Origin of the sequence: Hyalangium sp. (assembly GCF_045802625.1) — a bacterium.
Classification (GTDB): domain Bacteria; phylum Myxococcota; class Myxococcia; order Myxococcales; family Myxococcaceae; genus Hyalangium.
Map to the genome: position 1 here is coordinate 168,893 of NZ_JBJMQP010000039.1, position 57,671 is coordinate 226,563.

40 protein-coding genes (1 of these 40 cut by a window edge) are annotated in these 57,671 nt (G+C 68.1%); 22 read left to right on the forward strand and 18 right to left on the reverse strand.

The features are described 5' to 3' along the window. A protein-coding gene (locus tag ACJ8AT_RS06845; protein WP_407736811.1) for an FAD-dependent oxidoreductase crosses the window boundary here: on the forward strand, window positions 1–2,613 show its 3' portion. It extends 420 nt beyond the left edge of the window; 2,613 of the gene's 3,033 nt are visible here — the last part of the coding sequence; the start codon falls outside the window, past its left edge; it ends in the stop codon at window positions 2,611–2,613. Window positions 2,614–2,640: 27 nt separating this feature from the next. Here ACJ8AT_RS06845 and ACJ8AT_RS06850 read toward each other — a convergent pair whose 3' ends face one another. From ACJ8AT_RS06850 to ACJ8AT_RS06860, 3 genes are all read right to left on the reverse strand, one after another. Then, the gene (locus tag ACJ8AT_RS06850) at window positions 2,641–4,014 is read right to left on the reverse strand and encodes a serine/threonine protein kinase (RefSeq protein WP_407736812.1); all 1,374 of its coding nucleotides are present in this window, start codon (window positions 4,012–4,014) and stop codon (window positions 2,641–2,643) included. A gap of 64 nt (window positions 4,015–4,078) precedes the next feature. Continuing rightward, window positions 4,079–5,095, reverse strand: a complete 1,017-nt coding sequence (locus tag ACJ8AT_RS06855; RefSeq protein WP_407736813.1) for a PrsW family glutamic-type intramembrane protease — start codon at window positions 5,093–5,095, stop codon at window positions 4,079–4,081. Between the two features lie 62 nt (window positions 5,096–5,157). After that, complete coding sequence (locus tag ACJ8AT_RS06860) at window positions 5,158–6,411, reverse strand: sensor histidine kinase (RefSeq protein WP_407736814.1); 1,254 nt, start codon at window positions 6,409–6,411, stop codon at window positions 5,158–5,160. 322 nt (window positions 6,412–6,733) lie between these two features. On the opposite strand from ACJ8AT_RS06860, the gene ACJ8AT_RS06865 reads away from it, so the two are divergent. From ACJ8AT_RS06865 to ACJ8AT_RS06915, 11 genes are all read left to right on the forward strand, one after another. Further along, window positions 6,734–7,474 (forward strand): phosphoadenylyl-sulfate reductase, encoded by a 741-nt coding sequence (locus ACJ8AT_RS06865; protein WP_407736815.1) that lies wholly within the window; start codon window positions 6,734–6,736, stop codon window positions 7,472–7,474. An 18-nt stretch (window positions 7,475–7,492) separates the two neighbouring features. Next, window positions 7,493–8,146 carry a bifunctional precorrin-2 dehydrogenase/sirohydrochlorin ferrochelatase gene (locus ACJ8AT_RS06870; RefSeq protein ID WP_407736816.1) on the forward strand — a complete coding sequence of 218 codons (654 nt, stop codon included), beginning with the start codon at window positions 7,493–7,495 and terminating at the stop codon, window positions 8,144–8,146. Next, window positions 8,143–8,940, forward strand: coding sequence for a uroporphyrinogen-III C-methyltransferase (gene cobA, locus ACJ8AT_RS06875; protein WP_407736817.1), 798 nt, complete (start codon window positions 8,143–8,145; stop codon window positions 8,938–8,940). Before ACJ8AT_RS06870 ends, cobA begins: the two co-directional genes overlap by 4 nt. Then, window positions 8,933–9,850: a sulfate adenylyltransferase subunit CysD gene (gene cysD / locus ACJ8AT_RS06880; RefSeq protein ID WP_407736818.1), complete on the forward strand. Its 918-nt coding sequence runs from the start codon at window positions 8,933–8,935 to the stop codon at window positions 9,848–9,850. The genes cobA and cysD overlap by 8 nt, the downstream gene beginning before the upstream one ends. Continuing rightward, window positions 9,850–11,595, forward strand: coding sequence for a GTP-binding protein (locus tag ACJ8AT_RS06885; RefSeq protein ID WP_407736819.1), 1,746 nt, complete (start codon window positions 9,850–9,852; stop codon window positions 11,593–11,595). Before cysD ends, ACJ8AT_RS06885 begins: the two co-directional genes overlap by 1 nt. Next, window positions 11,592–13,442: an assimilatory sulfite reductase (NADPH) flavoprotein subunit gene (locus ACJ8AT_RS06890; RefSeq protein ID WP_407736820.1), complete on the forward strand. Its 1,851-nt coding sequence runs from the start codon at window positions 11,592–11,594 to the stop codon at window positions 13,440–13,442. The genes ACJ8AT_RS06885 and ACJ8AT_RS06890 overlap by 4 nt, the downstream gene beginning before the upstream one ends. Before the next feature lie 13 nt (window positions 13,443–13,455). Beyond that, entirely contained in the window at window positions 13,456–15,159 is a 1,704-nt protein-coding gene (cysI, locus tag ACJ8AT_RS06895; protein ID WP_407736821.1) for an assimilatory sulfite reductase (NADPH) hemoprotein subunit, read from the forward strand. Between the two features lie 90 nt (window positions 15,160–15,249). Next, window positions 15,250–16,230, forward strand: coding sequence for a sulfate ABC transporter substrate-binding protein (locus ACJ8AT_RS06900; protein WP_407736913.1), 981 nt, complete (start codon window positions 15,250–15,252; stop codon window positions 16,228–16,230). 14 nt (window positions 16,231–16,244) lie between these two features. Next, window positions 16,245–17,084: a sulfate ABC transporter permease subunit CysT gene (cysT, locus tag ACJ8AT_RS06905; RefSeq protein WP_407736822.1), complete on the forward strand. Its 840-nt coding sequence runs from the start codon at window positions 16,245–16,247 to the stop codon at window positions 17,082–17,084. A gap of 6 nt (window positions 17,085–17,090) precedes the next feature. Continuing rightward, window positions 17,091–17,939, forward strand: coding sequence for a sulfate ABC transporter permease subunit CysW (cysW, locus tag ACJ8AT_RS06910; protein WP_407736823.1), 849 nt, complete (start codon window positions 17,091–17,093; stop codon window positions 17,937–17,939). Further along, window positions 17,936–19,039 (forward strand): sulfate/molybdate ABC transporter ATP-binding protein, encoded by a 1,104-nt coding sequence (locus tag ACJ8AT_RS06915; protein WP_407736824.1) that lies wholly within the window; start codon window positions 17,936–17,938, stop codon window positions 19,037–19,039. Before cysW ends, ACJ8AT_RS06915 begins: the two co-directional genes overlap by 4 nt. Window positions 19,040–19,093: 54 nt before the next feature. Here ACJ8AT_RS06915 and ACJ8AT_RS06920 read toward each other — a convergent pair whose 3' ends face one another. The 4 genes from ACJ8AT_RS06920 to ACJ8AT_RS06935 all read right to left on the reverse strand — a co-directional run bounded on the left by ACJ8AT_RS06920 (window position 19,094) and on the right by ACJ8AT_RS06935 (window position 23,749). Next, window positions 19,094–20,083, reverse strand: coding sequence for an Rpn family recombination-promoting nuclease/putative transposase (locus ACJ8AT_RS06920; RefSeq protein ID WP_407736825.1), 990 nt, complete (start codon window positions 20,081–20,083; stop codon window positions 19,094–19,096). Between the two features lie 237 nt (window positions 20,084–20,320). Next, window positions 20,321–22,627 (reverse strand): molybdopterin cofactor-binding domain-containing protein, encoded by a 2,307-nt coding sequence (locus ACJ8AT_RS06925; protein WP_407736826.1) that lies wholly within the window; start codon window positions 22,625–22,627, stop codon window positions 20,321–20,323. Between the two features lie 10 nt (window positions 22,628–22,637). Continuing rightward, the gene (locus tag ACJ8AT_RS06930; RefSeq protein WP_407736827.1) at window positions 22,638–23,099 is read right to left on the reverse strand and encodes a (2Fe-2S)-binding protein; all 462 of its coding nucleotides are present in this window, start codon (window positions 23,097–23,099) and stop codon (window positions 22,638–22,640) included. Next, the gene (locus ACJ8AT_RS06935) at window positions 23,096–23,749 is read right to left on the reverse strand and encodes an Isoquinoline 1-oxidoreductase subunit (protein WP_407736828.1); all 654 of its coding nucleotides are present in this window, start codon (window positions 23,747–23,749) and stop codon (window positions 23,096–23,098) included. Before ACJ8AT_RS06935 ends, ACJ8AT_RS06930 begins: the two co-directional genes overlap by 4 nt. A gap of 161 nt (window positions 23,750–23,910) precedes the next feature. Here ACJ8AT_RS06935 and ACJ8AT_RS06940 point away from each other — a divergent pair, with 161 nt between their 5' ends. From ACJ8AT_RS06940 to ACJ8AT_RS06955, 4 genes are all read left to right on the forward strand, one after another. Beyond that, window positions 23,911–24,363 carry a GNAT family N-acetyltransferase gene (locus tag ACJ8AT_RS06940; RefSeq protein ID WP_407736914.1) on the forward strand — a complete coding sequence of 151 codons (453 nt, stop codon included), beginning with the start codon at window positions 23,911–23,913 and terminating at the stop codon, window positions 24,361–24,363. Window positions 24,364–24,579: 216 nt separating this feature from the next. After that, window positions 24,580–25,380, forward strand: a complete 801-nt coding sequence (locus ACJ8AT_RS06945; RefSeq protein ID WP_407736829.1) for an alpha/beta hydrolase — start codon at window positions 24,580–24,582, stop codon at window positions 25,378–25,380. A 193-nt stretch (window positions 25,381–25,573) separates the two neighbouring features. Next, window positions 25,574–26,080 (forward strand): DoxX family protein, encoded by a 507-nt coding sequence (locus ACJ8AT_RS06950; RefSeq protein WP_407736830.1) that lies wholly within the window; start codon window positions 25,574–25,576, stop codon window positions 26,078–26,080. Between the two features lie 472 nt (window positions 26,081–26,552). Then, a complete protein-coding gene (locus ACJ8AT_RS06955) occupies window positions 26,553–29,408 on the forward strand; it encodes a choice-of-anchor A family protein (protein ID WP_407736831.1) in 2,856 nt (951 codons plus the stop codon). A 73-nt stretch (window positions 29,409–29,481) separates the two neighbouring features. On the opposite strand, the gene ACJ8AT_RS06960 is transcribed toward ACJ8AT_RS06955, so the two are convergent. The 3 genes from ACJ8AT_RS06960 to ACJ8AT_RS06970 form a co-directional block, all read right to left on the reverse strand. Next, a complete protein-coding gene (locus ACJ8AT_RS06960) occupies window positions 29,482–30,435 on the reverse strand; it encodes a zinc-dependent alcohol dehydrogenase family protein (RefSeq protein ID WP_407736832.1) in 954 nt (317 codons plus the stop codon). 48 nt (window positions 30,436–30,483) lie between these two features. Beyond that, window positions 30,484–33,939, reverse strand: a complete 3,456-nt coding sequence (locus tag ACJ8AT_RS06965; protein WP_407736833.1) for a patatin-like phospholipase family protein — start codon at window positions 33,937–33,939, stop codon at window positions 30,484–30,486. A gap of 162 nt (window positions 33,940–34,101) precedes the next feature. After that, window positions 34,102–36,093, reverse strand: coding sequence for a peptidoglycan-binding protein (locus ACJ8AT_RS06970; protein WP_407736834.1), 1,992 nt, complete (start codon window positions 36,091–36,093; stop codon window positions 34,102–34,104). A 285-nt stretch (window positions 36,094–36,378) separates the two neighbouring features. On the opposite strand from ACJ8AT_RS06970, the gene ACJ8AT_RS06975 reads away from it, so the two are divergent. Further along, window positions 36,379–41,670 (forward strand): AAA family ATPase, encoded by a 5,292-nt coding sequence (locus tag ACJ8AT_RS06975; protein WP_407736835.1) that lies wholly within the window; start codon window positions 36,379–36,381, stop codon window positions 41,668–41,670. Here ACJ8AT_RS06975 and ACJ8AT_RS06980 read toward each other — a convergent pair. Together ACJ8AT_RS06980 and ACJ8AT_RS06985 are read right to left on the reverse strand one after the other, a co-directional pair. Beyond that, window positions 41,667–42,086 carry a hypothetical protein gene (locus ACJ8AT_RS06980; RefSeq protein ID WP_407736836.1) on the reverse strand — a complete coding sequence of 140 codons (420 nt, stop codon included), beginning with the start codon at window positions 42,084–42,086 and terminating at the stop codon, window positions 41,667–41,669. The genes ACJ8AT_RS06975 and ACJ8AT_RS06980 overlap by 4 nt on opposite strands. A 148-nt stretch (window positions 42,087–42,234) precedes the next feature. Further along, window positions 42,235–44,346: a glucan 1,4-alpha-glucosidase gene (locus ACJ8AT_RS06985; RefSeq protein WP_407736837.1), complete on the reverse strand. Its 2,112-nt coding sequence runs from the start codon at window positions 44,344–44,346 to the stop codon at window positions 42,235–42,237. A gap of 180 nt (window positions 44,347–44,526) precedes the next feature. On the opposite strand from ACJ8AT_RS06985, the gene ACJ8AT_RS06990 reads away from it, so the two are divergent. Both ACJ8AT_RS06990 and ACJ8AT_RS06995 read left to right on the forward strand, forming a co-directional pair. Continuing rightward, the gene (locus ACJ8AT_RS06990) at window positions 44,527–45,459 is read left to right on the forward strand and encodes a hypothetical protein (RefSeq protein WP_407736838.1); all 933 of its coding nucleotides are present in this window, start codon (window positions 44,527–44,529) and stop codon (window positions 45,457–45,459) included. Between the two features lie 16 nt (window positions 45,460–45,475). Further along, window positions 45,476–47,104, forward strand: coding sequence for an LVIVD repeat-containing protein (locus ACJ8AT_RS06995; RefSeq protein ID WP_407736839.1), 1,629 nt, complete (start codon window positions 45,476–45,478; stop codon window positions 47,102–47,104). A 25-nt stretch (window positions 47,105–47,129) separates the two neighbouring features. On the opposite strand, the gene ACJ8AT_RS07000 is transcribed toward ACJ8AT_RS06995, so the two are convergent. The 4 genes from ACJ8AT_RS07000 to ACJ8AT_RS07015 form a co-directional block, all read right to left on the reverse strand. Next, a complete protein-coding gene (locus ACJ8AT_RS07000) occupies window positions 47,130–47,729 on the reverse strand; it encodes a hypothetical protein (RefSeq protein WP_407736840.1) in 600 nt (199 codons plus the stop codon). 35 nt (window positions 47,730–47,764) lie between these two features. Next, entirely contained in the window at window positions 47,765–49,252 is a 1,488-nt protein-coding gene (locus ACJ8AT_RS07005) for a hypothetical protein (RefSeq protein ID WP_407736841.1), read from the reverse strand. 52 nt (window positions 49,253–49,304) lie between these two features. Next, window positions 49,305–49,718 (reverse strand): hypothetical protein, encoded by a 414-nt coding sequence (locus ACJ8AT_RS07010; protein WP_407736842.1) that lies wholly within the window; start codon window positions 49,716–49,718, stop codon window positions 49,305–49,307. 86 nt (window positions 49,719–49,804) lie between these two features. Next, window positions 49,805–50,143, reverse strand: coding sequence for a DUF6602 domain-containing protein (locus ACJ8AT_RS07015; protein ID WP_407736843.1), 339 nt, complete (start codon window positions 50,141–50,143; stop codon window positions 49,805–49,807). A 207-nt stretch (window positions 50,144–50,350) separates the two neighbouring features. On the opposite strand from ACJ8AT_RS07015, the gene ACJ8AT_RS07020 reads away from it, so the two are divergent. From ACJ8AT_RS07020 to ACJ8AT_RS07030, 3 genes are read left to right on the forward strand one after another with little or no spacing between them, the layout of a single operon-like run. Beyond that, a complete protein-coding gene (locus ACJ8AT_RS07020) occupies window positions 50,351–51,940 on the forward strand; it encodes an FGGY-family carbohydrate kinase (RefSeq protein WP_407736844.1) in 1,590 nt (529 codons plus the stop codon). Between the two features lie 36 nt (window positions 51,941–51,976). Beyond that, window positions 51,977–53,497, forward strand: coding sequence for a pyridoxal phosphate-dependent decarboxylase family protein (locus ACJ8AT_RS07025; protein WP_407736845.1), 1,521 nt, complete (start codon window positions 51,977–51,979; stop codon window positions 53,495–53,497). A gap of 21 nt (window positions 53,498–53,518) precedes the next feature. Then, entirely contained in the window at window positions 53,519–55,357 is a 1,839-nt protein-coding gene (locus tag ACJ8AT_RS07030) for a PAS domain-containing protein (protein WP_407736846.1), read from the forward strand. 29 nt (window positions 55,358–55,386) lie between these two features. Here ACJ8AT_RS07030 and ACJ8AT_RS07035 read toward each other — a convergent pair whose 3' ends face one another. Continuing rightward, window positions 55,387–55,878: an N-acetyltransferase family protein gene (locus tag ACJ8AT_RS07035; RefSeq protein WP_407736847.1), complete on the reverse strand. Its 492-nt coding sequence runs from the start codon at window positions 55,876–55,878 to the stop codon at window positions 55,387–55,389. Between the two features lie 11 nt (window positions 55,879–55,889). Next, window positions 55,890–57,527 carry a phosphoglucomutase (alpha-D-glucose-1,6-bisphosphate-dependent) gene (pgm, locus tag ACJ8AT_RS07040; RefSeq protein ID WP_407736848.1) on the reverse strand — a complete coding sequence of 546 codons (1,638 nt, stop codon included), beginning with the start codon at window positions 57,525–57,527 and terminating at the stop codon, window positions 55,890–55,892. Between the last annotated feature and the right edge of the window lie 144 nt (window positions 57,528–57,671).

The following is a 57,671-nucleotide window of genomic DNA, read 5'->3' on the forward strand; positions in this document are numbered from 1 at the left end:
ACGCAGTTGCAGGCTCGGTATGGCATCCACGTCCACCGGGGCGCGACGGATGTGACGGTGCCTCCGGGATCCAAGGCTGAACGCACCGTGACGTGGAACAGCCCGGGCTTCCATCGAGAGAAGTTCTCGGTGGTCATCCTGGCGGTGGGCTTCGCCCCCGAGCAGAAGCACGAAGACGTGCCGCCCCATTCCTATTGGGCGGACGACAGCCTGGACCGCCGCTTCCATGACCCCGGCGCGAAGAGCCACTACCTGGTGTCCGGCACCGGAGATGGAGGGCTGGTAGACCTATTCCGCCTCCGCATCGCGGACTTCCGCCATGAGCGCTTTGTCGAGGAGCTGCTCTCGGAGCCCTCGCTGGACGGCGTGAAGGCCGAGCTCCTCCAGATCGAGGATGAACTCCGCCAGGGAAAGATCGAGCCTGGAGATCTCTTCGATCGCTACGACACGCTTGAGGCTCCTGAGCTCGACAAGCGCCTGGAGGGGAAGCTGAGAGCGGAAACGTCGGCGGTCCTCAACGGCCTGGATTCCTCTCCGCTGAGCGCTGGAACCTGCATCCTGAACCGGTTCCTGGCCTCGCGGCTGCTCAAGCTCGGCGTCCGTTACAAGAGCGGAAAGTTCAAGGCCACTCGCAAGGATGACGGTTTCGACGTCTTGTTCGCGGGCTCGAAAAAGCCGGAGCACTTCCAGCACATCGTCGTCCGCCACGGGCCAGACCCCAGCCCGGTGAAGTCCTTCGAGCTCCTCACGGAGGATGCAGAGAAGAAGCTGCGTGCGTACGCGGCGCTCGATCAGACGCGCAGGCCCATCTTCAAGAACGAGGACTTTCCGTGGGCACCGTCGGGCGCTGGGGCCAGCGCCGGCACCCAGCCAGAGCCTGTCTCCGCGTCACTCCCCGACAAGGGCGACTGCTTTGGCCGGGACGAGCTGGTGAAGAAGCTCGTCTCCGCGTGGCTGGTGGAACACCCTCGCCCCGTCACGCTCCTCGGACCTCCGGGAGTAGGCAAGAGCACCCTGGCCATTGAGGCACTGCACGCCCCGGAGATCGTCCAGCGCTACGGAAGCCGCCGGTACTTCATCCGCCTGGATGGCGCGACCTCGAAGGATCAGATGGCCGCACAGATCGCCGCACAAATCGGCGTGAGATCCGACGTAGATCTGTGGCAGGTCGTGAAGCAGCACCTGGGCGCTGGGCCCACCGTTCTGGTCTTGGATAACGCGGAGACCCCCTGGCACTCGGACTCGGCGGGAACGGAGGAGCTGCTCCGGCAGCTTCGCGGAATTGAAACGCTCGCCTTGGCTTGCGCGGTCCGAGGCAACGATTCGCCCGTCATTCCCCGGGCGGATCCTCCCATCAGGGTGCGTCCGCTCTCGGAGGCGGCGGCCGTTGAACTGTTCTGCTCCATTGCGGACGACACTCGCCAGGATGATCCGCTGCTCGCGAAATTGCTGGCGGAGCTGGAGGGGTTGCCACTCGCCATCAAGTTGATGGCTCAGATCGCTCGGGGATTTTCCCTGTCGCTGACGTGGAAGATGTGGCAGCAGAAGCGCGGGGCGCTCGCCGGAATGTCTCCTCTGGGCGCAGCGGTGCAGCTCTCCGTGAATGGGCCCCGCATGACCGATGCGGCCCGAAGACTCCTGTCCATCCTGGCCCTCCTGCCCGCGGGAATCGCGCAAGACGATCTGGAGCCACTCCTGCCGGGAGAGGGGCTCGAAGCGGCCGGTGTCGTCTCCAAGGTCGGGCTCGCCTTCCTTGAAGACCCTCGTCTTCGGATGCTCGCTCCCATCCGCGAGCAGGTCGCCACATCCTGGCCTCCGCCACCTGCTGAATCGGACCGAGTGTGGAAGTTCTATCTGGCACTGGCTCGCAACGAAGGGCCATCCGTCGGTACGCGCACCGGAGCGGTAGCAATGGCGCGCCTAACGGACGAGGTCTCCAACATCGAAAAGGCGATAGGAACCACCCTCTCCCTAAACAGCTCGATTGAGACCATCGACGCTGCCATTGCTTTGATTGACTTCATTCTCTTCTCTGGCTACGCGTCCTCCCGGGTTCTTGACCAAGCACTCGCTATCTCCAAGGCACTCGCGGACATGTACCGTGAGGCCAACTGCACCTTCAGCCTCGGCAACATCGCCCTGACTCGCTCCAACTATGAGGAGGCGCGCTCCCGCTTCGAGCAAGCCCTGCCTCTCTACCAGAAGGCCGGGGACATCCAAGGCGAGGCCAACTGCATCAAAAGCCTCGGCGACATCGCTCTGGCTCGCTCCAACCATGAGGAGGCGCGCTCCCGCTTCGAGCAAGCCCTGCCTCTCTACCAGAAGGTCGGGGCCATCCTCGGCGAGGCCAACTGCATCAAAGGCCTCGGCAACATCGCCCTGGAGCGCTCCAACCATAAGGAGGCGCGCTCCCGCTTCGAGCAGGCACTCTCCCTGTATGGCCGTATTCCAGAACCTTACTCAATGGGGATAACGCACCGGCAGCTTGCGAGAATTGCGGCGTCTACCGATGAGCGGAGACAGCACCTTGCCGCTGCCCGAAAGGCCTGGGAGAGCATTGACAGACAAGATCTTGTCGATGAACTGAAAACAGAGTTCGGAACCGACTTCTGACGTTCCTGGGCCCACAGCCCGTCTGGCTCACTGCGTGGTGGCTGGAGCGGAGTTGGGTTGGCGCCCGGGTTGGCTCAAGACCGGCACGTAGCACTTGTTCTTGAACATGCTGCTGCCCTTGTGGCCACTGAGCGTCAGCGCCTCGCAGTTCTCCTGGTCCAGGGGCATCTCCAGCCAACAGCCGCCATTGAGCGCCACCTGCTTCTTGTGAGGGCAGCGCCCCTTGGAATCAGGCCGGACCTGCTCGGGAACAGGCTCGGGCAGGGCCTCCTCCGTCAGCCCGCTGGGCGCGTGGAGTGACGCAGGGGCCTGCGTGGCGGTGACGGCCTCGCCGAGCCCTGTCGTCTCCACCTTGGAGCGGCTGGCCTCCTTGGCTCCGGCACAAGACAGAGCGGGCACGTCCGCGAGCAGCCGAGTGCCCATCCCCCCCGCGCCCAGGGCCAGCAGCACGGCCGCCGCCAGGGCGAGCCGAGGCCGCCTCTTTGAAAGGGAGCGCGGCGCCGCGGAGGGCCCCAGTTCGAGCGGCACGAGCTTTTCCAGCTCGTCAGCGAGCCCGGCCGCGGTGCCGCGCTCCTGGGGGCGCACCGAGAGCAGGCGCAGAATGCAGGCGCGCAGCCGTGGATCGATTCGCGGGTCCCGCAGCTCGGCCGGAGGCTTCACCGCGTCCACGTGCCAGTCTCCGTGCTCATCCCGGCGAGGCGCGGAGAGCCGGGGGTACTCGCCGCAGAGGAGCCGGCACGCGGTCATGCCCAGGGCGAACAAGTCATCGGCGGCCCGAGCGCGGTACTGGAGCGAGCGGTCGCGATTGAACTCGTGGCACCAGGACTCCGGAGCGCGGTAGAGGGGCGTGCCCGGATGCGTGGCGGCCGGAGTGAGCGTCTCGGCGCCCGGGGAGTGGCAGGAGCCAAAGTCCACGAGCAGGGCGCGGCCGTCCGAGTAGCGCACCAGGATGTTGTCCCCCTTTACATCCCGGTGAACGGCGCCCAGGGCGTGGATCTGCTGGAGTGCGCGAGCCAGCTGGGCCAGCACCTGCACGCAGCGAGGGGAGAAGCGGGGAGCCAGCGGATGATCATAGAGGGAGCTGCCATCCACCCACTCCAGGACGAGGAAGGAATGGAGGCCCCCGCCTGGCACCTGCCACACACCGGAGTCGTAGAGGCGAGGGATGCTGGGGTGACGCAGGCGCGAGAGCAGCGCGGCCTCGCGAGCGAAGCGAGGGTTGTCCGGGAGCACGGACAGTTTGAGGGCGACGGCGGGAGCGTGCTCCTGGCCCACGGGGACAGCGCGGTAGACGGCGCCATGGACACCCCGGCCGACCCAGGCCACCACGCGCCAGCGCCCGACCACCGTTCCTCCGGGGAGCAGGGCGGGATCCAGATCCGGGACAGACAGAGGCTCCATGGCGTGGGGCTCGCGAGGTAGGGGAACCACTCTGAGGCCCGCGTAGACTACTTCACGAGAGTGCTCAGCCCAGCGCTGGAGTGAAGGGCCCGCGCAGACCCGAGCGGAAGACCGCCACACAGATCCAGGTGGGGATCGCGGAGATGATGGCCAGCCCCACCAAGCCCACCGTTTCGACATCTCGAGAGCTGTCCGGGAAGAAGGCGATGGCGAAGATGGCCAGCCACCAGATGCCGCACAGCGACAGGCCCACGCCTCCCATCGCCAGTTTCATCCACGACCAGAAAGTACGCTCCGGCTCGCGCTCCGCCATCGCCACCGGGCCGGAGGTCCATCCGCCCTGGGCGATCATCACCTGCTCCTCCACCGCCACCGGAGCCGCCATCACGGGCATAGCCAGCGCCGAGCCCCCCACGACCTGCTCGGCCTGCAGCGCCTTGTAGAGCTTGCGCCCCCAGCGGACCTCGATGAACAGCACCACGAGCGCCAGGAACGCATACCCGGATCCAGTGAACAGGAACGCGTCATACGAACCATGCAGCAGCATGGCCGAGCCGAGCCCCGTCCAGATCAGGGCCGTGCGCTGCTCCGGCTCCGCGAACCGGGCTCGGCCCACGAAGGCGCCCATCACCACGCCCGTAAAGGCATGCCCCGGAACAGCAGTCAGGGCACGCAGCACCGCGGTCCCCATCCCGTGCTCGCCCACATAGAGGATGTTCTCCAGTGTGGCGAACCCGAGCGAGGCCGTGGCGCCATACACGACTCCGTCGAGCGGCTCGTCGAAGTGATCCTGGCGCCACACGAACAGCCGCAGCACGAGGAACTTGAAGAACTCCTCGGGGATGCCGGCGCCCAGGAAGCCCTGCACGAAGGCGCTGCCCCACATGCCCCCGGTCATCCCCTTCCCCATCGCCTCGAGCATCATCGCCACCGGCACCACGGGGAGGCAGATGAACGCGCCCAGCAGGAACGTCTTCATCAAGAGCCCACGGGGCTCGGGGTTCTTGTCCCTCGCGTAGACGTACCAGAGCAGCAACAGCGACGGGACGATCGCCGATCCCCCGAGCATGAGCACGGACATGCCCCCACGGTAGCAGAGCCCTCACGCCGGAAACGAGCGGGGGTCTCCCGTGCTCAGGCCGCTCACTCCGCGTCAGGCCCTGCCTTGTCGGATGGTGGCACGCGCGGCAGGAAGACCGTGAAGCAGGAGCCCTGCCCCGGCTGGCTCTCGACGGAGATACGCCCCCCATGCGCGGTGACGATGCCGTGCACCACGGCCAGCCCCAGCCCCGTGCCCATTCCCATCGGCTTGGTGGTGAAGAAGGGCTGAAACAGCCGGGACAACACCTCGGGCGGCATGCCCGCTCCGGTGTCCCGCACCTCCATCCGCACCTGCTCGCCCTCCTGACGCGTGGACAGCCGGACCACGCCGCCTTCCTTCGTGGCCTGCCCGGCGTTCACCAGCAGGTTCACTAGCACCTGGGCGATCTGCCTGGGCCGCCCCACCATCTTCCCCACCTCTCCCAGTTCCACCTCCACCTTGCAGTGCCCGAGCTGGCCCTGGGCGATGCGCAGCGCCGCCCGCGCCTCGTCGTTCAAGTCATACTCCGTGGGCACCTCCGCATCCCCGCGAGAGAACCGCCGCAGATCCGACACGATGGCATTCACCCGGCGAATCCCATCCAGCGTCTCGGGCAGCACCTCCTCCACGTACTCCCGCAGCGGCTCCGGCAGCTCCGGGTGCCGCCGGAGCTCCTTGTAGAGCGAGCTGATGTTGCTGGTGACGAAGCTCATCGGGTTGTTGATCTCGTGAGCGACGCCCGCGGCCATCACGCCCAGGCTGGAGAGCTTCTCCTGCGCCAAGGCGCGCTCGCGCGCCTTCTGGAGCTGCTCTCGCTGCAGGAGCACCTGCTGCACCGTGACCTGGTGCAAGGAGGTGCGCTTGTCCGCCACCAGGAAGGTGACCCCCCCGAGCACGGTGAAGGCCAGGGGCAGGATCGGATCGCACCCTCCGAGCAGCGCCAGCGCATCCACGAAGGCCAGATAGGCGACGACTCGCAGGCTCTGCCAGCCCCCCTCGCCCGGGGCCCACATCAAGCTAAAGGGGACATAGAGCCAGAGCAGCACGGACCAATGCGTCAGCCAGCCCAGGCCCGCGATGACCAGCGCGTTCACCCCCATCCGCGCCCCCTCCGCCCAGGCGAAACCGATCCGCCTGCCCACCCACTCGATGGCCACGACGTTGAAGAAGATGTTCACCGGCACCATCCCGCCCAGGATGGCCACCACTCGCCACTGTCCCCAGAATTGGAACATGAGCGCGGCGAACACGACGGTGGCGCCGGCCTTCCGCAGGGCCAGCAGCTCACGGCGGATGTCCTCAGGACTCACTTCCACGGGTGGACTCATGGGCCTCCGAGGAGATCCAACCCTCCTTCGGGTCAGCCCGTACAGCCCGGCGGTGGCTGTCCGTTATAGCGGATGAGTTGACTCCATCCGTTATAGCGGATATTTGTTGACCATAATGGCGATGTCTCCTTCACCCCTGGCCGTGACGTGCCGCCCCCGGCGGTGTCCCCGCTCACGTGGGGGTATCGCGGGAGGTTGAGCCCGTCGGCCGCGGCAAGGCGGCCCTGGCTGTCCTCGCCTCTTCTTCTTTGCTCGTGGGGCCCGCCCTCCCGCTGAGGGAATGGGCTCCTTTTGTCTCTTGGAGTGCCCGATGTCGCAGTCGCAGCCATCCCCCGCGGTGCTCTCGCAGGAAGAGTTCGCCGCCACCTCGCACGAGCTGCAGTCGGCGCCGGCCGAGCGCGTGCTCGCCTGGGCCGAGCGCCGGTTCGGCGCGAACGCGGTCATCGCCTCGAGCTTCGGCGCCGAGGACATGGTGCTGATCGATCTGGCGTGCCAGCACGCGCCGAGCCTGCGCCTGTTCACGCTCGACACGGGCCGGCTGCCTCCAGAGACGTACGAGCTGATGGAGACGGTCCGCAAGCGGTATGGGCTCGCGGTGGAGACCTTCTTCCCCGAGCGCAACCGCGTGGAGGCGCTCGAGTCCGCCCAGGGGTACTTCTCCTTCAAGCAGAGCATCGAGGCGCGCAAGCAGTGCTGCGGTCTCCGCAAGGTGGAGCCGCTCAAGCGCGCGCTCGAGGGCCGGCAGGCGTGGGTGACGGGGCTGCGCCGCGAGCAGTCGGTGACGCGGACCGGCGTGGAGGTGCTCGAGCTGGACGCGGATCACGGCGGCCTGGTGAAGCTGAACCCGCTCGCCGGATGGAGCTCCAAGCAGGTGTGGACGTACATCCGGGAGAACGGCGTGCCGTACAACGTGCTCCATGATCGCGGCTACCCGTCCATCGGCTGCGCGCCCTGCACCCGCGCGGTGAAGCCGTACGAGGACGAGCGCGCCGGCCGCTGGTGGTGGGAGTCCGCGGAGAACCGCGAGTGCGGGCTGCACGTCCGCGGCTGAGCCACGCGAGAACGGACCATGGGCTCGCCCGACACCTCCATCGACTACCCCGTGTGCCTTCGCCTGAGCGGCAAGCGTGTGCTGCTGATCGGCGCGGGGACGATCGCCGAGGGGCGTGCGCTCCAGCTCCTCGAGTCCGGCGCGCGGCTGCGCATGATCGCGCCTCAGGCCACCGAGACGCTGCGCCGCCTCGCCACCGAGGGAACGCTGGAGCTGCTGGAGCGCCCGTATGAGCCGGGGGATGTGGCCGGCCACGCGCTCGTGTTCGTCGCCACGGATGATCGCCGGGTGAGCGAGGCGGTCGCCGCGGAGACACGGTCCCTCGGCATCTGGCTGAACGCCGCGGACGAGCCTGACCTGTGCGACTTCACGCTGCCCTCGGTGGGCCGCCGGGGTTCCATCACCGTGGCCGTCTCCACGAACGGGCAAGCCCCCGCGCTGGCGAGAAGCCTGCGGCGGCGGCTCGTGGAGCAGATCTCCCTCCACCACGTGCAGCTCGCCCGGCTCAGCGGGTGGCTCCGGGAGCGGCTGCCTCGGAGCGCCGCTCGCGGCCGGCTGCTGAAGCTGCTGGTGGAGGACGACATTGGCGGACGGCTGGCCCGAGGCCAGCGCCGGGAAGCCTGGTCCCGGCTCCGCGCGGAGCTTGAAGCCTTGGGAGAGCAGACACCATGAGTCGACGTGCCAAGGGATGTGTGTACCTGGTGGGAGCCGGCCCGGGAGATCCGGGCCTGCTGACGCTCCGAGCGGCGCAACTGCTCGCGAGCGCGGACACCGTGGTGCATGACCGCCTCATCCACCCTGGAGTGCTGGAGCACGCGCGTCCGCATGCTCGCCTCATCTATGTGGGCAAGGAGGGTGGCGGGGACTCGGTGCGGCAGGAGGACATCCACACGCTGCTCATCGGTCAGGCCCGGCTGGGCCGCTCGGTGGTGCGGCTCAAGGGCGGCGATCCGTTCGTCTTCGGCCGAGGCGGTGAGGAGGCGCTGGCGCTCGAGGAGGCGGGAGTCCCCTACGAGGTGGTGCCGGGCGTCTCCAGTATCGCGGCCGTGCCCGCCGCGGCGGCCATTCCCATCACCCACCGGGGGCTGTCGAGCACGGTGACGTTCGCCACCGCGCACCTCGCCAGCGACACCCCGGACTGGGAGCATCTGGCGCGGGCGGAGACGCTGGTCCTCTTCATGGCGGGCCAGCGGCTGGAGGAGGCCACTGGGGCCCTCATCGGCGCGGGGAAGGCGCCGGGCACGCTCGCCGCCGCCGTGGAGGCAGGCACCTGGGAGCACCAGCACGTGGTGGAAGGGACGCTGGCGGACATCGCCTCGCGCGTCCGAGCGGCCGAGCTGGGCTCTCCCACGCTCCTGATCATCGGCGCGGTGGTGTCCCTGAGATCGCGGCTGCAGTCATTGGTGGCGCAGTCCCACCCCGCGAAGTTCTGGCGGTCGCAGCGCGCGGAGGGCGGTCATGAGTGAGTCCACGTCGGCACGGCTGTCCCACCTCTCGGTGCTCGAGGCGGAGAGCATCCACATCCTCCGCGAGACGGTGGCGGAGTTCGCCAACCCGGTGATGCTGTACAGCATCGGCAAGGACTCGCAGGTGCTGCTGCACCTGGCGCGCAAGGCGTTCCACCCGGCGCCGCTGCCCTTCCCGCTGCTCCACGTGGACACGACGTGGAAGTTCCGGGACATGTACGCGTTCCGGGATCGCTTCACCTCGCAGCATGGCTTCCGGCTATTGGTGCACCAGAACCGCAAGGCGCTGGCCGAGGGCGTCAACCCGTTCGACTACACGAGCCAGAAGTACACGCATGCGATGAAGACGCAGGCGCTGCTGGAGGCGATTGCCCTGCACGGCTTCGACGCGGCGTTTGGCGGGGCGCGGCGGGACGAGGAGAAGTCGCGCGCCAAGGAGCGGGTGTTCTCGTTCCGAGACAGGCACGGCCAGTGGGAGCCGCGCAAGCAGCGCCCCGAGCTGTGGAACCTCTACAACGGCCGCATCGACGCGGGCGAGAGCATGCGCGTCTTCCCGCTCTCCAACTGGACCGAGCTGGACGTGTGGCACTACATCCTCAAGGAGCGGATCCCCGTGGTGCCGCTCTACTTCGCGGCCGAGCGGCCGGTGGTGGAGCGCAGCGGCAACCTCATCATGGTGGACGATGAGCGGATGCGGCTGAAGCCGGGCGAGCAGCCGGTGATGAAGCGGGTGCGGTTCCGGACGCTGGGCTGCTACCCGCTGAGCGGCGCCATCGAGTCCTCCGCCACCTCGGTGGAGGCGGTCATCGACGAGATGGTGCACGCCCGCCAGTCCGAACGGCAGGGGCGGCTCATCGACTACGACGAAGAGGGCTCGATGGAGCTCAAGAAGCGCGAGGGCTACTTCTAATGGACACGGCACTCCAACCCACGGGCAACATCCAGGAGTTCCTGGCCGAGCACGCTCGCAAGGAGCTGCTGCGGCTGGTGGTGGTGGGCTCGGTGGACGACGGGAAGTCCACGCTCATCGGCCGCCTGCTCTACGAGTGTGACGGGCTGTTCGAGGATCAGATCTCCGCGGTCCGCAAGGCCACGGCCAAGCGCGCGGCGGCCAACGAGGGCGCTACCCGCACCACGGAGCTGCTGGCGAAGGGGCTCCAGGCGGCGGCCAGCGCGGAGCTGCCGAAGGAGGAGGAGATCGACTTCTCGCTCTTCACCGACGGCCTGCGCGCCGAGCGCGAGCAGGGCATCACCATCGACGTGGCGTACCGGTACTTCTCCACGCCGCGCCGCAAGGTGATCGTCGCGGACACGCCGGGACACCTGCAGTACACGCGCAACATGGCCACGGGCGCCTCCACGGCGGACGCGGCGGTCATCCTCGTGGACGCGCGGCTGGGCGTGCTGGCACAGACGCGGAGGCATGCGTACATCGCCTCGCTGCTGGGCATCCCGTACCTGGCCGTAGCGGTGAACAAGATGGACCTGGTGGACTTCGACCGGACCATCTTCGAGCGCATCGGCAGCGAGCTGGCAGAGTTCGCGCGGACGCTCGGGTTCACGCAGGTGCGGCTGTTCCCCGTGAGCGCGAGCAAGGGAGACAACATCACGCGCCCGAGCGCCCGAACGCCCTGGCATGATGGCGGCACGCTGCTGGGCTGGCTGGAGTCCCTGCCCCACCAGCGCCGGCAGGACGAGGCTCCGTTCCGCTTCCCTGTGCAGTACGTGCTCCGTCCGCACCTGGACTACCGCGGGTTCGCCGGGCAGATCGCCTCGGGCACCGTGCGCGTGGGGGACGAGGTGGTGGTGCTGCCCTCGCAGCGCCGGACGCAGATCGCTGGCGTCGACACCTTCGAGGGAGAGCTGAAGGAAGTCAGCGCGCCGTTCTCCGTCACGCTGCGGCTGAAGGACGAGGTGGATATCAGCCGTGGGGATGTGATTGCCCACCTGGCCCAGCCGCCCACGGCGCTCAACCGTCTGGATGCGATGCTGGTGTGGTTCGGCGAGCAGCCGCTGGATGGGGCTCGGCGCTACCTGGTGAAGCACTCCACGCGCACCGTCCCCGCGACGCTGGAGCAGATTCTCTGGCGCAAGGACCTGGAGAACCTCACCGAGGTCCCCTCGGAGACGCTGTCGCTCAACGACATCGGCAAAGTGCGGCTGGTGTGCAAGCGCCCGCTGCTGTGCGATCCCTACCGCGACAACCGGAACACGGGCGCCTTCATCGTCATCGACGCGCTCACCCACGACACGGTCGCGGCGGGGATGATCCTCGGGCCGGCGGGCCCGGAGGACGGACGGGCCTCGGAGGGCTCGCTCATCACGGCGAAGGAGCGGCGCGAGCGGCTGGGGCAGACCGGCGGCGTCCTCTTGCTGCCGGAGACGCCAGACGCCGAGGCGCGAGCGCTCCAGCTGGAGCGCCGCCTGTTTGATCAGGGCCGGCACGTCTCGGTGGTCCGAGGTGACACGGAGGTGGCGCTGACGTTGGCGGAGGCTGGGCTCATCGCGATCCTCCACACCGTGGCGCCCCAGGCCCGCCGGGCGCTGAGAGATCAGCTCCGAGACGCGGGACTGGGCGGGCTCGACCTGGAGTCTTCGGGCGATCTCGACCGCTGGGTGCGGCAGATCCAAGAAGCGCAGGAGAAGGCTCCATGAGTTCGCTTCCCGCCAAGGGGGGGCCGAGACCCGCCGGTGCTCCCTCCGGCGTCTCCCCCTTCGTAAACGCGCTGCTGGGCGAGGAGCGCAGTGCCCTCCTCCAGCGAGTGGTGGAGGGCCTCCCGTCCGAGACACTCCACTGGCTGAGCGGCTACCTCGCGGGGCTCGCCGCGCAGCGTCCCGCGCAGGAGTCGGCACCCACGGCGGTGCCTCAAGCCGCTCCGGAGCAGTGGCTGACCATCATCTACGGCACGCAGACGGGCAACAGCCTGCTGCTGGCCGAGCGCCTCAAGCATCAGGCGGAGGCCTCGGGCATCACGGTGCGGCTCTTCCGAGCGAGCGACTATCCGGTACGCGAACTCCAGAGAGAGCGCGTGCTCTACGTGGTCATCAGCACCCAGGGTGATGGGGATCCGCCGGACGACTCGCGAGGCTTCGTCGAGTTCATCCTCGGCAAGCGAGCCCCCAAACTGGAGCAACTCCGCTTCTCGGTGCTGGGGCTCGGGGATACGAGCTACCCCAAGTTCTGCGAGGTCAGCCGCAAGCTCGACGCGCGCTTCGCGGAGCTGGGCGGCTCGCGGCTGCTGGACCGGGCCGACTGTGATGTGGACTTCGAGCCCGTGGCGCAGGGCTGGCTCGATCAGGCGGTGGGCCGCGCCGGTGAGCAGCTCACGGCCCGAGCCACCACAGCGGTGGTGACCCCGCTGCGCACGGCCCCGCCCGCGCCGAAGCACGGCAAAGAGGCTCCCTTCGCGGCGGAGATCCTCGCCAACCAGCGCATCACCGGGCGGGGTGCGCTCAAGGATGTGCGGCACATCGAGCTGTCACTCGGGGATTCTGCGCTGAGCTATGAGCCCGGGGACTCACTCGGCGTGTGGCCGACGAACTCCCCCGAGCTCGTCGCCGAATTCCTGTCTACGCTCTCGGCCAACGGCTCCACGGAGATCCGCCGGGATGGCCGCACCCTGCCGCTGAAACAGTGGCTCGCGGAAGAGCTGGAGCTCACCAAGCTGAGCAAGCCGGTCCTGGAGCGTCACGCCGCGCTCTCGGGCAGCGCTGAGCTGAAGCGCATGCTCACGCCGGAGGGCGCCGAGTCGTTCCGCGCGCTGCTCAAGAGCCACCAGGTTATCGACGTGCTCCGGAGCTGGCCCGCGCCGTGGACCGCCGAGGAGCTGGTCCGCACCCTGCGGAAGCTGACCCCCCGGAGCTACTCGATCGCATCCAGCCAGAAGCGGGTGGGAGCGGAGGCCCACCTGACGGTGGCGGTGGTGGACTACACCGCGTTCGGGACTCGCCACACGGGGACGGCCTCGTACTACCTGGCCACGCGCAACGGAGAGACAGACCGCGTGCGCGTCTTCATCGAGCCCAACGAGCGATTCCGCGTCCCGAAGGATTCGGAGCGCGACATCATCATGATCGGCCCAGGCACGGGCGTGGCGCCCTTCCGCGCCTTCGCACAGGAGCGCGCCGAGACGGGCGCGCGTGGCCGGAACTGGCTCTTCTTCGGCGAGCAGCACTTCCGCACGCAGTTCCTCTACCAGACGGAGTGGCAGGAGGCGCTGAAGAAGGGAGAGCTGCATCGAATCTCCCTCGCCTTCTCGCGCGACCAGGCAGAGAAGATCTACGTGCAGCAGCGCCTGCGCGAGGCGGGCAAGGATCTCTACGCCTGGCTGGAGGGCGGCGCCCACCTCTACGTCTGCGGCGATGCCCAGCGGATGGCGCCGGACGTCCACGAGGCCCTCATCGACGTCATCTCCACCCACGGAGGCCGCAGCCGCGAGGACGCGGAGGCCTGGCTCTCCACCCTGCGCGACGAGCAGCGCTACCAGCGCGACGTGTACTGACAGGAGCACCGCCATGAGCACCCCCAAGCCCCCGGCCCTCTCCGAGGTGGAGCAGATCAAGGCGAAGAGCCAGCGCCTGCGCGGGACCCTGGCCGAGAGCCTGGTGGATCCCGTGACGGGAGGACTGGCCACGCCCGACACACAGCTGCTCAAGTTCCACGGCAGCTACCAGCAGGACGATCGGGATCTGCGCGAGGAGCGCCGGCAGCAGAAGCTGGAGCCCGCCTACAACTTCATGATCCGCACCCGCCTGCCGGGTGGGGTGGTGACACCGGCGCAGTGGCTCGCGCTGGACGCGCTCTCGCAGAAGTACGCCAACGGGACGCTGCGGCTCACCACGCGGCAGGCCTTCCAGCTGCACGGCGTCCTCAAAGGGGACCTCAAGCCCACCATCGCCAGCATCAACGCGGCGCTCCTGGACACCATCTCGGCCTGCGGAGACGTCAACCGCAACGTGATGAGCAACCCCAACCCGGTGGACTCGCGCGTGCACGAAGAGGTGTACCGCTGGACGGTGCGCCTGTCCGAGCACCTGCTGCCGAAGACGCGCGCCTACTACGAGGTGTGGCTGGACAAGGAGAAGGTGGCGGGCAGCGGCGAGGAGGAGGAACCCATCCTCGGCTCCACCTACCTGCCTCGGAAGTTCAAGGCCGCCATCGCGGTGCCGCCCCTCAACGACGTGGATGTGTACTCGCAGGACCTGGGCTTCATCGCCATCTACGAGGGGGACAAGCTCACCGGGTTCAACGTCACGGTCGGCGGAGGCATGGGCGCCACGCACGGCGAGGCCGCCACCTTCCCGCGCCTGGGAGATCTGATCGGCTTCGTCACGCCCGAGCAGCTCCTGGTGACGGCGGAGAACGTGGTCAGAGTCCAGCGCGACTTCGGGGACCGCGCCAACCGCAAGCACGCGCGGTTGAAGTACACCATCGAGGATCGCGGCATCGCCTGGTTCATCGCCGAGCTGGAGAAGCGGCTCGGCTTCTCGCTGCAGCCCGCGCGCCCCTTCACGTTCGAGCACAACGGAGACCTGTTCGGTTGGAAGCAGGGCCATGACGGGCGCTGGCACCTGACGCTGCGCCTCGAGAGTGGCCGGGTGGCGGACCTGCCCGGCGCGAAGCTGCTCACGGGGCTGCGGGAGATCGCCAAGGTGCACAAGGGCGACTTCCGGCTGACGCCCAACCAGAACCTCATCATCGCCGGAGTCGCTCCCGAAGCCCGAGCGCAGATCGACACGCTGGTGGCGGCCCACGGTCTGGATGGCTTCCAGCGTTCGAGCCCCCTGCGCCTCAACGCGCTCGCCTGCGTGGCCCTGCCCACGTGCGGCCTGGCCATGGCCGAGGCCGAGCGCTACCTGCCCGACATCGTGGGCAAGCTCGAGGAGCGGCTGGCGGCCCACGGCCTCCAGAACGAGAAGCTCCTCCTGAGAATCACGGGATGTCCCAACGGCTGCGCACGCCCCTACCTGGCGGAGATCGCGCTCGTGGGCAAGGCCCCCGGCCGCTACAACCTCTACCTGGGTGGGGACGTGCGCGGCCAGCGTCTCAATCGCCTGTATCGCGAGAACATCGATGAAGCGGGCATCCTCGGGGTGCTCGAACCGCTGTTCGCCGCATACGCGAGTGAGCGTCGCCCCGGCGAGGGCTTCGGTGATTTCACCGTGCGCGCCGGCCACGTCTCTTCTCCTTCCACTCCTTCTTCTTCTCTTCCGAGCTGACGCATGTCCTCCACACCTTCTGGAAGCCGCTCCCTCTCGTGGCTGCTGAACTCCGCTGTGCTGCTCCTCCTGCCGGGCCTGCTGGTCGCGATGAGTGCGTGCACGAAACCCGGCTCCGCTTCAACCGAGCCGCTCACCCTGCTCAACGTCTCCTACGATCCGACGAGGGAGTTCTACGAGGAGTTCAACACCGCCTTCGCCAAGAACTGGGAGGCCACCCAGGGCACGAAGATCTCCATCAAGCAGTCGCACGGCGGCTCGGGGAAGCAGGCGCGCGCCGTCATCGACGGGCTGGACGCGGACGTGGTCACCCTCGCGCTGGCGTATGACGTGGACATGCTCCACGACAAGGGGAGCCTGATCCCGGAGACCTGGCAGTCCCGGCTGCCGAACAACAGCTCACCGTACACCTCCGCCATCGTCTTCGTGGTGCGCAAGGGCAACCCCAAGGGCATCAAGGACTGGGAGGATCTCGTTCAGCCCGGTATCTCGGTCATCACCCCCAACCCGAAGACCTCGGGCGGAGCGCGCTGGAACTACCTGGCCGCTTGGGGGCACTCGCTCCGCAAGGGGGGCGGCGACGAGGCCAAGGCCCGTGAGTTCGTCGCGAGCCTCTACCGCAACGTCCCCGTGCTGGACTCGGGCGCCCGCGGCTCCACCACCACCTTCGCCGAGCGCGGCCTCGGGGATGTGCTCATCGCCTGGGAGAACGAGGCGCTCCTGCTCACCGACGAGGTGGGCAAGGGCAAGTTCGAGATCGTCGTCCCCTCCGACACCATCCTCGCCGAGCCGCCCGTGACGATCGTGGACAAGAACGTGGATCGAAAGGGCACTCGGGCGGCGGCGGAGGCGTATCTGAAGTACCTCTACTCCGACGAGGGCCAGGAGCTCGCCGCGAAGCACCACTACCGCCCGCGCTCCGAGGCCATCGCCGCGAAGTACGCCAGCCACTTCCCCAGCGTGCGCCTCTTCACCGTGGACGAAGTCTTCGGCGGCTGGAAGAAGGCGCAGAAGGCGCACTTCGATGACGGTGGGGTGTTCGATCTGATCTACGCCCCGAAGGCCCAGTGAGCGGAACCCTGGCCATGGCTCCTCGTGCTCGCCGTCGCATCCTCCCCGGCTTCGGATTGTCGCTGGGGCTGAGCTGGCTCTACCTGGGCCTGATCGTGCTCCTGCCGCTGTCGGGGTTGTTCCTCAAGACGTTCACCCTGTCGTGGGAGCACTTCTGGCAGGCCGTGGCCTCTCCGCGAGCGCTCGCCGCGTATCGGCTCACCTTCGGCGCGGCCGTGGTGGCGGCGCTGGTCAACGCCGTGTTCGGCCTGCTCGTGGCGTGGGTGCTGGTCCGCTACCGCTTCCCGGGCAAGAGCCTCGTGGACGCGCTGGTGGACCTGCCGTTCGCCCTGCCCACGGCCGTCGCGGGACTGACGCTCACCAGCCTTTACTCCACCCATGGCTGGTACGGGCGTTACCTCGAGGCCGCGGGAATCCAGGTGGCGTTCACCTCGCTGGGAGTGGTGGTGGCGCTCACCTTCATTGGACTGCCCTTCGTGGTGCGCACCGTGCAGCCAGTGCTCGAGGACATCGACGCGGACGTGGAGGAGGCCGCCGCCACGCTGGGAGCCACGCCCTGGCAGGCCTTCACTCGCGTCATCTTCCCCAACATCCTGCCGGCGCTGCTGAGCGGCTTCACCCTGGCGTTGGCTCGGGCCATCGGCGAGTACGGCTCGGTGGTCTTCATCTCCGGCAACATGCCCATGCGCACGGAGATCGCTCCGCTGCTCATCGTCACCCACCTGGAGCAGTACGACTACGCGGGCGCGACGGCCATCGCCGTCGTCATGCTCACGGCCTCGTTCGCGCTGCTGCTGGCCATCAACCTGCTCCAGCGCTGGACCCAGCGCCGGTTCGAAGTCCGGCCCGGATAGCCTGCCATGCACGTCTCCACGCTCCTGGTCCAACGAAGGACCCACGCCAGCTCCCAGTCAGCGCTCGCGCGCGGGCTGTTGATCGGCGCCGCCCTGCTCTTCCTGGGCCTGTTCCTCGTCGTCCCGCTGGTGGCGGTCTTCACCTTCGCGCTCCAAAAGGGCCTGGGGGCGTACCTGTCGGCCCTCGCGCAGCCCGAGTCGTGGGCGGCGATCCGTCTGACGCTGACGGCGGCGCTCATCGCCGTTCCGCTCAACCTGGTGTTCGGGCTGGCTGCCTCATGGCTCATCGCCCGGTTCCGGTTCTTCGGGAGGGATCTGCTCATCACCCTGATCGATCTGCCCTTCAGCGTCTCGCCGGTGATCGCGGGGTTGATCTTCGTGCTGATGTTCGGGCGGCAGGGGTGGCTGGGGCCGTGGCTGGAGGCGCATGATCTCCACATCATCTTCGCCGTGCCGGGCATCGTGCTGGCGACGATCTTCGTGACGTTCCCCTTCGTGGCGCGAGAGGTGCTGCCAGTGATGCAGGCCCAGGGCAGCGACGAGGAGGAGGCAGCCCTCACGCTGGGAGCGAGCGGCTGGACCATGTTCGTGCGCGTGACGCTGCCCAAGGTGAAGTGGGGCGTGCTCTACGGCGTCATCCTCTGCAACGCGCGAGCGATGGGCGAGTTCGGCGCGGTCTCGGTGGTCTCCGGGCACGTGCGAGGGGTGACCACGACGCTGCCGCTGCACGCGGAGATTCTCTACAACGAATACGACTTCGTCGGAGCCTTCGCCGCGGCCTCGCTGCTGACGATGCTCGCGCTCGTCACGCTGGTCATCAAGAAGTACGTGGAATGGAGGGCGCACGCGTCATGAGCGTCGTCGTCGAGAAGCTGACCAAGCGCTTCGCGGCTGGAGGCACGCCTGCGGTCTCGGATGTGTCCTTCCACGCGCCGGCCGGGGCCATCACCACGCTGCTGGGTCCATCGGGAGCCGGCAAGTCCACGCTGCTGCGCCTCATCGCGGGGCTGGAGTCTCCAGACTCGGGGACCCTCCAGATCGATGGAGTGGACTGCACGACGCTGCCGGTGCAGAAGCGCGGCATCGGGGTGGTCTTCCAGAGCTACGCGCTCTTCCGGCACCTGACGGTGCGGGAGAACATCGCCTTCGGGCTGACGATCCGCCGGCTCTCGCAGGCCGAGGCCGACGCCCGCGTCGACGAGATGCTCAAGCTGGTGCAGCTCGAGGAGCTGGGGCACCGCTACCCGGGCCAGCTCTCGGGCGGACAGCGGCAGCGAGTGGCCTTCGCGCGGGCCCTGGCCATCCGGCCCAAGCTGCTGCTGCTGGACGAGCCCTTTGGGGCGCTCGACACCCGGGTCCGAGTGGAGCTGCGGGAGTGGCTCCACGAGTTGCATGTGCGGACCGGAGTGACGACGCTGCTGGTGACGCACGATCAAGAGGAGGCGCTGGAGATCTCACAGCACGTGGTGATCATGTCCGAGGGCCGGGTCGCCCAGGCCGGCTCACCCGCGGAGATCTACGATCGGCCCGCCACGCCCTTCGTGGCCTCGTTCGTCGGAGGCACGAGTGTTCTGAAGGGCCACGTGAGAGAGGGCCGGGCCCAGGTGGGCTCGCTGATCGTGGACGCGCCCGAGAGCGCCCGGGAGGGCGAGGCCGTGCACGCGTTCGTCCGGCCCCACGACATCAAGCTGGTGAAGACCTCCAACGGCCACGGGGTGAACGGCACCAACGTGCTCAAAGGCAGCAACGGGGTGAACGTCGGCTCTTCGGGGCGTGTGGAGCGGCTCAAGCCAGTGGGTGGCTACGTGAAGGTCCTGCTCAAGCTGCCCACGGGAGACACGGTCACCGTCGAGGTGCCTCGCAGCGAGTTCGACCAGCTCGGCGTGGTGGAGGGAGACTCGGTCCAGGCTGACGTGCGGACCGCCCGCGTGTTCGTGGGGGACTTCTCCATCTGATTCCAGCAGCGTCGCGTCTTTGTCGCGCGGGGCGCCAGGCCTCGCGGGAGAGGCTCACTCGCTCGCCAGGAGATCCGACAAGCGCGTGGCCGTCAGCGCGCTATTGAACCACTGGTCAAGGGTGGCCAGGTCCGTGCACGTCAGGATGTGCTTGCGAGCCTTTTCGTCCACGGCAATACCGCGCGCTGAGAGGATGCGCAGCACATCCTCGGCACGTCCCTCGGCACGCCCCTCGAGCCGCCCCTGCAGGCGCCCTTCCTCTCTCAGCTCTTCCCCCATGGTCCGCATCAGTTCCTCCGTGCGCTGCGCGCCCACGACGGATTTTAGCACCCGCCACATGGGCTCGCGCGCCGCTGGCTCCCCTACTTCCAACAGGTAATGGACAACCGCGCGCAGTTCTTCAAGCCCTCCGGGGGCGGCGTAGACCTGCGCGAACACCTCTGTCCAACCTGTCAGCCGCGAGACAAGCTCCCCGGCTCGCCCATAGCGCAACACCCGAAAGGCCAGCCGCGCCAGCGCCGGTCCAGGGCGTCCATTGAGCGCCTCCTCGCGTTCGGCTGTCAGGTCATCGAGCAGGTACTCGAAACGCGGCACCAGCTTCTGCCAGCGCTCCCCCTCTGGTGGCAAGGCGAAGAGGTCCTCCACCCGGCGCGGGGCCGTCCATGCTCCCTCGGGCCCGTGATACATCACCACGGGAACCACCATGGGCAGCGCCTCGCTCTCCGGGTGCTCCTGGCGCCAGTGCTCCAATTGGCGCACCACGTAGCGCAGCATCCTCAGCGCCATCCAGCGGTCCACCGAGGACTGATGCTCCAGAAGGAAATAGAACAGCAGCGACTGTCCGCCGTGGAGCTGCGCCGAGAACAGTAGATCGCTCTGGCTCTCCCTCAGTTCCGGGTCCACCACAGTGCTGGGCTCCCGGCGGAGGCTGCTCCAGTCCACCTGGGCCACCAGTTCTGGCGGGAGTGCTGCTCGCAGTTCGGCCGCCGCTCGCTCGGGGTGGCCAAAGGTGAAGCGCGCGAAGAGATCATGAGGCCCAGGCATGGCCAACAGTTCCCAGCACAGAGCATGCCAACTCACCCGCACAGCCCATCGCCACCCAGGCAGGGGCCGTTGCTCACGCTCCTGGGAGGAGTGCAGAGCTCATCATCACTCCGGAGAGGCTCGCTGGATGGACTGCCAGTCCAGCAAGCGAGACTGCGAGCCGCGCCGCCACCAGCGCCATGCTCGGTCACGAGGGACAAGCCCACCTCGCCTGCTCCGAGCATGGCGGAAGCCGAATCAGACCTGGAACACTCGATCCAGCGGGAGCTCACGGACGCGCTGTCCCGTGAGCGCGAAAACAGCGTTGGCGATGGCCGGAGCGATGGGCGGCATACCCGGCTCGCCGATGCCTCCCGGCGCTCCGTCACTCGGAATGATGTCGACGTGAATCTTCCGAGGCGCCTGGCCAATACGCACCAGCTTGAAGTCGCGGAAGTTCGACTGCTGGGTCACTCCGCCCTTCATCGTGATGGCGCCGTGCAGCGCGGCGCTCATTCCGAAGATGACCGAGCCCTCCATCTGCGAACGGACCCGGTCCGTGTTGACGACCGTGCCCGCATCCACCACCACCCAGGCCTCATCGACCGAGAGCTTGCCGTTCGGGCTGCGAACGACTGACGCCACCACCGCCACGTAGGTCAGGAAGCTCCGGTGCGCCGCCAACCCCAGCGCCCGGCCGTCCTTCTTGCGATCGCTCCACCGAGCCAGCTCCGTGACGCGCTCGATGACGCGCCGCATGCGGCCAGTGTCAACCGGGTGCTGCTCCAGGGAAGCGCCATAGTTCTGGAGCTTCTCGATGCCGAGCTCCTTCAGCGTCACCACGCGCGCCGGCCCGAGCAGCTCCAACCTCACGTCGCGCGGGTCCTCGCCTCGCGCCTGGGCGATCTCGTCGATGAACGAGTTGACCGAGAACGAATGGAAGATGTTGTAGACGGACCGCAGCCAGCCGATCCGCACGTAGGCATTCGCCTCGCACGCCTCCGCGCGGACGTTGGGCACCGCGAGCGGCAGGTCCAGCACTCCCTGCTGCAGATCCCCCGCCGAGGGCTTGTTCACGGGCGCGAAGGTGGAGCCGATCGGCGGGAACGCCGTGCGGTGCCGCCAGGCGATGACCTTGCCGTGCTCGTCCAGGCCCGCGCTCAGGCGCTGAGCGCTGACCGAGTGATAGTAGTCGTGCTGGACATCGTCCTCGCGCGTCCACTGCACGCGCACCGGCACGCCCGCCTCCTTCGCGAGCCAGGCCGCCTCGGAGACAAAGTCCGCCTTCGACTTGCGCCCGAAGGCGCCGCCCAGGAAAGTGACGTGGACCTGGACCTTGTCCTCGGAGATCCCCAGCACACGAGCCGCCTCGCTGCGCGCGGCCTGCGGGTTCTGCGTGGGAGCCCACACCTCGCAGGTGCCGTTCTCGAAGCGAGCGACCGCGACGGGCGGCTCCATCGGCGCATGCGACAGGTGCGGAGTGTGGTACTCGGCCTCGATGACGCGCGCGGCCTTGGCGAGCGCCCCCTCGACATCTCCGACGTTGCGGACTGGCGTGCCCGGAGCCCGGATGGAGGCCAGCAGCGTCTGGTGGTACGCCTCGGAGTCATACGTCGCGTTCGCGCCAGCGTCCCACGTGATGTCGAGCGCGGCCCGGCCTCGCATCGCCGCCCAGGTGTTCTCCGCGAGAACGGCGACGCCGCCCCAGGGCTGGAACACGTACGGCGGCTTCGGCTCCGGAAGCGCGATGACGCGCTTCACGCCCGAAATGGCGAGCGCACGGCTGTCATCGTGCCGCGTCACCCGGCCGCCCACCACCGGAGGGCGCGCGATCACCGCCGTGAGCATGCCGGGCAGCTGGATGTCGGCGCCGAACTTCGCCTTGCCCGTGACATAGGCGGGGGCATCGAGGAGCGGCAACGCCTGTCCCACGTGCCGAAGCTCAGCCCTGGGGCGGAGCTTGACCTCCGCGGGCTTGGGGACCGCAAGCTTGCCCGCCTCGAGCGCGAGCTCTCCAAAGCCAAGCGTTTGCTTGCTGCCGCGGTGGGCCACGGCGTGACCGTGCGCCTCGCAGTCCTCCGGCGCCACCTTCCAGCGCTTCGCCGCGGCCGCCACCAGCATCGTGCGAGCCGTGGCCCCCACGCGGCGCATGTCCTCGTAGATGGTGCGGATGCTGCTGGAGCCGTCGGTGTTCTGATCGCCGTAGGCCTTGTCACCGTCGGCCTGGACGATCTTCACCCGCGCCATGTCCGCGCCGAGCTCGTCCGCGATCAGCACGGGCAGCGAGCTTCGAATGCCCTGCCCCATCTCGGAGCGGTGGCAGACGATCGTCACCAGCCCATCCGGAGCCACGTGCACGAAGACATTCGGGTTCAGACCCGGAGCGGAGTTCTCCTCGGCCTGCGAGCTCGTCTTCGGCTTGGGGCCTGGAGCCGCTGACGGCTCGTTCGTGAGCTTCTGCGCCTCGCTCTCACTGGGGAAGAAGCCGAGGGCCAGGCCTCCGACGGACAGGTTCAGCCCGGCGAGGAAGGAACGCCGGGCGATCAACGTGGGTCGTTCGCTCATGGTGTCCTCGTCACTCCTCGGGCAGCCCGGCGGCCTTCTTCACGGCCGAGCGAATGCGTGTGTACGTGCCGCAGCGGCACAGGTTGCCCGCCAGCGACTGATCAATCTCCGCATCGGTGGGCTTGGGCTTGGCCGCGAGCAGGGCCGCCGCGCTCATGATCTGGCCCGCCTGGCAGAACCCGCACTGCGGAACGCCCATGTCCACCCAGGCGCGCTGCAGCGGGTGGCTCCCATCCGCCGAGAGCCCCTCGATGGTCGTCACCGACTTCCCGGCCGCGCGGCGAACCGGCGTCACGCACGCGCGCACGGTGCTGCCGTCCAGGTGCACGGTGCAAGCGCCGCACAGCGCCTGGCCGCAGCCATACTTGGTGCCCGTCAGGCCCAGCACGTCCCGCAGCGCCCAGAGCAGCGGCATTTCTGGATCGACCTCGAGCTCCTGCTCAACGCCGTTGATGCGAACTCGAATGCTCATGGCCGCGCCTCCTCACTCGGGCACTCCGCGCCCGTCTCCACCCATGCCGCGACAATCGCCCCGAAGCGCTCCTGCGAGCCCGGTGCCGGCTCTCGGCCCGGGCCCGGGTGCCAGCCCCAGCCCACGAGCTCATCGTGCGCGTTGTGATCGACGATCTGGGCCAGCGTCCTCCCGCCATTCCGGGACGGATCCTTGAGCTGCTCGCACACCGCATGCGGCGTGTGCCCCACCCAGGCCATCGACTTGGGAGCCAGGTGCCAGTTCGGAGCCCCGGGCACTCGCGCCAGCTCGAGGTTCTTGTCCTGGTGGCAGCTGGTGCACGTCATGCCGACGACGCCCTTGTCCTCGGGACCGCGCACGGCCGGAGGATCGTGCGCCTGCCCCTGGGTTCCCTGAAGGGGGGTGTCCCCCTCCGGATGGCAGTTCGAGCACCGCGGGTGGAGCATCACCCGGCTGGCCTCCAGGAAGAGCGCGCGTGAGCGCTCGGCCTTGTCGGTGATGGCGTTGAACGCCTCGGGGGCGCGCAGCTCGCCAGCGGCCACCGGGGGAAGAACGTCGGAAGGATGCTCCGCCGAGTCAGCTTGACGGTGACTGCAACCCACCGCCGCCAGGGCGAGAACGGATGCCCCCAGGAAGAGAGCGGCGTGCATCCGGGAAAGGGACAGCCGGTTCGGTTTCGAACTCAATGGATTGACGTCCCGCTAAGGTGTGGCGCGGGAGATTACGAACCGGAATACCCATGTCAACGTCGAATGCTGGCCCCTCGGCCCCAGTGTCCTCTTCCACCTCCGGCGTCCCCCAGGAGCGGCCCCTGCTGCACTGGCAGTGGAAGCGCTTTGCGGAGCTGACGCTCGATGAGCTCTACCGGGTGCTCGCGCTCCGTGAGCAGGTGTTCGTGGTGGAGCAGAAGTCCATCTACCAGGACGCGGACGGCTACGACCGGGGCGCCCACCACCTGCTCGGGAAGGCCTCGGGCGAATCGGAGCCCGTCCTCGCCGCGTATCTCCGCGTGCTGCCCCCGGGGTTGAAGTATCCAGAGGCCAGCTTCGGCCGCGTGGTCACCGCCCCGAGCATGCGCCGCCACGGATATGGCAAGGCGCTCGTGGAGAAGGGCCTCTCCTTCATCGAGACACACTTCCCTGGCGCGCCCATCCGCATTGGAGCCCAGCACTACCTCCAGCGGTTTTATGAGGGGTATGGCTTCCGCCGCGTGAGCGACGTGTACGACGAGGACGGCATCCCTCACATCGACATGCTCCGCTGAGCGCTCGGTCCTTCGCCTTCGCTTCGCCCTGCCGAGCCCGGCCCCTTGGGCGATCGGCATCGGGCCCGGGTTGGGACATACTTCCGCGACATGCGTCGATTCCTGTGGGCAGTTCTCCTCGTCCTCTGCGCCTCCGCCTGCGCCCACGAGCCCCTTCCTCTCAGCACCCAACCTGCCAGCGCCTCATCGGAGGCGGGCGAACAGACCGACGTCGGCTTGCCAGACGCGCGGACGAGTGGAGAACCGAGCCTCTCCAGCTCCCACGGCTCGGGCAAGCTGCCCTGCGAGAGCACGGGCACCGTGCCCCATGGCTCGACGAGCTATACCTACTGCGTCGTGACGATCGCGGGCTCCCAGCTCAAGATCATCGAGCCCCAGGACACCTCGAGCGGCCCTCTGAAGCTGGCCATCTACCTGCATGGCGACGGCGCTCGCGCGCATGATGGCGACACCGCCCCTCGCCTCCAGGCGCCCTGGACCTTCACCCACCGGGTCCTCTACGTGTCGGCGCGAGCGCCCAACCGCTGCGCGTGGTGGACCAAGCCCACGCTGACCACCTGCCTGGATGATGCGCCCGACGAGGATCGAGACCTCGAGGGCAAGAACGCCGAGGTGTTCGTGCAGATCATCGCCGCCCTGCGCGGCGGGTGGGACATCCTCGATGAGCCGATCCTCTTCGGCGGCTCCTCCGGCGGCTCGGTCTTCCTCACCGCGAGCTTCCTGCCGAAGTACGGCAACCAGTACCACGGGGTCTACGCCCTCAGCTGCGGCGGCGAGCCCCCCTGGGCGGGCCACCTCGACTGGGACAGCGCCAACGCCACGCTGCGCGGCCCCTCGAAGCTCTTCTACACGTACGGGGATCAAGACCCGCTCCTCACCGACATCCAGGACAGCATCTCCTTCTTTGGGGCGCACTCCTTCCCGCTCGAGGAGAGGATCGTCCCCAACTCGCTCCACTGCGCGTTCGACCACCTTGGCCGCGTCACCGAAGTCTGGGGTTTGGCCACGGGCGGATGACTCGACGGATTCGCAGAAAAGAGAGAGCCACAGGCCAACCCATGCCGGCAAGGCTCAGGGGCCCAGCCCTGGGCCGCATGAACGCCTGCCCGGTTTGGGAGGGAGAAAGCCTCCCCGAGTTACATGCCGGACAGCCGGAGCGAGTCCACCCTTAAGGGGATTTTGGATTCACCTTCCGGCAAGGGGAGAGCGCATGATCACGGCGATACTGACCGAGCAGCCTGGCATCCTCAAATCCGCGGCCCTGTTGCCGCCACGTCTGGCGCTGGGCTCGACCATGGTGTTCCACGGGTTGAGCAAGCTGAAGAAAGAGGGCACCGAGCAGCACGCCTCCTTCTTCGAGCAGATGGGCTTCAAGCCGGGGAAGCCCTGGGTGCTGGCGCTGGGCGTCACCGAGGTTCTCTCTGGCGTGAGCGCCATCCTGGGAGTTGCCACCCGCCTCACCGCGCTCGCGGTGGTCGCCACCCAGGCGATGGCCATTGCCAAGGTCCACGGCTCCAAGGGCTTCAACAACCAGGAAGGCGGCTACGAGTTCAACCTGGCGCTGATGGGCACCGCCCTGGCCCTGCTGCTGCGCGGGCCCGGCGGCGCCTCGCTGCACAGCGCCCTCGAGCGCCGCGTGAAGCGCCGCGAGCTGCGCCACTTCAAGCTGCTGCCTCGCCAGCGCCGCATCTCCCGCCTGCTGGATCTGCTGGGCTGATCCAGCCTCAATCCCAGACAGCAATTGTAAGTGGCGAAGCCTTCTGGGTTCACTCCCGGAGTACCCATTCAGGGTTACAGAGGACGTGAAACTTCACAGAAGGCCAAGCCTGTCGCATGAAATAAGTCGGTTGTTTATGTAAACCTGTATTCATGGCTGGCGCCGGATTCCTCGCTCGGGTTAATCCGGTGCGCCGCCAGAGCGCAACTTTGCACTCCGCTCCCTCTGGAGCGTTGAGGGCGCCTGCTCGGGAAAGCGCGGGCAATCATGCAAAGACGGGTGAGCCCTGTGTCTACAAATACAGACTCATAAATCGGGCTTGCTATCACTCGGCGGAAGATCGACTCTCTGCCGCAAGCAATTGACGGGGAGTGAATTCCTGTCTGCTTGAGCGCCACTCGGGGGGGCCGTGCGGCGGTGGTCTCAGTCTCAAATGGTTCTGCTACCGGTCAAACATCGAGGGATACGCCAGATGACACTGAAGAACGCATGGAAAGCCGTCCTGCTGCTCGCGACTCTGACAGGCATTGCTTGTGGCCAGGAGCCTGGCGACCCCTCACGAGCGGCTCCCGAGAGCACGCGCACGAACCAGCAGGCGGTCACCAGCACCAACAAGGTGCTGATCCTGGGCAGCAGCGTCAGTGGGCTCGACAGCCGCGAGGTCCAGGCGGTGCGCGCCGCTGATCCCACCACGCAGATCGACGTGGTGACGCCGGAGAGGTGGAAGGCCCTCACGGCCGAGGAGTTCATGGCCTACCGCGCGCTCATCATCGGCGATGCGGCGTGCCAGAGCGGCACGGCGGCGTTCCAGGCGGCCATCGACAGCCGCAACACCTGGGGCGCCATCGTCGACGGTGACGTGGCCATCCTCGGCACGGACCCGACGCACAACAACACGCCCCAGCTGGTCGAGAGCGCGATCGAGTTCGTGCTCAACTCCCAGCAGAAGCGCACGGGCATGTACATCGCGCTGGGCTGCGCCTACCAGGAGGCTCCGGCCAACACGGCCGTGACGCTGCTGGAGCCCTTCGGCCGCTTCACGGTGCAGGGCGTGCCGGGCTGCGCCGACTCCGCGCACATGCTCCAGATGCGCAACGATCTGCTCTCGCGGTTCATGACCGACGACATGCTCAGCGGAGATGGGTGCGCGGCGCGCTCGGTGTTCACCAGCTACCCGGATCACAACTTCGCGTTCGCAGCGCTGGCGATGAGCTCCTCCGGGACGCCGCTCCCCGCCCAGAGCTCCTACACGGACGTCATCGTGAACCCCGATGAGGCGACGACCTTCGCAAGCACGCCCTATATCGTCGTGCGCGGCGCCATGGCGGAGGGCGCGGGCTGTGGCTACCCCGAGAGCACCTCGGCCGAGGAGTGCGATCTGGGTGACGGCATCAATGGCAACCCCGCCGTGGAGGGGCAGCTGGCCATGGAGACCTGCTCCTGGTCCTGCCACCTCCACTGGTGCGGCGATGGAGTCGTAGACACGGAGTTCGGGGAGGAGTGCGACGAGGGAATCAACAACGGCCGCACCGACAACGCCGCCGGCCACATCGGCACGTGCACCTCGTTCTGCAAGTTCCCCAACCTCACCCCGCCGGCCCCTGCTCCCCAGCCGCCGACCGCGCTCTGCCATAACGTGACGCAGGTTGCCGAGTACACCTGCGGCGTCTCCGCCAACATCGACAACGGCTCGTACGACGCGGACGGAGATCTGGTGGGCTGCACGCAGAGCCCGGCTGGCCCGTACGCCATCGGCGATACGACGGTGACGCTGACGTGCACGGATCAGGCAGAGCACACGAGCTCGTGCACGGGCGTGGTGACGGTGGTGGACCACGTGGCGCCGACGGTGGCGCTCACCGGCCCCGCGAATCAGGCGGTGGAGTGCGTGGCGGGCGGCACGTACGCCGAGCCGGGCTCCACCGCGAGCGACCTCTGCGCGGGCTCGCTGCCGGCTAGCAGCATCTCCCGGACTGGCTCGGTGAACCCGAGCGTGCCCGCGACCTATTCTCTGAGCTACGTGGCGACGGACGCCGCGGGCAATGCGTCCTCTCCCGTAACACGGACGGTGACCGTGGCCGATACGCAGAAGCCGGTGGTGACGGTGAGTGGCGCGCTGAGCGTGCAGGTGGAGTGCGGCTCGAGCTCGTACGTGGACCCGGGCGCCACCGCGAGCGACGCGTGCGCCGGGACGCTGCCAGCGGTGGCCAGCACCACGCCCAACCGGAATGTGCCGGGCACCTACTCCATCCGCTACAGCGCGACGGATCCCTCGGGCAACGTGGGCACTTCCTCCAGCAGCCGCACGGTGACGGTGAGCGACACGCTGCCGCCCACGCTCACGCTCAATGGCGCCGCCAGCGCGACCCTGCAGTGCGGCGTGAGTTACACCGACCCAGGCGCCACCGCCTCGGATGCCTGCGCCGGGAACCTGACCCCGAACATCACTGTCACCAGCAACCTCGACACGGCCCACTCCGGTCAGTACTCCATCAGCTACCGCGTGTCGGATCCCGCGGGCCACGTGACCACCGCCGTGCGCCAGCTCACCGTGGGCCCCTGCTCCACCTGCCTCTCGATCCACCTGAGCGACTACACCCTGTTCCTGCTCGAGAACTACAACGGGGGCCATGACATCGAAGGCAAGACCGCGGCCGGTGGAAACATCATCCTGGCCGACTTCTCCATGGGCTCGCACCTGCCGGACACCAACCTCTCCAATGCCCTCGTCGCCGGTGGCAACCTGAGCCTGGTGCGAGGCGGTGTCTGGGGAGACGCGTGGTACGGAGGCACCTTCAGCGCCGACACGACCGTGGTCTACCCCCGAGGCACCGTGAGGCACGGCACGCCCATCGACTTCGCGGCCAAGTTCGCCGAGCTACGCAACCTGTCCGCGCAGCTGGCGAGCCGCACCGCCAACGGCACCACCACCCGCGAGGTCTGGGGCGGCGTCATGCTGCGCGGCACCAACCCGAGCCTCAACGTCTTCAACGTGAGCGCCAGCGCCTTCACGGGCGCCGTGATGATGGACATCCAGGCGCCCGCGGGCTCGCTGGCGGTGATCAACATCCGCGGCGCTTCCGCCAGCTTCTCCGGCTTCGGCATCTCGCTCAGCGGCGGTATCGACCAGCACGGCGTGCTCTACAACTTCGTGGACACCACGAGCATCTACGCCCACGGCTTCGGCTTCCCGGGCACGCTGCTGGCCCCCTACGCCCGCGTCAACTTCACCGAAGGCAGCTGGAACGGCGGCCTGTACGCCGTGTCGATGGATGGCAACGCCGAGGGCCACTTCGATCCGATGACCGACCGCAACATCTGCCCGTAGCGGCTCCTCAGAGGCTCGTCCACAGGGCCGGCGTCACCTGGGCGCCGGCCCGTCCAGCTCCGGGTATCCCTTCCTACTTCCTGGCCACGGACAGCACCACCTTGCCGCGCCCGTGTCCCGAGTCGAGCTGACGGTGAGCGTCGGCGACCTTCTCCAGCGGCAGCACTTGCTCGACGAGGGGACGCACCAGCTTGCGCTCCAGGAGCGGCGTCAGCTCTTCCAGCCGGCGCCGCTCGCGCGTGAGGAAGACGCCGTGCAGCGCGATGTTGCGCGAGTAGAAGGCCGAGATGTCCCCGGTGAAGCCCAGGATGGTGGCGATCCGCCCGAAGGGCCTCGTCGCCGGAATGCTGGCGGGCACGTTCTTGCCCGCGGTGTCGAAGACGGCATCCACGCCCTGGCCGCCCGTCTCGCGCAGGGCCACCTGGGCGGGATCCTCGCCGCGGTAGTTGATGACCACGTCGGCGCCGAGCCGGCGCAGCGTCTCCAGGTTGTCGGGCCCCGAAGTGGCGAGCACCCGCGCGCCCGCCGCCTTCGCGATCTGCACGGCGAACGAGCCCACGCCTCCGGCTCCTCCGTGAATGAGGACCGTCTCTCCGACGCGAACCTGCAGCCGCCGCACGATCGCCTCCCACGCGGTGCCTCCGGCCAACGGAACCGCCGCGGCCTCCTCGTGGGAGAGGCTCGGGGGCTTCCTCGCGATGATGCTGGCGCCGACCAGGTTGAACTCGGCATAGGTGCCGTGCGGGTTGTGGAAGATCTCCGGCGTATAGAAGACCTCGTCACCGGGCTTGAACTCGGTGACGCCGGGGCCCACCTGCTCGATGACTCCAGAGGCGTCGTAGCCGATGATGACGGGAGGTTGCAGCCCAGCCCACGTGCCGTTCTGGCGCAGCTTGGCCTCGACGGGGTTGGTGCCGGAGGCGATGACTCGAACGAGCACCTGGCCAGGGCCGGGAGTCGGAGTGGGAACGTCACGGACCTCGAACAGCTCGGGCCCACCGAAGCGGGGCAGGACAATGGCGCGCATGGGCCGGGTCCTACGGCGAGCCCCCCGGCGACTGCAACAGCTTTGGACTCAGAGCGTCAGCCAGTAGGCCAGTCCATTCAGGTCCGCGAGTGACAGCGACACCAGGAGGCTCCGGAACGGTGCCCCAGTGAACGGTGACTCGCGGACTCCCACGCTCACGCCTACGCGGTCTTGCAGCACCGAGCCGTGGACCTCCAGCCCCCAGTCGAACCGGCGCGCGGTGTTCCAGTGCAGCGAGGCTCGCGGCCCCGCTCCCAGCGACACGCCCCACAGGTGCACCGTGGGCCTCAGCCCCAGCGTGCTCGAGAGCCGATCGTTGTCACTCTCGAAGTCGAACGGTTCCACCTGGGACAGCAGCGACAGATGGGGGGACAGCCGGAGCGCGGGCTCCACCCAGGCCAGTGCCACTCCGCCCCTGGCCGCATCGAAGGCCACCCGGTAGGGCAGCAGGCGCGACACTCGCAGCTTCCAGGCCGCGGAGCCGGGAGGCGTGGCGTTGGGCAGGCTGGAGGGATCGAACTCGAAGCGCGGAGTGGGTTGGATGCTCACGTCCCCTCTCGCCAGCAGCTCTCCCGCCGCGAGGGTCAGCCGGACTCCTCGCTTCGTCGCCGCGGCCATCGTGCCCTCGGCGGGCTCCTGCTGCAGTTCCACCACCGTGGCGCGATCCACCGCCCTGCGGAGCGTGGTGCCCCACCAGCGCGCCGGATCCTGGAGCGCCACGCGCATGTTCGCCTCTTGGCCCTGGAACCCCTGCTGCCTTAGCCCCATGAGGAACTCGTCGAAGCTTGGGTCCGCCAGGCAGAGCTGCGCCGTGTCTCCCTCACGGCAGGGCCTGCGGTGGGACTGCACCGCCGCGAGCGCCGCGGCGAGAGGCTCCTCCTTCGGCAGGCGTGTCCCCTGCTCGACCCAGGCCCAGGCCGGATCGCGCAGCAGTTCCTGGGCTCGTGCTCGGCTGCCCAGGGCGATGGCCAGCTCCTCGCTCGCCAGCGCGGTGATGACGTGGCGCGCCCGCGGCGAGGCGAGCAGCCCCATCCACTCCGCGTTTTCGCGCATCAGCATCCCCACGCACCGCTGGGTCTGCACGTCCGAGAGATCCAGCTCGTCCGATGGCCCCGGGAGCCGCGCCGGCGCGGGCCGCCCAGTGAAGTACGGGTCCTGCGCGGCACAGCCCTCCACCGAGAGCGAGTGCACCGCGTCGTAGACCCCGGCGTAGTAGTCCAGCTCGCGCAGCGGCCGATCCAGGAAGCCCGCGAAGTTGCCGAGCTGAGAGCCCGCCAGCGGGGCGAAGCGCGTGGTAACGAACAGGCGGCGCTCCGGAGCATGCCCCTGCTGGAGCGCCAGGGCCTGCTGGGACAGGGCGTCCAGCGAGGCCCTCAATTGCTGGAACGTCGGCACGAGCCCTGTCAGCACACCCACCACCCGCACGCGATGGGCCAGCAGGCTGAGGTCCCCCGCGTGCTCGTCGCCATCGAACTCGCGCTGCACCGTGGCGATGTCGGGCCGCAGGAGCAGCTCGAACGCCGTCTGGAGTAGCCGCTGCACGGACTCTTGATCGAAGAGCGCTCCCCTTGGCAGCTCGCGCAGCCGCGCCCGGGCCTCGCGCGCCAGCACGGAGAGCCGCGGCTCGGGCATCACCTCGATCCACCGCAGTTGCTCGTCCAGCACCGTGTTCGCCAGCAGGTGCGTGGCCGCGCCCAACCCCTGGCTGTTGCGCAGCGTCCCCAGGAGCGCCTCGCGCAGTTGCCACTGCTGCTCGTCGGAGATCTCGCTGCGAGAGAGCTGATCCAGCTCCCCGGCGAAGAACTCGATGACCGTGGCTGCCAGTTCCACGCCGTCCCGGAATGCGTCCTGGACCCGGAGCCCTGCGTCTCCCTCCTGGGCCAGCGGCTCGTCCACGTAGCGGCGGAACTGGCCGCGCTCATCGAGCAACCTCGCCAGCGAGGTGCCCAGCGATACCAGCTCCTCCACCGAGAGCCGCTCGCTCACCTTCGCTGCCTGGATCGGGTCTCCCTGGAGTGGATCCTCTCCCGGTTCACCTCGCAGCGCCCGAGCACAGCTCTCCAGCAGCCCGTTCTCCGCCGTGCCTGCCTCCTGCCCCGACAGCCTCCTCACGCACGACAGCAGCACCCTGCCCCGCCGCAGCCGCTCGGGCACCGACATCGAGCCTCGCGCGGGCAGCTCGGGCAGCCGCGCCTCGGTGGCGCGCCCGTGCGCGAGCGACGCCAGCACACCGTGGACCGCCGCGTATCTCCGAGCCGCATCCGCCGCGCTCATGAGGAGCGTGCGCGTGGTGCGGTTCCAGTGCATGGCCCGCGCCGTGCGTCCCAGCTCCGAGTTGCGCGCCGTGGCCACCAGCCCGCTGAAGAGCTCCAGGCTGCTCGCGAGGCTGGCCCCCGCCGAGGCCTTGCTCTCGGAGTGGGCGGCGGCCCGAGACTCGAAGCGGCGGAAGTCGGGATCCACGAAGACATAGGAGACAGGGTTCCACAGGCTGGGTCCCCGCGAGGACTCAACGAGCTCGATGGCCAGGCCCACCGGAGCATTGTCGAAGACTCCGCCATCCACGTAGGGCCTGCGGCACAGCGTCAGCTCCTGCCCCGGCGTGGAGCGCGCGGCGCAGGTGAGCCCGGTGAGCGGGCGATCCGCCTCGGGGCCCGGGCAGATGCCATGCTGCACCCGCTGCTCGGCCGGACAGGACGCCACGCAGTCGCACAGCTCGCGCGGGCTGAAGGCCACCGGGAAGGCCGCCGAGGCCAGCACCGCCTGGCTCACCTGATCCGAGTCGAGAGCATGGCCCGGCGGCTCCGGGTCGGCGCTCTCTCCGAGCATCAACGCGCTGGAGGTCAGCTCCCCGTTGCTCGGCAAAGGCTGGTAGCGCAGCCGCACCCGGGCGCTTGGCGTCACCTCGAGCGACAGCGGCACGACGAAGCGCTGGGTCATCGCCGGCAGGCCCTCGATGTGGCGCACGTCCGGCTTGAGCCGCGTCACGCTGAAGCCCAGGGGCACACTGCACCCGGGCTGGAAGCGGCGCGGCGCGGTGGGAGAGAAGACCCCGGCGCGCAGGTTCGCGAGCACGCGCTCCAGCGCCTTGCGTGAGAGGAGCCCGTCATCCTGCGAGTAGGCGCTGGCGTCCTCGGGCAGCAGATCATCCAGTCCCACGGGCAACCAAGTATCGCGCAGCAGGTTCGAGTCGACGCTGTCATCCGCCGTGGACTCGGGGGCCTCGCACCAGAGCGCGGAGGCCAGCAGCGCGTTGATGCTGCCGGCGCTGGCGCCCGTCACTCCCACGAGGTTGGGCCGGAACGAAGGCCCCAGCACTGGCTGGGCGCGGGAGAGCCGCAGGAAGCGAACCATGCCCCACGTCAGCCCGGCCTCGTACGCCCCGAGGCTCACTCCTCCGCTGATGGTGAGCGCGATGTCATGAGGCGGCGGCGCCTTCTCGACAGCTCCCGCCACGCTCACCAGCAACGCCCCCAGCACCACCGCCCACCGGCCCTGGTACAGCAAGACACTCCTCCCGCTCTCGAGACGCGCGGGAGTCTACACAGTGTCGGGAGGCCCGTCCCCCTGCCCCAGCCCAGACCGGAGGTGGAGGCTTCCTGCCAGGGGAGCAGGCCCGTGCCCACGAAGCGACCTCCGCCTCATGGGCACTCGAGCCCTATCGCTGGACTACGCGCCAAGCGCCTGGAGGGCCCGGGCGTAGTACGCATCACGCGAGGCCTTGCCGTTGTAGCCGCCGTTCACCCGGTAGGTGATGGCGTCGAAGTTGCCGGCGTCCGCGTACGAGTTGAGGTTGCGGCTGTTCCAGAACCAGGCCGCGGTGCGGAAGCCCACGTCGGGATCGGCGGCGCGAGTCGGGTTGTTCTCCAGATCGATCCCCAGCGCCTGGCCCGCCGCGCGGTAGTTGCTGCGGCCGGTGAGCTGGATGGGGCCACGACCCTTGTAGCGCACGCCATCACCCGGCTGCGTGTTGCCCAGGTCCGTGCGGCCCTCGTACGCGGCGCCCGAGGCGATCTCTTCCATGTAGCGGAACTCGCCGCTCTCGTGCGCCAGCTGCGCCAGGAACGCCGCCTCACGCTTCGGCGTGTTGATGCCCGCCTCCTGCATGGCGGAGTTGAGGTAGGGCAGCATCTGCTGCGCCCGCGAGGTGGACAGGTTGGGCATGATCGCCTGGAGCTGCTGGAGCGACACGCCGCCCGAGGTGCTCGGCGGCGGGGGCGTCGGCCCCGTCACCGGCCCCGGCCCTGAAGAGCCCGAGGTGCCACCCGCCTCGCGGGTCATCGCCTCACGGGTCATCGGTCCGTAATAGCCCGTGTTCGGCACGCCATGGTCCGACTGGAAGCGCTTGAGCGAGGCCTCCGTCTGCGGACCGAAGGTGCCCGGCCCGGTGTCCATCTGCGCCTGCGTCATGTAGCCCAGCTTCACCAGCGCCGACTGCAGCTGCTTCACCTCTTCACCCGCGCTGCCGCGCTGCAGATCGCTCTGCGGAACGCTGAAGCGGGGAGCGCTCGCCTCGCGGGTCAGCGCCTCGCGGGTCATCGGCCCGTAGTAGCCCGTGTTCGGCACGCCGTGGTCCGACTGGAAGTTCTTGAGCGAGGCCTCCGTCTGGGGGCCGAAGGTGCCCGGGCCCGTGTCCATCTGCGCCTGAGACATGTAGCCCAGGTTCACCAGCGCCGACTGCAGCTGCTTCACCTCCTCGCCCGTGCTGCCGCGCTGCAGATCGCTCTGCGGAACCGCGAAGCGCGTGCCCCCCGTGGACGGAGACGGCGTGGGAGACGGCGTGGGCGAGGGAGTCGGCGTGGGCGTAGGCTCGCCCGGCCCCTGCGTCGACGTGCCGCTGTCGTTCACGAAGTACTGCACGTTCGCGTTCCCGAAGGAGTCGCGCACGTGGCCCTCGTTGAAGTTGCGCGCGCCGGCCTGGGCGATCGCCGGGCCCTGCGCCGTCACCTCACCGGGGCGCACCACCGCGATGTGGCCGATGCCGCCCGGGTTGTTCCAGCTCGCCACCGCGGGGTGGCCCTCGTTGGCCAGCCGCTGCGCCTCCTCGGCGCTCACCTGATGCCAGCCGTGCTCCGCGCCGTGCTGGTTGAGCCACGTGTTGGTGGCGTTGGCGTCCAGCTCGCGGCCCTGGCCCACGCCCGCGGGGTTGCCCGCGCCGTCCACCCAGTGCGGGACCTCCGCGCCCATCGCCTTCGTCACGTCCCACGCGAAGATGTTGCAGAAGGTGTTCCCGTCCCGCGGCGTGTAGCGCGGGTTGTTGCCCACCGCGAACTGATCAATCACGTCCGCGTACGTGGCCGCGTTGCGGTTGGACGGGCTGCCCTGCAGCGGCGGGCTCGTGGGGATCCAGCCCCGCGTGTCCGTGGTGCCCGGCGCCGCGCGGGTGCCGTCGTACTGCCCCTCGGCCGCCGACGGGATGTGGCCCGCCGCCGCCGCGCGCGGCTGCGTGGCGCTCGTGTCGAAGCCGTCTCCCGCCTGCGGACGCGACGTGGGCCGCGGCTGCGCGTCGAACCCGTCCGGGATCGTCAGCTGACGCCCCGTGACGATCAGGTTCGGATTCTGGATGTTGTTCGCCTTGGCGATCGCGTCGACCGTCGAGTTGTAGCGACGGGCGATGCTGCTCAGGGTCTCGCCCGAGCTGATGGTGTGGACCGTCGACATGACTGCTCCTCACAAGAAAACAAAACCGTTCGAAGGGAATTGTCGTACATGTCCCACCCGAAGTTGCTTCTGCAAAAAACCTTCGTGAAATCCGCCCATTCGCGGGGCTGGGGGCGCCGCTGGCAACGGCCTCCCTGCCATGCTCAAGTACGGACTGTTCACGGAAGAACACGGACGCGGACCCATGATCCCGGGGGGACATGCATGGGGGGGGCGGACAGCCCCCTGGTTGATGGAGGCGGCCCGCTTCCCAGCCCAGCGTGTGAGTGAGCCGAGGCGTCCAGCATGGTGGAGATTCGTGGCTACAAGCTGCTCGGGCTGTTTCAGACGACGAGCGGCAACTTGCTGTTCCGCGCGGTGCGCGAGGCCGATCAGCGGCCTGCCATCGTCAAGACGCCGCGCATGGAGCACGTCGGCCCGCGTGAGCGCGCCCGGTATGAGCGCGAGTACCGCCTCATGCAGCGCCTGCAAGGCATTCCCGGGGTGCCCGCGGTCCTGGGCTACGAGCTGATCAAGGAGAACCCCGTCCTGCTGGTGGAGGACGTGGGAGGCCAGGCGCTGTCCGAGGAGCTGCAGCGGCCTTTCGAGGCCTCGCAGCTGCTGTCCATCGCCTTGCCCCTGGTCTCCACCCTGGCCGAGGTGCACCGCCGCGGCGTCATCCACAAGGACATCAAGCCCGCCAACATCCTCCTCGGGGAGCGGGTGTGGCTCATCGACTTCGGGCTCGCCACCTTGCAGCAGGTGGAGCACGTGGAGGCGGCGGCCGGGCTCGTCGAAGGCACGCTGGCGTACATGTCCCCGGAGCAGTCCGGACGGATGAACCGGGCGGTGGACTACCGCACGGACTTTTATTCGCTGGGCGTCACCCTCTACCAGCTCCTGACGGGGCAGCTCCCCTTCCACGGCCGGGATGCCTTGGAGTGGATCCATGCCCACATCGCGCAGGCGCCCGTTCCTCCACACGAGCGGGTGGCCTCGGTTCCGCCCATGCTCTCGGCGGTGGTGCTCAAGCTGCTCGCCAAGCCCGCCGAGGAGCGCTACCAGAGCGCCGAGGGGCTGAAGGCGGATCTGGAGCGCTGCCAGCAGGCGCTGCGCCAGGGCAAGCTGGGGGAGTTTCCCCTGGGAGAGAAGGACTTCCCCACCCACTTCCAGCTCCCCCAGCGCCTCTATGGACGCGAGAGCGAGATCTCCGCGCTGCGGGAGGCCCTCGAGCGGGTGGTGCGCGAGGGGAGGGCCGAGTGGCTCCTGGTGAGAGGCTACTCGGGGATTGGCAAGTCCTCCGTCATCCACGAGCTGCACAAGCCCGTGCTGCAGCGCCGCGGCTTCTTCGTCAGCGGCAAGTTCAACCAGCTGCAGCGGGATGTGCCCTACGCCACCCTGGCCCAGGCTGTGCGGGCGCTGGTGCAGCAGGTGCTGGTCGGCAGCAACGAGGAGGTGGCGGCCTGGCGCCAGCGCCTGCTCGAGGCCTTCGAGGGCAAGGGCCAGGTGCTGGTGGATCTGGTGCCCCCATTGGAGCAGGTGGTGGGCAAGCAGCCTCCGGCTCCAGAGCTGCCGCCCACGGAGACACGCAACCGCTTCAACCGCCTCTTCCAGCGCCTGCTGGGAGTGTTCGCCACCGCCGAGCATCCGCTGGTGCTCTTCCTGGATGACTTGCAGTGGGCGGACCTCGCCAGCCTCCGGCTGCTGCAGTACCTCATCACCCACCCGGACACGCCTCCCCTGCTGCTGATCGGCGCCTATCGGGACAACGAGGTGAGCGCCTCGCATCCGCTGGCCCGCGCGCTGGAGGAGGTGCGCGGTGCGGCCGCCCAGGTACAGGAGCTGCAACTGGGGCCGCTCGCCATCGAGGAGACGCGGCAGCTGGTGGCGGAGGCCCTGCCCGGCGCCGCGCCGGAGCTCGTGGAGCCGCTCGCGGGGCTGCTGCAGGAGAAGACGGGAGGCAACCCCTTCTTCCTGCTTCAGCTCTTCCAGACGCTGTACCAGGAGGGGCTCGTGGCACGAGGCCCCGAGGGAGCGTGGCGCTGGGACGCGGACGCCGTGCGGGCCCGGGGCTACTCCGATAACGTGGTGGACTTCATGGCCAGCCGGCTGCGGCAACTGCCCGCCCCGGCCCAGCAGATACTTCGCATGGCCGCATGCGTGGGCAACGCCTTCACCGTCGAGACGCTGGCGCTCGTCTCCCATCAGGAGGAGCGCGAGGTGGAGCGCCGCCTCGAGCCGGTGCTGCAGGAAGGGTTGGTGGTTCAGACCGCCCCCCAGCACTACCGCTTCCTGCACGATCGCATCCAGCAGGCCGCCTACTCCCTCATCCCCGCGGAGGAGCGGCAGGCCGTCCACCTGGAGATCGGCCGGCTGCTCTGGACCCGCCTCCCACCCGAGGAGCTGCAGGAGCAGCTCTTCGATGTGGTGGGCCACCTCAACGAGGGCTCGGCGCTGCTGGAGGATCCAGAGGAGCGCTTGCGGCTGGCCCGGCTGAACAACGAGGCGGGACTGCGGGCCAAGGCCTCCACGGCCCACCGCTCGGCCGTCGGCTTCTTCAGCATGGCCTTCCTGCTGCTGCCCGGGGATCCCTGGAAGACCGAACCCGATCTGGCCTTCAAGCTGCGCCTGGAGCAGGCCCGCAGCGAGTCCGCGAGCGGCAACATCTCCGAGGCCCGCCACCTCATCGAGGAGCTGCTCCCCCGCGCCCCCACGCTCCAGCATCTGGCGGCGGGCTCCCAGCTCAAGGCCGAGATCCTCCTCACCACCGGCGGCGCCAAGGCCGCCACCGCGTGCCTGCTGGAGTGCCTGGAGCGCTTCGGGGTGCACCTGCCCTCGCAGCCCTCTTGGGAGGACGCGGTCGCCGCGCGTGAGGAGCTGGAGTCCCTGCTGGGCGATCGCCCCGTCGAGAGCCTCGTGGATCTGCCGGCCCTGACGGATCCGGAGATGAAGACCGTCATCGGCCTGCTCGTGGCGATGATCTCTCCGGCCTTCTTCACCGACGAGAACCTGCTGGCCCTGCAGCTCTCGCGGCTGGTGGCCCTGACGCTCCGCCATGGCAACACCGCCGCCAGCGCGCTGGGCTATGTCTGGTATGGCCTGGTGACGCTCACCCGGTTCAGGGATCTGCGCCGGGGGTATGAGTTCGGCCGGCTCGCGCAGGCCCTCATCGAGCGGCACCCGGGCGCCGCCCTCCGCTCCCGCGTGCTGTTCATCCTCGCGCAGCTGAGCACCTGGGTGCGCCCGCTGTCCGCCGCGAAGGAGCTCGCCCAGGAGGCCTTCCAGTACGCGGTGCAGGGCAGTGACTTCCAGGGCGCGTGCTACTGCTGCCTCACGATCGGCTCGCTCCCCCTCTTCATGGGCCTCGAGCTGGCCGAGGTGTTCCGGGAGATGAACGCGGCGGCGGACTTCCCCCGCAAGGTCAACTTCCGCTCCGGGCAGGACTACCTGCTGATCCTCCAGTCCTTCGTGCAGCAGATGCGCGGGCACAATGAGTCGTTCACCTCGCTGAGTATGGAGGGCGTCTCCGAGCAGTACCTCGAGAGCCGGAAGAGCGCGGGCCTGGCGCCCCAGGACTGCCTGTACGCCATCGTCAAGACGCGCTCCCGCTTCATGTGTGGCCTGTACGAGGACGCGCGCCAGGCGGCGGATCAAGCCCACTCGTTGCGCTGGGCGCTGCTCGGGAGAATCCCGATTCTCGACTACCACCAGTTCCGCGCGCTCACGTTGGCGGCGTGCTCCCCGGAGGCTGATGCCCAGCAGCAGCGGGAAGACCTGGAGCAGATCCGGGAACACCATCAGCAGCTGGCGGCGTGGGCCGAGAGCTGCCCGCAGACGTTCCTCGCCGTGGAGCGGATGGTGGCCGCGGAGCTGGAGCGCCTGCACGGCAGGGACGAGGCGGCCATGCAGGCCTACGAGGCGGCGATCCAGGCGGCCCACACGCACGGCCTCATCCAGAACGTGGCCCTCGCCAGCGAGCTGGCCGCGCGCTTCTGGAAGGAGCGGGGCTACCCCACCATCGCCACCGCCTATGCCCGCCAGGCTCGCGAGGCCTACAGCCAGTGGGGCGCCGAGGGCAAGGTGCGCCACATGGACGAGCAGTGGCCGCACCTGGCGGAGCTGCCCGCGGCCAGCCAGAACACCACCTATGACACGGGCCCCACCCGGCTCGATACGCTCAGCCTCGTCAAGGCCCAGCAGGCGCTCTCCAGCGAGATCAACCAGGAGAAGCTGGTGTCCACCCTCATGCGCGTGGCCTTGCAGAGCGCCGGAGCCCAGCGAGGCGCCCTCGTGCTCGTGCAGGACGCCGAGCTGCAGGTGAAGGCCCTGGTGGACTCCGCTTCACGAGAGCCCCGGGCGCTGGTCCGTCAGCCAACGGACCAGGAGCTGCCCTGGACGGTGCTCTCCTATGTGAGCCGCGCCAGCGAGCACGTCCTCATCGACGACACCTCCAAGCCCCACGCCTTCTCCTCCGACACGTTCTTCTCCCAGAGCCACGCCCGCTCCGTGCTGTGTCTGCCCTTGAAGCGCAAGCAGATCCACGGAGTGCTGTACCTGGAGAACTCGCTGGCCACGGGCGCCTTCAGCCCCGGCCGCATCGCCCTCCTGCAGCACCTGGCCTCGCACGCCGTCATCTCCCTGGAGAACGCGCAGCTCTACTCCGAGGTGCAGCAGGCGGAGACGGCCCTGCGCCAGGCCAACGAGGAGCTGGAGGCGCGCGTGGAGGAGCGCACGCGCGAGCTGAGGCAGGCCCAGGCGCGCCTGGTGGAGACGGCCCGCCTGGTGGGCATGGCCGAGGTCGCCTCCAACGTGCTGCACGAGGTGGGCAACACCTTGAACAGCCTCGTGGTGGCCACCGAGTCCCTGCGCAACGAGGTCGCCGCCTCGCGGGTGGTCCGCGTCGAGCAGGTGGCCAGCCTCCTCGAGGAGCACCAACACAAGCTGCCGGAGTTCCTCACCCAGGATCCCCGGGGCCTCCAGATGGTGCCCTACCTCACGAGCCTCGCGGGCACGCTGAAGCAGGAGCAGGTGGACTTGCAGGAGAGCCTCCGGGACATGACCCGGCACGTCGAGCGGGTGCGCGCCATCGTCCACCTGCAGCAGACCTACGCCAGGTCCACGCTGCTGGAGGAGGAGTGCGATCTGGCCGAGGTGGTGGAGGAGGCCCTCCGCCTGCAGCACAGCGCCCTGCACCAGGCGGGCGTGCAGGTGACGACGGAGCTGGAGCCCATCCGGATGAGGGTGGACAGGCACCGGCTGCTGCAGATCCTCCTCAACCTGCTGAGCAACGCCCGGCAGGCGCTGGAGTCAGTCCCCCCCGGGCGGCGGCTGCTGGGGCTGCGCCTGCGCCGGGAGGGCGAGTGGCTCCACCTCCAGATCGAGGACAATGGCCAGGGGATCGCTCCCGAAGCTCGCAGCCAGCTCTTCAGCCAGGGCTTCACCACGCGCAAGGACAGCCACGGGCTGGGCCTGCACTCGAGCGCGCTCGCGGCGCAGCTCATGGGCGGGCAGCTCACGCTGGAGAGCGCCGGGCCCGGGCAGGGAGCCACCGCCACCCTCCGGCTTCCCACCTCGGGGCCGGTGAAGGCCGGGGCTTAGGCCCTCGTGTGGCTGTCCAGCCCCATCCAGAGCCGCGCCTCGGCGAGCACCTTGTTCGCCTCCTCGAGCGAGCCGACGTTCACCGTCACGTCATCTCCCTGCGAGTGCTCGCGGGCCAGCCGCGCCATCTGCATCTTCACCACGGTGGAAGAGGTGAGGTGGGCACAGCACGTCACGCCCTGCTGCCGGGCCTTGCCGATGGCGTCTCCCAAGAGCTTCGCCACGTCCAGGCTGGAGATCTGCAACCCCTGCATGTCCGCCAGCACCAAGTGAGGCTGGCCCCCATAGCTGGCGGAGGCCTCGAGGAGGAGCCGGACGAAGTCCTTCATCTCGCTCTCCTCGAAGAACCCCTCCATCCGCAGATAGAGGGTCCGCTCCGCGGTCTCGTTCTTCACGCTGTAGTGCGCGGAGCCCATGGCTCTCCCTTTTGTACTCAAACCCGAAGGCCAGCATAGCGGGACAGCGGCGCCGGGAGTCAGGGAGACACAGGGGCTTCCAACGTCCGACGTTTCAAGGCTCCACAATGTTGTGCTGGTGGCATACCAGGGCCGAACCTCCACCTGCCTACCTGCGGCACACGGAGGTGTACCGGCAGGCGACCAGCGCGGGCTGCTCGACGGGGTAGCCCGCCTGGAGGGACCAGGCCAGGCGCACGAACTGGGCGTGGGACCAGATGAGGGGCGTGGCCGAGAAGGTCCCCTCTCCCGCCGGAAACCCGGGCTGACCGGAGGGCGGGCGCCCATCCCAGACCTGCTCGGGCATCAAGAACCCATCGTTGCTGGAGCGGGCCATGGCATCCAGATAGGAGGCCGCCGGTTGCCCCGCGGCGAGCGAGTACTCGCCCCGCTCTCCCGCGAAGATGGGCCAGGCGCGCCCGAGCGTCAGCCCGGTGTCCGGCTCGCTGATCACCCACGGTCCTCCCTCGCGCGTCTCTCCGTACCCGTCGAAGTCGTACCGGTGCCAGAACGAGCCGTTCGGCGTGTCCGCCTTGAGCTGCGTGTCGATGACTGCCAGCGACATCGCAATGGCCGGATCGTTCGCGGGCTTGACGCCCAGCCGCACCAGCTCGAGGAAGCTCGGGTCCACCACGCGGCGCTGATCGATGGCTGAGGGGCCTCCATCTCCCAGGGAGTAGGTTGTCCCCGCGTTGGGGTTCCCGTCCTTCGTCAAGCGCAGGTAGTACGCGTGTGGCGCGAGCGGGCCGTTGGTCGTGACGGTCCAGGACTCCACCTGGTGCTGCCAGGAGTCCGCAGTGGACTCGTAGCTCGCCGCGGAGGCGGCGTCTCCGTTATGGCGCGCGAGGTCCGCGGCACAGATGAGCCCGGCGATCTCGGCGGCGATCGTCCCTGGCGAATAGCCGCTCTGGTTCTCCCAGCGCTCCTGGGGCGTGACGGGGCCGTGGGCCACGAGGAAGTCCGCCGCCTTCTTCACATGGTCCGTGTACGTCGCCGCGTCCGTGCGGCCGAGCTGCCACGCCAGGACGATGGGCAGGGCCACCTCATCGAGCTGTAGGTTGGTCCAGTGCGGCGTGCCTTCCACCGTGGCGTTCTGTGGAAACGAGCCATCCGGCTTCTGCTGGACCGTGAAGAGGTGATCGAGCGCTCGCCCCGCGGCGTCCCGGTCTCCCGCCGCCAGGAGCGCGGTGGCGATCTGATAGAGGTCTCTCGACCAGACGAGGTGGTAGGCCCCGGAGGGCTTCTCCAATCCCTGGCCCCACACCCACGGCATGGTGGGCGAGGCGATGAAGGCGCCACGGTGGAGCTTGTCCTCCGAGGCGGCCAACACCATCAGCGAGGACTGATAGGTGGTCATCCAGCGCTCGACGCTCGGGGGCGCGGGCGGCAGCGAGCCCAACCAGTTGTGCCACCCCCCCGCATAGGTCTGCGCCACCAGCTCGAAGCCGGTCTGCAGCGAGCCCTCCGCCGCATCCCGCGCCTCGTCCGCCGTCTCGCCGAAGCCGAGCACCAGGGTCGCCGACTGTTTGTGGCCGAGCCCCGTCACGGGCAGCTTGCCCGTCTGCACCACGTTGCCGTCCGGCGCCGAGCGGTAGCTCCAGTTCATCTTGAAGTCGTCGCGCAGATCGGTCCACCCGTCGCTCGCTCCGAGGTAGCCGTTCGAGGTCTTCTCGAAGTCGGGGTGCGAGAGCAACGCGCTGGCTGCAATGCTGTCCTGCGCGATCAGCACGCCATCCTCGCTCGTGCCCGAGTCGTCAATCCCCTCGTTGGCGAGCGACGGGTCATACACCACATAGAGTGAGTACGGCTCGCCCGAGAGGGACTCGAAGCGGACGTCGATGAGGAGCGTGTTCCGCTCCGGATCCGTCACATAGGTCTTCGTGAGGCGGTACTTGCCGGACTTCGCGGTGTTCACCTGCTGGTAGGTGAGGCTGCGCGGATCCGCGAGCTCGACGTGGTGATCGGTGGCGTCGAGCTCGGACTCGGCGAACGTCTTGCCATCCGAGACGATGAACCACAGATCCCTCACGCTCGGCGAGCCGAGGGTCGGGTAGTAGACCTCGGTCAGCTCGCCGGAGCCGAGCGTGTACCAGACCCGGCTCACCTGGCTCCTCGCGGTGCCGAACCCCTCCTTGTTCGCCGGAGTCCAGACCGCCGCGGAGCCGGGCTGACCGGGTGCCACCGAGCCGGCACAGCCAGCCAGAACGATCGCCAGTGCCAAGATACCGAGGGACGTGCCACGAGCGCGAGGTCCAAAGATGGAGAAGCCCATACGAGCCAGTGCCTCCTGCGAGCCAGAGATGGCGGCAAGGGAGGACACCCGGCCCCGAGGCGGCAAGCTGGACTCCAGGGCCAAGGCTTCTGGTGGACAGACCCCGAGAACGGACGTTGGATGTGCCACATGCGCGCAACCCCGTCCGTCCTTCCTTCATGGCTGGCTCCCCTCCTGCTGGGAGTCGCCCTGGCTGCTTGTGGACCCAAGAACCTGAAGGACCGCACCCGTCATGGGGAGAAGCTGTCCGATGAGGCCTCGCCTCTGCTCGATGGCGCCGAGCGGGATCTGAGCAAGCTGGACGTCGATCACGCCGAGGCCCAGCTCGATCAGGCTCAGAAGCTGCTGTCCAACCCGGACATCGAGCTGTCTCCCGAGGGAGAGATGCTCCATTCCCGCTACTCCGAGCTCAAGGCCCGCATCGGTCCCACCCGCCAGGAGAAGGCGCGCCGAGACCTCGAAGCCGCCGCGGACAAGCAACGAGACAACCTCATGCAGGCCATGGACGAGGTCTCCACCGCGCTCGACGCGCTCGATCGCAAGGACGTCGGGCCGCCGCAAGTGCAGGCCGTCCTCAAGGCGGTGGAGCACACGCGCGAGCGGCTCAACGAGGGCAAGAAGTTCGAGGCCCAGAACGAGGACTACGGGGCCTCCGCGCGGCGCACCGAGCAGCGGCTGGAGCAGGCCACGGCGAAGGCTCGGAGTGTGCAGCAGGCGCTCGACTTCGTCTCCGGGCCAGCCACCGCCCGCCAGGAGGGCGAGGCGCTGATGAAGAAGGCGAAGACGGAGAAGGATCCCGACAAGCAGCTCTCGCTCTACACAGACGCCAGAGATCACTTCCAGCGCTGCGGCGAGAGCGCGAAGCAGCTGCTCGCCAAGACGCCGGAGCTCGAAAAGAGCCCCATCCAGGTCGAGGGCCAGACCACCACGCCCAAGGCCGTCGTCTCCAGTTGCGGCAGCAAGGCGGACTCGCTCCAGAAGCTCGTGGCGAAGCTGGAGCAGGCCAAGGCGGCCCGTGAGAAGAAGAAGAGCGCCAGCGCCTCCAAGTCCAAGAAGGGCTGAAGCCCGGAGCACCCCCATGACAAACCCGATCCGATGTGCACTCGCTGTCCTGCTGATGTCGGCCTGGGGCCTGGGCTGCCATGACGACACCCCGAACGGACCGGATGCCGGCACTCCCGACGCCGGGGCCGAGTGGGATGGCACCTACGTCCCTCTGGACGAGCAGGGCGACAACATCGACACCGGCCCCTTCGCCTCGTGCCCCGTGCTCACCGCGGATGACGCGGGCACGCCCATCGCCTGCGGCAGCAGGGAGGCGTTCGACCTGTCAGCCTGCAACCGGAGCACGCTCTCGCAGCTCTCGCCGGACGGCGTCTACGGCGTGCGCCAGCGTGCCAGCGGCACCAGCTTCTTCGGCTTCGGCTACAGCGGCATCAAGGTCTCGACGAATGGAGGGCCCGAGTCCGTCAACAGCTATCCCCTCATCCAGAAGCAGGTGGACGCCCAGAACTTCTATGTCGCTGGGAAGCGAACCCTGAACGACGGAGGCACCACGCTCTATGCCTTCGCGGGCTGCGAGGCCCAGAGCCCGCAGCACCTCACCGGCTGCTACCAGACCTGCACCAACGGGGGGGCCCGGCGCTCCTCCGGCTCGTTCGATGGCACGCGCCTGCAGCGCTTGAGCGAGCCCGAGTCCTCGGGCATCGGACTCGTCTCGGAGAGCGCGGTGGCGCTCGGCCTCCCCGTGGATGTCTACGTCACCAAGAACCACGCCTATGTCGTGTCCCTCTCGCTGAGCCCCAGCCCTCGCGTGGGCGGCCTCACCGTGTTCGATGTGAGCGATCAGGCCCACCCCGTGCTTCGTAAGGTGGTGACGCTGGCGGGAGACACCTACTGGAACTCGGTCTGGGCCAAGGACAACGCGCTCTACATCGGCAGCGGCAACCACGGGGTGATCGTCTACGACATCTCCAACCCCGAGGATCCGCAGTTCGTACGCAGCGTGCCGGGTGACACCTTCGACGTGCATACCCTCTACGTGGATGGGAACCGGCTGTATGCCCAGGCCGCGGGCGCCAACCAGGAGCTCATCTTCGACGTGAGCAATCCGTTGAACCCCGTACTGCTCACCCGCTACACGGTGCCCGCGGACACCAATGGCCTGGGCTATCCGCACGACGCGTTCGCGTACCAGAACCGGCTGTACATCAACCAGATGGGCCAGGGGTACTACGTGCTGGACGTGACGGATGGGGCCAACCCCAAGCCGCTCGGCGCGTATACGTATGACGCGGACATCTACAACCCCACCCACGCCAATCAGGTGGGCACCTTCGCCGGGCGCACCATCGCCTTCGAGGGTGGCGAGGAGGTGAACGCGCACCTGCGCGTGCTGGACGTCACCGACCCGGCCCACATCGTGAAGATCGGCGAGTACAAGATGCGGCCGCAGACCTCCATCCACAACATGATCCTGAAGGACAAGCGGCTGTACGTGGCCTGGTACGCCGAGGGCCTGCGCGTACTGGACGTGTCCAACCCCACCCAGCCGAAGGAGCTGGCCTACTTCAACACCTACCGGGACGTGGACCTGAGCCGCTCGGGCGCGCTGTTCGTCGGCGCCATCGGCATCCGGGTCCCCGGTGACGGATATGTCTATCTGGTAGACATCACGCGCGGCCTGCTCATCTTCCGCGAGCCGTGATCCATACACCCGAAAACGGACGGGGTCAGTAGTACACCCCGTCCAGCTTCTGCAACACGGCCTTGATGGCGTCCGGGGTGGTCCCGCTTTCCTTCGCCAGGACTGTGGCTGAATACGTCACGGCCACAGTGGTAGGTGGGTATTCAGCGAATCCTGCTATCACCACGGGACCGATGTCACCAGGCCATGCCAATGCTCTCAATTCGCGCCAACAGCGCACGGGGTCAAAGACGGTGAAGCAGGGCCAGGAAGGAAGCCGGAGCGTACGGACATCGCAGCCCAGAAAGCGAGTCGCATCCAGATGCGCCTCGGAGAAGTCACAATCCTCGATGCTTCCTTCACCTGCAGAAGACGGCCATTCCCCGAAGTCATTACCAGTGAAACGGCCCTTGAATCGGCAACCTCTCAGCACAACGGATTGCCAGCGAAAATTATTCAGCTGTCGTTTGCATTCAATGGTGCAGTCGATGAAGCGCGTGCGGGTGATCACTAGCGCACGCCTGGGCACTCTGATGACAAGAGTACAATTTCTCAATGTCAGGTTGTGACCGAGATAGTACAACTCGGTCGCACTATCCAAGACGAGCGTTTGGTTTTTGATTTCCTGATCACTGAATTGAATCATGACATCCCAATGTCCCAATTGGTCCGTTTAGAGGTTCAGAACGCGATAAGACGGAAGAACACTTCCGCCATCCGCCGCCCGTGTAACTCCATGTTTGAATTCGTCCCTGCCAGTACTTCGTACTTCAGCCCTGTCGCAGCATCGACAATGTCAACACCGGTCCGGCTCCACTGCAGTTCCTTGAACTCTTCTCTCAGCATGTTCTCCACCCATTGACCGCGGAACTGGCGCTCCATGAGGTGGGCTTCAAGATACCGGCCCTGCTCGCGCGCCCGGCGCAAGGCATCTGCCTGCTTCGGTGACAGTTGGCCACGACTCCAGTTCTTGGCGATACGCTGGGCCGCTGACTGGAGGGCGTCCCCTACTGGATCCTTGGCTGGAATCTCCTGGATGGACCTATTGGCAGGCACATGCCAGCGCTGGCCATTGATGAAGACCTGCCGGTTACCGCCCTGGTGACGGATGATGACGGTGGCGGTCTCCCGTGCCTCTGTGGAGTCCTCCGCCGCCGCTGCTGCTCGCCCTCCGGGGCGGCGCACCATGAGGGTGAAGGTCTCGTTCTCGGCGGCGGCCACTGCTTCCACTTCTCCAGCCCCCGCGAGACCCAGGCCCTGAGCTTCAGCCTGGGTGGCTGCCTGCTCGAAGCCCGGCAGGTTGGGCAGACGTGCGGTGAACTTCGCAGTGCCTCCTGTCACCACGGCCGTTACCACCATCACCAGCACGTGCGCCGTGTTCTCCCCTGACACCTGGCTGAACTTCGCGCTCGCCTCTTCCACCTGCTCGAAGGAGGTAGCTCGGTCCACCTCGTGCACCAAGCGGCCCCAGCCGTCCATCAGGCTCCACAGCGTGTGCACCGGCAGCCACGCCAGCAGCGCCAGAGTCAAGCTCGCCGCAACCAACTTGGAGACCGGTTCGGGCAACAACCAGAGCGTCAGGTACAGGCAGCAGGTCCACACCACCATGGCCACCAAGGCCTGTGGGGATACCATCCCCTTGAGCGCCACTCCCGTCTCTTTGAGCACGCCTCTCAAGGCCAGCGCCAGCCCCAGGGTACGCAAGTCTTCCCGAGTCAGGGTGGGGCCATCCGCCAACAGCCCCAAGCAGTCTCCGCCGCCGTACTCCCGCTGGCACAGGCCCAGGTACTTGCGCTTCAGTTCCGCTGCCGAGCCGGCCTCCAGAGGGCTGTCGTCCTCCAGCGGCATCAGCCGCACCACGCGCCCGTGCTCCGTCTCCGCCAGCAAGTCGGCCTGACGCGAGCCCTCGATCAACCAGTGCGCCGTCTCGGCGGGCTGCGCGGAGGAACGGAAATCCCGCGCCAACACTCGCATGGCATGTTGGAAGTCCTCGGTGCTCACCTGCACCGGCTCGGAGGGTCCACTGTCTGCGGTGAGCACGTGCAGTTCGTAGCGCACCGCCGCCAGCTCTGCCTCGGCCGGGTCGGTCTCCGGGTACAGCGCGCGCGGAGTGCCCGCGCAGGCCATCAGGTACGTCAACACCACCGCGCCCACTTGCCGCAACCGCATCGAACACCCCGCATCAGCACTGCATGAGTCCCGCATTACGCCAGAAAGCGGCTTACTCACTCGTATCATCCGAACGATTCGGGGCGATCTGCCGGTAGCCAGTATAGCCGGCGAACGAGGGGTTGAAATACTTCATGACTGTTTCGTACTGCACCACGCTGCGTGTGATGTAATCAGCAAACATGGCCAGAGCATCTGGTGCTTCCACAGCTTCAATTCCGCCATCCAAGGGCAAACGGGCTGCGCACCCCGCGCCAAGACAGCACACGAGGTTGACGGTCGTAGTGTCCCGCAGGAGTTCAATCAGTTTCCCACTCCCTTCGACTCCGCCATAGCCGAACACAGCGAACATGAGCGGGTTGGCTGCAAACCGAGGATCCTCAAGCGCAATACCACTGTCAGAACCGATCAAGCCCTGAAGCTGGCGTCCGCCGTATTCACGCTTAAAGATGGAATGAACGGGCAAGATTGATTGCTCTGTAGTCCGTAGGCGTAGAGCACGCGTCTGGGTTGCTGCCGCGTCGGCCTTTGCTAGCTCCATGCTGGTCAACGTCAGTTTGACCTCAATGATGCCAGCAACGCTCTCGACTGGAACAAGGCGCAGACCACTGGGAGCATGAAGCGATTGGCGTTCCGGTCGTTACGGTGAATGATGCCGTCCTGCTGGCGGCTCGGCCCCCCTGTGTCGGTGTTGAAGCTGTCGATAACCTCACCAGAAGAGACAGTGAAGTCGGGTGCAAGCCGGGCCTGTAACCATTGCAGCAGGCTATTCTCGGCATCCGCACCGCGACTGCCCATATGATCCAATATGCGAGCCCCATCTCCTTTGAGACGAAGAGCCTCCGTCTCTACTCGGAAGTGCTCCCGGATGCGCAGCAGGTGGTTCGGCATAGCCCGAGGCTACAACTACTGCTCGGGCACCTGCTAGGAAGAGCCAAGGGCACGTGCGCCAAGCGGCGCACTGGCCGTACACCAACCTTGGGCACCCTCCCCTGCCCCATGAACGAAAGCTCCTTCTCGGTAGCGTGCGCGGGCCGCGGCTCGTAGATTGCGCGGGCCGCGGCCTCACGCGCGACACTGGCTACGAGGGGGGACAACGTGGCAACCGCCGGCAGCCCATCCATCCTGTCCATCGATCTGGGGACCTCAGCCGTCAAGCTGGCCCTCATCACCACACGGGGCGTCATCCTCGGAGGAGAAGAAGAGCCCATCCCGCTCTCCCTGCTCCCCGAGGGCGGCGCCGAGCAGGAGCCCGAGAGCTGGTGGTCCGCCATCGTCCGCGCCACCCGGCGGTTGCTCGAGCGGGGCGTCGCCCCGGTGGGGGACATCATCGGCGTCAACGTCGGCTCCCAGTGGTCCGGCACCGTCGCCGTGAATGAGCAGGGGCGGCCTCTTCGCCCCGCCATTCTCTGGATGGACTCGCGCGGGGCCCGCCACATCCAGCGCGTCACCCGAGGCCTCGTCTCCATCGAAGGCTACGGCGTGAACAAGGCGCTCACCTGGGTGCGGCTGACGGGCGGCGCCCCCAGCATGTCCGGCAAGGATCCGCTGGGGCACATCCTCTACCTCCAGCACGAGCACCCCGAGATCTACCGCAACACCTACAAGTTCCTCGAGCCCAAGGACTGGCTCAACCTGCGGCTGACGGGCCGCTTCGCCGCCTCGTACGACTCCATCACCCTGCACTGGGTGACGGACAACCGGGAGCTGAACCGGGTGCGCTACGACGAGCGCCTGCTGAAGATGACGGGGCTCCAGCGCGAGAAGCTCCCGGACCTGGTGCCCGCGGCGTCCGTGCTCGGCCCGCTGAGCGCCGAGGCGGCCCGCGCGCTCGGGCTGAGCGAGCGCGTCCAGGTGGTGTCGGGCACTCCGGACATCCTCGCGGCCGCCGTCGGCTCGGGCGCTGTCCGCGACTTCGAGGCCCACCTGTGCGTGGGCACCTCCTCGTGGCTGAGCTGCCATGTGCCCTTCAAGAAGACGGATCTGCTGCACCAGATGGGCTCGCTACCCTCGGCGCTCCCGGGCCGCTACCTGCTGGCGAACGAGCAGGAGTCCGCCGGCATCTGCCTCGTCACCCTGAAGAACCTGCTCTTCGAGACCGAGGACCATGCCACGGCCCGCTCCTCCCAGGAGATCTACGCGGGCTTCGAACGAGCGGCCGAGCGCATCCCCCCCGGCAGTGACCGGCTCATCTTCCTGCCCTGGCTCAACGGGGAGCGCTCGCCGGTGGAGGATCGGCTGGCGCGCGGCGGGTTCTTCAACCAGTCCCTCCAGACGACGCGCGGGCACCTGGTGCGCGCGGTGCTCGAGGGCGTGGCCTACAACACCCGCTGGCTGCTGCCCTACGTGGAGAAGTTCGCTGGCCGGAAGCTGGAGGCCATCCGCATGATCGGCGGCGGGGCCCGCTCGAAGCTGTGGTGTCAGATCTACGCGGACGTCCTGGGCCGCACCATCCTGCAGGTGGACGAGCCGGTGATGGCCAACGCCCGAGGGGCGGCCTTCCAGGCGGCGGTGGCGCTGGGCCACCTCACGGTGGACGAGATTCCAGCGCTCGTCCCCGTGGCCCGCACGTACGAGCCCGACACGAAGAACCGCCGCATCTACGATGAGCTGTTCCGGGAGTTCCTCCAGCTTTACAAAGCGAACAAATCGATCTTCGCGCGGCTCAACCGGGCCCAGAGTGCTTGAGGCACCTGAGGCGGCGCTAGGTTAGGAGAGACAGCCATGGAGCTCCCCGATCTCGATCTGCTGTCCCATCTGCCTCCGCGGCTGCTCGCGGTGGCGGAGCGGTACCTCAAGGCCATCCCCCTGGTGCGCAGCCGGCTGGACAAGGAGACCGGCTCGCTGCTCACCGAGCTGGAGGGCAGCCTCAAGCCCTACAAGGATCAGGTGCCCACCTTCGACCGGCTGCCGGCCCAGGGCCGCCCGCGAGAAGAGATCCTCCACGAGCTGGAGCAGCTCGAGGAGCGAGAGCACGAGCGGTGGAAGGAAGGGCGCATCTCCGGCGCGGTGTACCACGGGGCGGAGGACCACATCGCCTTCGTCAACCAGGTGTACGCGCTCCACTCGCAGAGCAACCCGCTGCACGCGGATGTCTGGCCCAGCGCCACCAAGTTCGAGGCGGAGGTCATCGCCATGACGGCGAACATGCTGGGCGCCGCCGAGGCCAACGCCAGCAAGCCCTCCGAGCAGCACATCTGCGGCTCCGTCTCGTCCGGTGGGACGGAGAGCATCATGCTGGCGATGAAGACGTACCGGGACTGGGCGCGCGCCACCCAGGGCATCACCCGGCCCGAGATGGTGGCTCCCAACAGCGCGCACCCGGCGTTCGACAAGGCCGCACACTACTTCGGCATCAAGCTGGTCAAGGTGCCCGTAGGGCCGGACTACCGCGCCGACGTGGCCGCCATGCGCAAGGCAATCACTCGCAACACCATCGTGCTCATCGGCTCGGCGCCGTCCTTCCCGCATGGGGTGATCGATCCCATCGAGGAGCTGTCGGAGCTGGCGCGCAAGCGGGGCCTGGGCTTCCACACGGACGCGTGCCTGGGAGGCTTCGTGCTGCCGTGGGCGGAGCGGCTGGGCTACCCGGTGCCGCCGTTCGACTTCCGGCTGCCTGGAGTCACGAGCATGTCCGCGGACACGCACAAGTTCGGCTACGCGGCCAAGGGAACCTCGGTCGTCCTGTACCGAGGCACGGAGCTGCGCTCGCACCAGTACTTCACCGCCACCGAGTGGCCCGGCGGCATCTACTTCTCTCCCACCTTCTCGGGCAGCCGGCCGGGGGGGCTCATCGCGGCGGCCTGGGCCACGCTGGTGACCCTGGGCGAGGCGGGCTACCTGGAGGCCTCGCGGCACATCCTCGAGACGGCGGAGGTCATCAAGCGCGGCATCCGGGCCCTCCCCGAGCTGTATGTGTTGGGAGAGCCTCTGTTCGTCATCGCCTTTGGCTCTCGCACGCTGAACATCTACCAGGTGATGGAGCGGATGAGCGCCCAAGGCTGGAACCTCAACGGCCTGCACAAGCCGTCCGCCGTCCACCTGTGTGTCACGCTGCGTCATACCCAGCCGGGAGTGGCGGAACGTTTCCTAGCGGACCTCCAGGCCGCGGTGGAGCATGTCCGAGCGAATCCAGGGGAAAAGGGTACGATGGCTCCCGTGTATGGAATGGCAGCCACGGTTCCCTTCCGTGGGCTGCTGAGTGACTTGCTCAAGAAGTACATGGACCTGCTCTACAAGGTCTGAGCCCCCTCACCCGATGGGCCCATGAGCTCTTCCCCTCTCTCCCTGGCCGATCTGCTCTCCCTCTCCAAAGCGATCCGTGCCATCTCCAATGAGTTCACCCTGCTGGAGCTCCAGCGCACGGTGCTGCGCATCATCCAGGAGCACTCCAGCGCTCCGTACGCCGCGCTCCTGGGGTTCCAGGAGGGCCAGGGCTGGGTCATCCAGTGCCAGTCCGAGGGCGCCAGCCGCGCCCTGTCCGAGCTGCCCACCACGGTGATTCACGGCGCACGCCGCACGCTGGAGCCCATTGTCCTCTCGGACGCCAGCAAGCAGCCCCCATACTGCGACGACGCGGTGGTGCGGGCGCGAGGCCTGCGCTCGGTGCTGTGCACGCCCCTCACCCACCGCGGCGTGCAGCACGGGATGCTCTACCTGGAGCACGCCCTGTCGCCGCAGCTCTTCGAGGGCCCCCGCCTGAGCGCCATCGAGATCCTCGCCGCCCAGGCCGCGGTGGCCCTGGACAATGCCCGCGTGCACCAGCACCTGGCCGAACAGAACCAGGCCCATGAGGTCTCTCGCCGGGAGATCTCGACGACCCGGCAGCACCTCCAGGACTTCATCGACAACTCGCCGGCCGCCATCTACATCAAGAGCCGCGAGGGCCGCATCCTCCTGGTCAACCGTTGGTTCGAGAAGGAATACGGCGCCCCACGCTCTCAATTCGTAGGCAAGACGGACGAGGAGAACTTCGGGCCGGAGCATGCGCGCAAGGTGGTGGAGAATGACCAGCGCGTGCTGAACAGCGGCACCACCCTCCAGTTCGAGGAGGAGGTGATGATTCGGGGAGAGCTGCGCACCTTCCTCTCCCAGAAGTTTCCCCTCCGCACGACGGATGGAAAGATCACGGCGATCTGCGGCATCTCCACGGAGATCACCGATCGCAAGAGGATGGAGCGCGCGCTCCAGCGGGCCAACGAGGAGCTGGAGCACCGCGTGGCCGAGCGCACCGAGCAGCTCAACTCCGCCCAGAAGGAGCTGCTGGAGCGCGCCCGCCATGCCGGCATGGCCGAGATCGCCAACAGCATCCTCCACAACCTGGGCAACGCGCTCACCGGCATCACCGTGAGCAGCACCGTGCTGCGCGAGCGCATCCAGGGCATCCCCATCCCCTCGGTGGGGCGGGTGGCCTCCCTGCTCGCGCGGCCGCCCGAGGAGCTGGGGGAGTTCTTCACGAAGGATGAGCGGGGCCGGCAGGTGCCCGAGTACCTGAACAAGCTGCACACGCGGCTCGAGGAGGAGCGCACGCTGCTGCTCGAGGAGTGCGCCGCGCTGGCGACGAAGATCGAGCACGCCACCAGCGTCATCGCCACCCAGCAGAACTATGCCCGGGCCCGCATCCGGCTGAGCGAGAAGGCGCGGATGCGCGAGCTCGTCGAGGACGCGATCCGGCTGTGCGCCATCGGGGACCAGTACGACAAGATCTTCCAGCGCGACTACGGGGACGAGGAGCCGGAGCTCTACGATCGGCACGTCATCGTGCAGATCCTCGTGAACTTCATCTCCAACGCGAAGAACGCGGTGCGCGAGCGGCCGGACAATCCGCAGCCGCGGATCACCCTGAGCGTACGGCAGGATGCGGGCCACACCTCGGCGGCGGTGGCCGACAACGGGCTGGGGTTCGACGAGAGCGTGAAGGCGCGGCTGTTCACCCATGGGTTCACCACGCGGGCGAAGGGGCACGGCTTCGGGCTGCACAGCTCCGCGATCAGCGCGCAGGCGCTGGGGGGACGCATCGAAGCGCACAGTGAGGGGCCGGGCCACGGGGCCCGGTTCGAGCTCATCCTGCCGCGCATCTCGCCCGAGGATGAGGAGCCCTCATGAAGCGGGGGTGAGCACCGCTCACGTCCGGCTCATGGGGAGTCCTCGTCCGAGATCTCCCGCGTCATCTCCACCATGGTGGGGCGCCAGCCGAGCTTCGCGAAGAACTTCTGCGCACTCTCGTTCTTCGTGGCGCTCATGAGGATGACGCGGGGCGCGCCCAGCTCGGCGAACCGCCGCAGCGCTGCTTCGGCCAACAGCCGGCCGGCTCCGGTGCCTCGCGCGGACTCGTCCACCCAGATGTCGTGGAGCCCGCCGTGGCGGTCCCTCAGCGTGCTCCAGTCCCGCGCCTCCACCCGGCCGTACAGGTAGCCGACCACCTCGCCCTCCCGCTTCGCCACGAGCACCACCGCGTCCTTCGACTTCATCTCCTTGCTCAGCCACCAGCGGTAGCCGGACTCGACGTCGTCGGGGAGCAGGAACCGCTGGGTGTCGAACTCATGGTGCTGCTGGACGAGCGCGGCTCCCATGCGGCCGAGCGCATCCGCATCCGAGGCTCTGGCGGGACGAACAATGATGGACATGGGCATGGACTCTACGCGCGAGAGAACGCCTCGCCGACGATGGCGCGAGCCTCTTCCACCAGGGCGTTCAGGTGCTCCTGGCTGCGGAAGCTCTCCGCGTAGATCTTGTAGACGTCCTCCGTGCCGGACGGCCGCGCCGCGAACCAGCCGTTGGCCGCGACCACCTTGAGGCCGCCGATGTCCGCGTTGTTGCCCGGAGCCCTGGTGAGGCGCTGGAGGATGGGCTCGCCCGCCAGCGTGGTGGCCTTCACGGCCTCCGGCGAGAGCTTCTTGAGCACGGCCTTCTGCGCGGACGTCGCCGGCTGGTCGATGCGCGTGTAGAGCGGCGCGCCGAACTTCTCCGTGAGCTCTCGGTAGTGGACCCCCGGATCCTTCCCGGTGCGCGCGAGGATCTCCACCGCGAGCAGGTCCAGGATCATGCCGTCCTTGTCCGTGGACCACACCGTGCCGTCCCGGCGCAGGAACGAGGCGCCCGCGCTCTCCTCGCCGCCGAAGCCCAGCGAGCCATCGAGCAGTCCATCCACGAACCACTTGAAGCCCACGGGCACCTCGATGACGCGGCGGCCGAGGCTCTGCGCCACGCGATCGATCATGCTGCTGCTCACCAGCGTCTTGCCCACCGCCGTATCCGGCCTCCACCCGGAGCGGTTGCGGAACAGGTACGAGATGGCCACCGCCAGGTAGTGGTTGGGGTTCATCAGCCCCACGCTGCGCGTGACGATGCCGTGCCGGTCCGAGTCCGTGTCGTTGCCGAAGGCGATGTCGAACCGATCCTTGAGCGCCACCAGGTTCGCCATCGCGTACGGCGACGAGCAGTCCATGCGGATCTTCCCGTCATGATCCAGCGGCATGAAGCGGAAGGTGTGATCCACCGTGGCGTTGACCACCTGGAGGTTCAGCCCGTAGCGCTCGGCGATGGGCTTCCAGTAATCCACATTCGAGCCACCCAGCGGATCCGCGCCGATGGACAGCTTCGCCCCGCGGATGACCTCCATGTCCACCACGTTGGCCAGGTCCGCGACGTACGGCGTGATGAAGTCGTACGTGCGCACCGTGGACGCGGAGCGGGCCTGCTCGTATGGCATGCGCGCCACGCCCGAGTTGCCGGAGCCGAGCAGCTCATTGGCGCGCTTCTCGATCCACGCGGTGATCTTCGTGTCCGCGGGGCCGCCGTTGGGCGGGTTGTACTTGATGCCGCCATCCTCGGGCGGGTTGTGCGAGGGCGTGATGACGACGCCATCCGCCAGGCCCGCGCTCCGCCCGCGGTTATAGGTGAGGATGGCGTGGGAGATGACGGGCGTGGGAGTGACTCCGTCCGTGAAGCGCACCTCCACCTTGTTGGCGGCCAGCACCTCGAGCGCCGTGCGCTGAGCCGGCAGCGACAGCGCATGTGTATCCATGCCGAGGAAGAGCGGCCCGTCGATGCGCTCCTGCTTGCGGTACTCGCAGACGGCCTGCGTCACCGCGAGGATGTGCGCCTCGTTGAAGCTCCGGCGGGCGGATGAGCCTCGGTGGCCGGAGGTGCCGAAGGCGACGCGCTGCTCGGGCTCGCGAACATCAGGACGCTCCGAGTAGTACTGGGCGCGCAGCGTCTCGGGGTGGATGAGGAAGGAATCAGGCGGGGGCTTGCCAGCGAGTGGGTGGGGCACGAGGCCGGATGATACGAAGCTGGCGCCGGGCGTCAGGTAGGAAGTTGCTCCCGAGCGAAAAACCGTCCACTTTCAGGGACTTCCAAGGTCCTGCAATCGTTCACCCCGCACAGCGTAAGCTGGGGTACAGGGCCCACTGAAGGA

Coding starts and splice junctions, on each gene's coding strand:
- ACJ8AT_RS06850 (WP_407736812.1), bottom strand. CDS start 4,014: ATGGAGCCTCTGTCTGTCCCGGATCTGGATCCCGCCCTGCTCCCCGGA.
- ACJ8AT_RS06855 (WP_407736813.1), bottom strand. CDS start 5,095: ATGTCCGTGCTCATGCTCGGGGGATCGGCGATCGTCCCGTCGCTGTTG.
- ACJ8AT_RS06865 (WP_407736815.1), top strand. CDS start 6,734: ATGTCGCAGTCGCAGCCATCCCCCGCGGTGCTCTCGCAGGAAGAGTTC.
- ACJ8AT_RS06870 (WP_407736816.1), top strand. CDS start 7,493: ATGGGCTCGCCCGACACCTCCATCGACTACCCCGTGTGCCTTCGCCTG.
- cobA (WP_407736817.1), top strand. CDS start 8,143: ATGAGTCGACGTGCCAAGGGATGTGTGTACCTGGTGGGAGCCGGCCCG.
- cysD (WP_407736818.1), top strand. CDS start 8,933: ATGAGTGAGTCCACGTCGGCACGGCTGTCCCACCTCTCGGTGCTCGAG.
- ACJ8AT_RS06885 (WP_407736819.1), top strand. CDS start 9,850: ATGGACACGGCACTCCAACCCACGGGCAACATCCAGGAGTTCCTGGCC.
- ACJ8AT_RS06890 (WP_407736820.1), top strand. CDS start 11,592: ATGAGTTCGCTTCCCGCCAAGGGGGGGCCGAGACCCGCCGGTGCTCCC.
- cysI (WP_407736821.1), top strand. CDS start 13,456: ATGAGCACCCCCAAGCCCCCGGCCCTCTCCGAGGTGGAGCAGATCAAG.
- ACJ8AT_RS06900 (WP_407736913.1), top strand. CDS start 15,250: ATGAGTGCGTGCACGAAACCCGGCTCCGCTTCAACCGAGCCGCTCACC.
- cysT (WP_407736822.1), top strand. CDS start 16,245: ATGGCTCCTCGTGCTCGCCGTCGCATCCTCCCCGGCTTCGGATTGTCG.
- cysW (WP_407736823.1), top strand. CDS start 17,091: ATGCACGTCTCCACGCTCCTGGTCCAACGAAGGACCCACGCCAGCTCC.
- ACJ8AT_RS06915 (WP_407736824.1), top strand. CDS start 17,936: ATGAGCGTCGTCGTCGAGAAGCTGACCAAGCGCTTCGCGGCTGGAGGC.
- ACJ8AT_RS06920 (WP_407736825.1), bottom strand. CDS start 20,083: ATGCCTGGGCCTCATGATCTCTTCGCGCGCTTCACCTTTGGCCACCCC.
- ACJ8AT_RS06925 (WP_407736826.1), bottom strand. CDS start 22,627: ATGAGCGAACGACCCACGTTGATCGCCCGGCGTTCCTTCCTCGCCGGG.
- ACJ8AT_RS06930 (WP_407736827.1), bottom strand. CDS start 23,099: ATGAGCATTCGAGTTCGCATCAACGGCGTTGAGCAGGAGCTCGAGGTC.
- ACJ8AT_RS06935 (WP_407736828.1), bottom strand. CDS start 23,749: ATGCACGCCGCTCTCTTCCTGGGGGCATCCGTTCTCGCCCTGGCGGCG.
- ACJ8AT_RS06950 (WP_407736830.1), top strand. CDS start 25,574: ATGATCACGGCGATACTGACCGAGCAGCCTGGCATCCTCAAATCCGCG.
- ACJ8AT_RS06955 (WP_407736831.1), top strand. CDS start 26,553: ATGACACTGAAGAACGCATGGAAAGCCGTCCTGCTGCTCGCGACTCTG.
- ACJ8AT_RS06960 (WP_407736832.1), bottom strand. CDS start 30,435: ATGCGCGCCATTGTCCTGCCCCGCTTCGGTGGGCCCGAGCTGTTCGAG.
- ACJ8AT_RS06970 (WP_407736834.1), bottom strand. CDS start 36,093: ATGTCGACGGTCCACACCATCAGCTCGGGCGAGACCCTGAGCAGCATC.
- ACJ8AT_RS06975 (WP_407736835.1), top strand. CDS start 36,379: ATGGTGGAGATTCGTGGCTACAAGCTGCTCGGGCTGTTTCAGACGACG.
- ACJ8AT_RS06980 (WP_407736836.1), bottom strand. CDS start 42,086: ATGGGCTCCGCGCACTACAGCGTGAAGAACGAGACCGCGGAGCGGACC.
- ACJ8AT_RS06990 (WP_407736838.1), top strand. CDS start 44,527: ATGCGCGCAACCCCGTCCGTCCTTCCTTCATGGCTGGCTCCCCTCCTG.
- ACJ8AT_RS06995 (WP_407736839.1), top strand. CDS start 45,476: ATGACAAACCCGATCCGATGTGCACTCGCTGTCCTGCTGATGTCGGCC.
- ACJ8AT_RS07000 (WP_407736840.1), bottom strand. CDS start 47,729: ATGATTCAATTCAGTGATCAGGAAATCAAAAACCAAACGCTCGTCTTG.
- ACJ8AT_RS07005 (WP_407736841.1), bottom strand. CDS start 49,252: ATGCGGTTGCGGCAAGTGGGCGCGGTGGTGTTGACGTACCTGATGGCC.
- ACJ8AT_RS07015 (WP_407736843.1), bottom strand. CDS start 50,143: ATGCCGAACCACCTGCTGCGCATCCGGGAGCACTTCCGAGTAGAGACG.
- ACJ8AT_RS07025 (WP_407736845.1), top strand. CDS start 51,977: ATGGAGCTCCCCGATCTCGATCTGCTGTCCCATCTGCCTCCGCGGCTG.
- ACJ8AT_RS07030 (WP_407736846.1), top strand. CDS start 53,519: ATGAGCTCTTCCCCTCTCTCCCTGGCCGATCTGCTCTCCCTCTCCAAA.
- ACJ8AT_RS07035 (WP_407736847.1), bottom strand. CDS start 55,878: ATGTCCATCATTGTTCGTCCCGCCAGAGCCTCGGATGCGGATGCGCTC.